Annotated in this window: 50 protein-coding genes and 2 pseudogenes; 36 read left to right on the forward strand and 16 right to left on the reverse strand. The window is 66.4% G+C overall.

Going from position 1 to position 57,135, the window contains the following annotated elements; translation table 11 throughout:
* On the reverse strand, positions 1-242 hold a 242-nt coding region (locus D3273_RS19225), incomplete at its 3' end, for a hypothetical protein (protein WP_165359570.1).
* A gap of 692 nt (positions 243-934) precedes the next feature.
* Between D3273_RS19225 and D3273_RS19230 the strand changes: the two genes are divergently transcribed.
* The 6 genes from D3273_RS19230 (at position 935) to D3273_RS19255 (ending at position 8,119) form a co-directional block, all read left to right on the forward strand.
* Positions 935-2,194, forward strand: coding sequence for an AAA family ATPase (locus D3273_RS19230; protein WP_129228520.1), 1,260 nt, complete (start codon positions 935-937; stop codon positions 2,192-2,194).
* A 130-nt stretch (positions 2,195-2,324) separates the two neighbouring features.
* Entirely contained in the window at positions 2,325-3,182 is an 858-nt protein-coding gene (locus tag D3273_RS19235; RefSeq protein ID WP_129228521.1) for a hypothetical protein, read from the forward strand.
* 1,069 nt (positions 3,183-4,251) lie between these two features.
* A complete protein-coding gene (locus D3273_RS19240; RefSeq protein ID WP_207210833.1) occupies positions 4,252-5,031 on the forward strand; it encodes an HNH endonuclease in 780 nt (259 codons plus the stop codon).
* Between the two features lie 36 nt (positions 5,032-5,067).
* A complete protein-coding gene (locus tag D3273_RS19245) occupies positions 5,068-5,760 on the forward strand; it encodes a hypothetical protein (RefSeq protein ID WP_129228522.1) in 693 nt (230 codons plus the stop codon).
* A 592-nt stretch (positions 5,761-6,352) separates the two neighbouring features.
* Positions 6,353-7,570, forward strand: a complete 1,218-nt coding sequence (locus D3273_RS19250; RefSeq protein ID WP_245501282.1) for an IS110 family RNA-guided transposase — start codon at positions 6,353-6,355, stop codon at positions 7,568-7,570.
* 156 nt (positions 7,571-7,726) lie between these two features.
* A complete protein-coding gene (locus tag D3273_RS19255; RefSeq protein WP_129228524.1) occupies positions 7,727-8,119 on the forward strand; it encodes a DUF2958 domain-containing protein in 393 nt (130 codons plus the stop codon).
* An 8-nt stretch (positions 8,120-8,127) separates the two neighbouring features.
* On the opposite strand, the gene D3273_RS19260 is transcribed toward D3273_RS19255, so the two are convergent.
* Positions 8,128-8,388, reverse strand: coding sequence for a helix-turn-helix domain-containing protein (locus D3273_RS19260; protein ID WP_129228525.1), 261 nt, complete (start codon positions 8,386-8,388; stop codon positions 8,128-8,130).
* Positions 8,389-8,491: 103 nt separating this feature from the next.
* On the opposite strand from D3273_RS19260, the gene D3273_RS19265 reads away from it, so the two are divergent.
* The 3 genes from D3273_RS19265 to D3273_RS19275 all read left to right on the forward strand — a co-directional run bounded on the left by D3273_RS19265 (position 8,492) and on the right by D3273_RS19275 (position 11,454).
* Complete coding sequence (locus D3273_RS19265; RefSeq protein ID WP_129228526.1) at positions 8,492-9,091, forward strand: hypothetical protein; 600 nt, start codon at positions 8,492-8,494, stop codon at positions 9,089-9,091.
* Positions 9,092-9,177: 86 nt separating this feature from the next.
* Positions 9,178-10,401: a hypothetical protein gene (locus D3273_RS19270; protein ID WP_129228527.1), complete on the forward strand. Its 1,224-nt coding sequence runs from the start codon at positions 9,178-9,180 to the stop codon at positions 10,399-10,401.
* A 105-nt stretch (positions 10,402-10,506) separates the two neighbouring features.
* Positions 10,507-11,454 carry an ADP-ribosylglycohydrolase family protein gene (locus D3273_RS19275; protein ID WP_129228528.1) on the forward strand — a complete coding sequence of 316 codons (948 nt, stop codon included), beginning with the start codon at positions 10,507-10,509 and terminating at the stop codon, positions 11,452-11,454.
* 694 nt (positions 11,455-12,148) lie between these two features.
* Here D3273_RS19275 and D3273_RS19280 read toward each other — a convergent pair.
* Positions 12,149-12,622, reverse strand: coding sequence for an NUDIX hydrolase (locus D3273_RS19280; protein ID WP_129228529.1), 474 nt, complete (start codon positions 12,620-12,622; stop codon positions 12,149-12,151).
* Between the two features lie 165 nt (positions 12,623-12,787).
* Here D3273_RS19280 and D3273_RS19285 point away from each other — a divergent pair, with 165 nt between their 5' ends.
* The 4 genes from D3273_RS19285 to D3273_RS19300 all read left to right on the forward strand — a co-directional run bounded on the left by D3273_RS19285 (position 12,788) and on the right by D3273_RS19300 (position 16,829).
* Positions 12,788-13,429 carry a DUF47 domain-containing protein gene (locus D3273_RS19285; RefSeq protein ID WP_129228530.1) on the forward strand — a complete coding sequence of 214 codons (642 nt, stop codon included), beginning with the start codon at positions 12,788-12,790 and terminating at the stop codon, positions 13,427-13,429.
* Positions 13,430-13,441: 12 nt separating this feature from the next.
* Positions 13,442-14,449 carry an inorganic phosphate transporter gene (locus D3273_RS19290; RefSeq protein WP_129228531.1) on the forward strand — a complete coding sequence of 336 codons (1,008 nt, stop codon included), beginning with the start codon at positions 13,442-13,444 and terminating at the stop codon, positions 14,447-14,449.
* A 221-nt stretch (positions 14,450-14,670) separates the two neighbouring features.
* Positions 14,671-15,975 carry a nickel-dependent lactate racemase family protein gene (locus tag D3273_RS19295; RefSeq protein WP_129228532.1) on the forward strand — a complete coding sequence of 435 codons (1,305 nt, stop codon included), beginning with the start codon at positions 14,671-14,673 and terminating at the stop codon, positions 15,973-15,975.
* Between the two features lie 380 nt (positions 15,976-16,355).
* The gene (locus D3273_RS19300) at positions 16,356-16,829 is read left to right on the forward strand and encodes a tyrosine-type recombinase/integrase (RefSeq protein ID WP_129228533.1); all 474 of its coding nucleotides are present in this window, start codon (positions 16,356-16,358) and stop codon (positions 16,827-16,829) included.
* Here the strand turns inward: D3273_RS19300 and D3273_RS19305 are convergent.
* The 4 genes and pseudogenes from D3273_RS19305 to D3273_RS19315 form a co-directional block, all read right to left on the reverse strand.
* Positions 16,798-17,605 (reverse strand): annotated as a pseudogene (locus tag D3273_RS19305) (IS5 family transposase). The gene D3273_RS19300 and the pseudogene D3273_RS19305 sit on opposite strands and share 32 nt — an antisense overlap.
* Before the next feature lie 286 nt (positions 17,606-17,891).
* The gene (locus tag D3273_RS19310; protein ID WP_129228534.1) at positions 17,892-19,178 is read right to left on the reverse strand and encodes a glycerate kinase type-2 family protein; all 1,287 of its coding nucleotides are present in this window, start codon (positions 19,176-19,178) and stop codon (positions 17,892-17,894) included.
* An 87-nt stretch (positions 19,179-19,265) separates the two neighbouring features.
* Positions 19,266-19,394: a hypothetical protein gene (locus D3273_RS29685; protein ID WP_281011346.1), complete on the reverse strand. Its 129-nt coding sequence runs from the start codon at positions 19,392-19,394 to the stop codon at positions 19,266-19,268.
* A 437-nt stretch (positions 19,395-19,831) separates the two neighbouring features.
* Positions 19,832-20,491: an aspartate/glutamate racemase family protein gene (locus D3273_RS19315; RefSeq protein WP_129228535.1), complete on the reverse strand. Its 660-nt coding sequence runs from the start codon at positions 20,489-20,491 to the stop codon at positions 19,832-19,834.
* 244 nt (positions 20,492-20,735) lie between these two features.
* On the opposite strand from D3273_RS19315, the gene D3273_RS19320 reads away from it, so the two are divergent.
* From D3273_RS19320 to D3273_RS19340, 5 genes are all read left to right on the forward strand, one after another.
* Positions 20,736-22,244: an ABC transporter substrate-binding protein gene (locus D3273_RS19320; protein WP_207210838.1), complete on the forward strand. Its 1,509-nt coding sequence runs from the start codon at positions 20,736-20,738 to the stop codon at positions 22,242-22,244.
* Between the two features lie 67 nt (positions 22,245-22,311).
* The gene (locus tag D3273_RS19325; RefSeq protein WP_129228537.1) at positions 22,312-23,253 is read left to right on the forward strand and encodes an ABC transporter permease; all 942 of its coding nucleotides are present in this window, start codon (positions 22,312-22,314) and stop codon (positions 23,251-23,253) included.
* 4 nt (positions 23,254-23,257) lie between these two features.
* Positions 23,258-24,142, forward strand: coding sequence for an ABC transporter permease (locus tag D3273_RS19330; protein ID WP_129228538.1), 885 nt, complete (start codon positions 23,258-23,260; stop codon positions 24,140-24,142).
* Entirely contained in the window at positions 24,139-25,179 is a 1,041-nt protein-coding gene (locus D3273_RS19335) for an ABC transporter ATP-binding protein (RefSeq protein WP_129228539.1), read from the forward strand. Before D3273_RS19330 ends, D3273_RS19335 begins: the two co-directional genes overlap by 4 nt.
* Positions 25,176-26,135: an ABC transporter ATP-binding protein gene (locus D3273_RS19340; protein WP_129228540.1), complete on the forward strand. Its 960-nt coding sequence runs from the start codon at positions 25,176-25,178 to the stop codon at positions 26,133-26,135. Before D3273_RS19335 ends, D3273_RS19340 begins: the two co-directional genes overlap by 4 nt.
* A 402-nt stretch (positions 26,136-26,537) precedes the next feature.
* Here the strand turns inward: D3273_RS19340 and hpxZ are convergent, their stop codons facing one another.
* Positions 26,538-26,930 (reverse strand): oxalurate catabolism protein HpxZ, encoded by a 393-nt coding sequence (gene hpxZ / locus D3273_RS19345; protein ID WP_129228541.1) that lies wholly within the window; start codon positions 26,928-26,930, stop codon positions 26,538-26,540.
* A gap of 65 nt (positions 26,931-26,995) precedes the next feature.
* Here hpxZ and atzF point away from each other — a divergent pair, with 65 nt between their 5' ends.
* From atzF to D3273_RS19405, 12 genes are all read left to right on the forward strand, one after another.
* On the forward strand, positions 26,996-28,810 hold the full coding sequence (atzF, locus tag D3273_RS19350; protein WP_129228542.1) for an allophanate hydrolase: 1,815 nt from the start codon (positions 26,996-26,998) through the stop codon (positions 28,808-28,810).
* Between the two features lie 74 nt (positions 28,811-28,884).
* Positions 28,885-29,988: a BMP family ABC transporter substrate-binding protein gene (locus D3273_RS19355; RefSeq protein WP_129228543.1), complete on the forward strand. Its 1,104-nt coding sequence runs from the start codon at positions 28,885-28,887 to the stop codon at positions 29,986-29,988.
* 154 nt (positions 29,989-30,142) lie between these two features.
* Entirely contained in the window at positions 30,143-31,273 is a 1,131-nt protein-coding gene (locus tag D3273_RS19360) for an ABC transporter permease (protein WP_129228544.1), read from the forward strand.
* Positions 31,270-32,187 (forward strand): ABC transporter permease, encoded by a 918-nt coding sequence (locus tag D3273_RS19365; RefSeq protein WP_207210834.1) that lies wholly within the window; start codon positions 31,270-31,272, stop codon positions 32,185-32,187. Before D3273_RS19360 ends, D3273_RS19365 begins: the two co-directional genes overlap by 4 nt.
* A gap of 19 nt (positions 32,188-32,206) precedes the next feature.
* Positions 32,207-33,226, forward strand: a complete 1,020-nt coding sequence (locus D3273_RS19370) for a formamidase (RefSeq protein ID WP_129228545.1) — start codon at positions 32,207-32,209, stop codon at positions 33,224-33,226.
* Positions 33,223-33,900 (forward strand): biuret amidohydrolase, encoded by a 678-nt coding sequence (gene biuH / locus D3273_RS19375; protein ID WP_129228546.1) that lies wholly within the window; start codon positions 33,223-33,225, stop codon positions 33,898-33,900. The genes D3273_RS19370 and biuH overlap by 4 nt, the downstream gene beginning before the upstream one ends.
* A complete protein-coding gene (gene atzD / locus D3273_RS19380) occupies positions 33,900-35,006 on the forward strand; it encodes a cyanuric acid amidohydrolase (protein WP_129228547.1) in 1,107 nt (368 codons plus the stop codon). The genes biuH and atzD overlap by 1 nt, the downstream gene beginning before the upstream one ends.
* Positions 35,003-36,544: an ABC transporter ATP-binding protein gene (locus tag D3273_RS19385; protein WP_129228548.1), complete on the forward strand. Its 1,542-nt coding sequence runs from the start codon at positions 35,003-35,005 to the stop codon at positions 36,542-36,544. The genes atzD and D3273_RS19385 overlap by 4 nt, the downstream gene beginning before the upstream one ends.
* 5 nt (positions 36,545-36,549) lie before the next feature.
* On the forward strand, positions 36,550-37,212 hold the full coding sequence (locus tag D3273_RS19390) for a cysteine hydrolase family protein (RefSeq protein ID WP_129228570.1): 663 nt from the start codon (positions 36,550-36,552) through the stop codon (positions 37,210-37,212).
* Positions 37,209-37,412, forward strand: coding sequence for an AtzG-like protein (locus D3273_RS19395; protein WP_129228549.1), 204 nt, complete (start codon positions 37,209-37,211; stop codon positions 37,410-37,412). The genes D3273_RS19390 and D3273_RS19395 overlap by 4 nt, the downstream gene beginning before the upstream one ends.
* Positions 37,405-38,799: an AtzE family amidohydrolase gene (locus D3273_RS19400; protein WP_129228550.1), complete on the forward strand. Its 1,395-nt coding sequence runs from the start codon at positions 37,405-37,407 to the stop codon at positions 38,797-38,799. The genes D3273_RS19395 and D3273_RS19400 overlap by 8 nt, the downstream gene beginning before the upstream one ends.
* Positions 38,800-38,812: 13 nt before the next feature.
* On the forward strand, positions 38,813-39,691 hold the full coding sequence (locus tag D3273_RS19405; protein WP_281011347.1) for an FAD-binding oxidoreductase: 879 nt from the start codon (positions 38,813-38,815) through the stop codon (positions 39,689-39,691).
* Between the two features lie 18 nt (positions 39,692-39,709).
* Here D3273_RS19405 and D3273_RS19410 read toward each other — a convergent pair whose 3' ends face one another.
* The 3 genes from D3273_RS19410 to D3273_RS19420 are packed head-to-tail and all read right to left on the reverse strand — an operon-like array spanning position 39,710 to position 41,728.
* A complete protein-coding gene (locus D3273_RS19410) occupies positions 39,710-40,021 on the reverse strand; it encodes a hypothetical protein (RefSeq protein ID WP_129228552.1) in 312 nt (103 codons plus the stop codon).
* 44 nt (positions 40,022-40,065) lie between these two features.
* Positions 40,066-40,848 carry a molybdopterin-dependent oxidoreductase gene (locus D3273_RS19415; RefSeq protein ID WP_129228553.1) on the reverse strand — a complete coding sequence of 261 codons (783 nt, stop codon included), beginning with the start codon at positions 40,846-40,848 and terminating at the stop codon, positions 40,066-40,068.
* Positions 40,841-41,728 carry a cytochrome b/b6 domain-containing protein gene (locus D3273_RS19420; protein WP_129228554.1) on the reverse strand — a complete coding sequence of 296 codons (888 nt, stop codon included), beginning with the start codon at positions 41,726-41,728 and terminating at the stop codon, positions 40,841-40,843. The genes D3273_RS19415 and D3273_RS19420 overlap by 8 nt, the downstream gene beginning before the upstream one ends.
* A gap of 347 nt (positions 41,729-42,075) precedes the next feature.
* Here D3273_RS19420 and D3273_RS19425 point away from each other — a divergent pair, with 347 nt between their 5' ends.
* Both D3273_RS19425 and D3273_RS29820 read left to right on the forward strand, forming a co-directional pair.
* The gene (locus D3273_RS19425) at positions 42,076-42,270 is read left to right on the forward strand and encodes a hypothetical protein (RefSeq protein ID WP_129228555.1); all 195 of its coding nucleotides are present in this window, start codon (positions 42,076-42,078) and stop codon (positions 42,268-42,270) included.
* Positions 42,271-42,909: 639 nt separating this feature from the next.
* Positions 42,910-43,116, forward strand: a pseudogene (locus tag D3273_RS29820) (response regulator); the annotation flags it as partial.
* A gap of 140 nt (positions 43,117-43,256) precedes the next feature.
* Here the strand turns inward: D3273_RS29820 and D3273_RS19435 are convergent.
* Genes D3273_RS19435 through D3273_RS19445 form a run of 3 tightly spaced genes read right to left on the reverse strand, consistent with a single transcriptional unit; the run spans position 43,257 to position 45,851 of the window.
* A complete protein-coding gene (locus D3273_RS19435; protein WP_129228556.1) occupies positions 43,257-44,630 on the reverse strand; it encodes an HWE histidine kinase domain-containing protein in 1,374 nt (457 codons plus the stop codon).
* Positions 44,627-45,664 (reverse strand): HWE histidine kinase domain-containing protein, encoded by a 1,038-nt coding sequence (locus tag D3273_RS19440; protein WP_129228557.1) that lies wholly within the window; start codon positions 45,662-45,664, stop codon positions 44,627-44,629. Before D3273_RS19440 ends, D3273_RS19435 begins: the two co-directional genes overlap by 4 nt.
* Positions 45,645-45,851, reverse strand: coding sequence for a type II toxin-antitoxin system ParD family antitoxin (locus D3273_RS19445; RefSeq protein WP_207210835.1), 207 nt, complete (start codon positions 45,849-45,851; stop codon positions 45,645-45,647). The genes D3273_RS19440 and D3273_RS19445 overlap by 20 nt, the downstream gene beginning before the upstream one ends.
* 460 nt (positions 45,852-46,311) lie before the next feature.
* Here D3273_RS19445 and D3273_RS19450 point away from each other — a divergent pair, with 460 nt between their 5' ends.
* Positions 46,312-47,211, forward strand: a complete 900-nt coding sequence (locus tag D3273_RS19450) for a LysR family transcriptional regulator (protein ID WP_129228558.1) — start codon at positions 46,312-46,314, stop codon at positions 47,209-47,211.
* 550 nt (positions 47,212-47,761) lie between these two features.
* On the opposite strand, the gene D3273_RS19455 is transcribed toward D3273_RS19450, so the two are convergent.
* The gene (locus D3273_RS19455; RefSeq protein ID WP_129228559.1) at positions 47,762-48,961 is read right to left on the reverse strand and encodes an IS256 family transposase; all 1,200 of its coding nucleotides are present in this window, start codon (positions 48,959-48,961) and stop codon (positions 47,762-47,764) included.
* A gap of 481 nt (positions 48,962-49,442) precedes the next feature.
* Here D3273_RS19455 and D3273_RS19460 point away from each other — a divergent pair, with 481 nt between their 5' ends.
* From D3273_RS19460 to D3273_RS19470, 3 genes are all read left to right on the forward strand, one after another.
* Positions 49,443-50,324 carry a PQQ-dependent sugar dehydrogenase gene (locus D3273_RS19460; protein ID WP_245501284.1) on the forward strand — a complete coding sequence of 294 codons (882 nt, stop codon included), beginning with the start codon at positions 49,443-49,445 and terminating at the stop codon, positions 50,322-50,324.
* 322 nt (positions 50,325-50,646) lie between these two features.
* Positions 50,647-51,570: a hypothetical protein gene (locus D3273_RS19465; protein ID WP_129228560.1), complete on the forward strand. Its 924-nt coding sequence runs from the start codon at positions 50,647-50,649 to the stop codon at positions 51,568-51,570.
* Between the two features lie 170 nt (positions 51,571-51,740).
* Positions 51,741-52,886 (forward strand): peptidyl-alpha-hydroxyglycine alpha-amidating lyase family protein, encoded by a 1,146-nt coding sequence (locus D3273_RS19470; protein ID WP_129228561.1) that lies wholly within the window; start codon positions 51,741-51,743, stop codon positions 52,884-52,886.
* A 102-nt stretch (positions 52,887-52,988) separates the two neighbouring features.
* Here D3273_RS19470 and D3273_RS19475 read toward each other — a convergent pair whose 3' ends face one another.
* Positions 52,989-55,751, reverse strand: coding sequence for a S10 family serine carboxypeptidase-like protein (locus D3273_RS19475; RefSeq protein ID WP_207210836.1), 2,763 nt, complete (start codon positions 55,749-55,751; stop codon positions 52,989-52,991).
* Positions 55,752-57,135: the final 1,384 nt, after the last annotated feature.

The following is a 57,135-nucleotide window of genomic DNA, read 5'->3' on the forward strand; positions in this document are numbered from 1 at the left end:
GGGCGCTGCAGCTTCAGCACCAGTTCGATCAGTTCGTCCTTGCTCAGTCGCTCGAGATCACCGCGGCTCATGCCACTGAAGGAATCAGCCTTCTTCACGCCGCGCAAGTCGTCGTTGCACCTCGGCCGACCATGCTCGGAGCCGGTCGCCTCAAACCACCCCGTGGGTAGATACTGACAAGACGTCATTATGTCGAAGTTTCTGATCACTGAGCCCTTTTCATTCCGCACTATCTTGTCCATTCTCATTCTCATGCCATCCCATACCGGAACTAGAATGCGCTCCACACAAACAACACTTCTATCGAAACTCCGCCATGTCGGCCTTCCCGAGGACTTAGCACGAGATCGCCTTCTCGATACCGCTCGAGCGGCCGAGCTCTGCGGTTATAGTATCGCTCACTTTCGACGCCTGTATCGTACAGGCAAGGTGCCAATCCCGATCAGAATCAACGGCCGCAAATGCGGGTGGCCCGCTAGGCAGCTTCTCGAATTTATTTCTTCACAGAGTAATACGCTTTTGAGGTAAGATTAACCCCTGCTTTCAAGTCAGGGCAATACAGCTTGCGTCTCGTCTCGCGCACACTGCCTGAAATCCTGTTCCAAAAGGGGTAGGCCACAGAGGGATGCGTTTGGGCCTGGAGCCTGCCCATCCCTGTACGTTCGATCCCAAAACCGAACTTTTGGACCAAGCACTAAGTTTCGCATCAAAGGCGAATAGACCAATCAGCAACAAGTTAATACGACGCATCCCGTCCGCCGAGATGCAACCGCCTACCTTTGCCGAAGCGGGCGCGTGCCGACCGAGGCCGTTACTAAAACTGTGTGACAACCTTTTCGTAGCGCCTCACCTTCATCTTCGCAAGTTAGAAGATCAGTCGGTTCTGCCGACACCGCCGGTCCGCGTCCGCTCGCCCCGATAATGCGAGTTATTCATGTACGATGATGACAAACTTCGAAAACCCCCCAGAAATCTACGAATGGATTACAGGTATATAGATCAGGAAGATCTCTCGAACCCTGGTAGTGAGTACACACGTCATGCCGATTTTCAGGAGGAAGTTGTGAAGTTTTCACTCTTGGACTTCCTTTCAGAACATGTTCCCGATCCGGGTTTTATCGCTGGTCTGTTTCCCCGCGGAGACGTCTCCCTCATCGTTGGCGACACCGCGGTCGGCAAGAGCATGCTCGCGATGCAGCTGGCGGTGAGCGTAGCCGCGAATCGATCTTTCCTAGGCCAGTCAACCGATACGAGGCCCGAGAAGGGAAACGTGCTCGCCTTGTTCAGGGAAGACATAAAATCGAAGGTGCACAAACGTCTTACTAAGATTATCTCGGATCTGTCGATCCCTCCTGAGATCGCTGCCCCGCACCTGCGCGTCCATTGGCTGAGTCCCGAGTACAGAGAACTTTGTACTATCTGGCGTAATTGCGAGCCGACCACCGGGTGGGCCCTTCTCAACGAGATCATCGATCAACTCAAGCCGGTAGATCTGCTCATCATCGACACGCTCAAGATTGCGTTCGACGATGAGATGACCGGCCCGCTCTCTGTCCGTAGGTTCGTAGCCGCTTTGCGTGATCTAGCGATCGCACGCAATATAGCCATCGTGTGTGTAAGCCACACCAACAAGGAAGGAAAGGCGGCTGGCACCACGGAATGGCCGAACCATGTTCGTGCGGTGTTTCGCATTGCGAAACACTACGATCACTACCTCTTCGAATGTCTTAAGACGAACTATGACAGGTCGACAGTGGCTCAGCCACTCGTTCGTACGGCGAACGGCGCGTTTGCACTCTTGCCAGAACCAGAGATGGCGACCCGGAGGGCAGCGATCGACAAATCTCAGAACTCACGCTGCCGCGAGTTGTTTTTGGCAGCAATTCGTACGTGTTCCGAAACGTCCGGCCGTCAGAAGGAGGGGTTCTCGCGCCACAAGAAGGCGAGGAACTACGCGCCCAAAGCCATCGCGGTCTCTCTGCGAGCACAAAAGATCAAGGTCACACAGGCCCAGCTTGAAACTGTCATGGAGGCGCTTCTCAGCGAGGGCTTGCTCATCGAGATGCGTAAGCCACGCAAACACGCGACTATGGTTCTGGCAGTCTCGGAGTCGACGGAGGGTGTCCAAGGTTCAGGTCATCTATTCGAGGCCGTAAAGGACCTTAGGCCGGACAGTGATACAGGAAGCCATTGATCCGCAACACGAAGCTCGTGCGGAGCCGCTGTCCGAGGTTTGAGCGGAGAAGAGTAGAACATCCAAGGAAGGGCAGATCCGTAACTCAGGCGGTGGCCCCTCCCCACCTATCATCGAGAGCCAATCAGTGATGTCCCGCCACCGCTTCTCCACCGCCGACGTCCTCGCCGCATTCCGCACCCACGGCGTGGAGCCGACGTTCACGAGCTACACCGACCCGAGCCAGCGCTTGAGTTTCCTTTGCGCGTGTCCCGAGCGGAGTCCGGGTGAGACCACGTTCCGCGCAGTCCATTACCAACGGATCGTTCCGCTGTGCCCGAAGTGCAAGACAGAGGACCGTCAGGACCGAATGCGAGCAAACCGCCGCGTGCTGGCCCTTTCGTCGACGCCGAAAGCCCGATCCGCAGTGGACAGGCACGCGGCGGTCGTCGAGAGGTACCGACAGCTCTTCGCCGAGCACGGGGTCACCCCGTTGGCCGACTACCTCGGACGCGCAACCCCCATCCCATTCGTGTGCCGAGGTTCGTGCAACGCCTTGCGCGGTTCCATTATGCCCGCGGCTCTTCGGGGCGGTCAGGTGCCTCGGTGCCGTAAGTGTCAGGACGCGATCCGCCTTCGCGGCGAGGATCACCCCCGTTGGAACGATGAGCGGACACCGAAGGAAAGGGCTGGTGACCGCACGGCTCACGACAAACGTTGGGATAAGGAGGTCGTCCGAGCCCACCAGGGCATGTGTGTCATTACGGGTGACCCCGGCACGGCGCCACATCATATATACGCGTGGATCAGCTACCCGGAGCTTCGGCACCTACTTCAGAACGGGACCTGTCTGACCGAGAAACTTCACGTCGAGTTCACCGCGCGGTTCCCGGACGGTCGGAACACCCACGCCGACTTTGTAGCCTTCTACGAGGAAAAGACCGGTTGCCCTTGCCCCATCCCCGACCCCATGTTGCTGCCCCAGTCCGAGTTGATCTTTGTCGAATGAGGAGCCGAGGCAAGGAGAAGCTCTTAGAGCCGAGAAAGTCTCCTTGCTGTATCTATCACATTTTTCAGTATTGCCGACCGAACTGAGCTCAGCGCTCAATCAGCTTATGTGAGGAACTCGTGCTGTTTCAAGACCGTCGTCGCTGCACCTGTTTCCATGAGGCAGGTCACGCAGTGCTCCGTTGGTGGCTGGGGCACGACGCCGACTACGCGATGGTTCTCCCACTAGCCGCGGCCTTGGCCGCCGCGAGAGCGCCTGACCGATATGGTCGGCCGCAGGTCGTGGAAGCAACAGTGTATGGGTACGCCATCGCTACTCCCGAAATCTACAAACGGCACTTGGCCAACGCCAGAGCGAATGACCTCAGGCTGCCGGAGAGGTGCGCCGCGCGTGTCGCGATGGCGTTGATGAATTGCTACGCCGGTCCCGTGGCGGAAGCCCGATATACCCGGAAATCGCTCGTCGCTTGCATCATCGCCGGAGGCAGCGGAGACATGGAGAGCATGGACCGTATCTTGGCTGCATGGTTCGATGACGAGTCAGATCGTTCCGCAGCGAGGGACGAAGCGATAAGTATGACCAGGGCTTTCGTGCGTTCCCCAAAGGCGTGGGCGGCGATCTGTGTTGTTGCGCGTGCATTGCAGCAGCGCGGCGAACTCGATGGAGTCGTGATCGCCTCCCTTTGCACCGCAATCTATGGAGACGCGCCTGAGCATGACGCTTGGGCGCTGCGGTGGCCACCCACCTCGGAAGAGATCCAATCAGGTTGCATTCCGCCCCACCGTCAAGCAGAGGCGGCCTGAGAGTTGGGATGGATCGTCTCAAAGCATGAAGACCAGTGGCCCGCTCCCGAACCGGTGCCCCCGGACGGGCTTCGCGCCTACCTGCCTTCAACCGATCACGCCACAACGCCGGCCGCCCAGGCCCTCATGGAGCTCGACGCCGTGCTGCCGGCCCACGCCGACGCATTCCAACGCCTCGACCGGGCGGAGACCCGCTCCATCGCGGTCAGAGGCTGCGTGGGCACCAATCAGCCAGGGGAGGCCGCCGGTGCGCCTCGGGCTGATCGGTGCCCACGGCGCAGCGGAGGGACCCCATCGATGTCGACGGCAGCCTCGTGCCTTGCGAGGCGACCTTGCTGTCGGGGAAGAAGGAGGCGTACACATTGATGCGCATGAGGTACGGCACCACCTACGCCCTTGCAGACTTCTGCGATCGTCTGGTCCCCAAGAGCGGTGAGATCGATCGAGAACTGCTCAAGGAAACTTTTGACGGCTTGCGCCGCCTTGCGCAGGTTCAAAGTGGAAATCCCTGGATGACGCTGCACGCGACGACGTCGGCTGGAGTCTGGATCAACTATCGCGGCTTTCCCTACTGCCTGATCAACCCGGCTAAGAGCTTTCTGCGCATCGGCGCCGCTTACAAGCACGCCGATGCAGCCCACAAGCTGAAGGTATTCATCGAGGCAGAGCTACACCAGGACAGCGTCGAAGAGATTGAGGGTGACGACCTGCAGCAATGGCGGATACACCCGGCCGCACTCTCCAAGTTTTGGACTTTCTTCGAGAAGCTCGAGTGTCCCAGCCCATCGGAGCTGGAAACTATGGCAGGAAGGCACCCCCGCTTCTTCTCCAGCGAAGACCGCGTCACGGCGCTCGAAGAGTTCGAAAAGGCCGGGCGCTTCTGCCCCGGTGTCGGGGGAAAGACCCTTCGCCATAAACTCGAACCTGGAGAGCCGATCGAGTTCGACCATATCATCCCGCATTCGCGGGGCGGAGCGAGCACGTACTGGAACCTGAGCATCCTTTGCGCTGCCTGCAATCGACTGAAGGCGGCGACGGCGGCCTGATTGACCACTTCAGAACTGAGCTTGGCGGGTGTAAGCATGGCGAGCATTGATGATCTCGCAACTCTCGAAGCGCAACTCATCGAGCTTGCGCGTCAGTTATCCTCCGACCCATCGCTGCGCCTCGCAGCACCGTTCGTGTCCGGGTCACTGGCGGCTCAAGACGACACGGACATTCTGCTCGTCGGCAAGGCGACGGCGGGCGAATGGTATTCGCATAATTATAGTTTTGATCCTTCCCCGGAAGCGAGAAGGTCTTGCACGGTCGATTTCTTACGGTGGGTGGCGTCCGGCGGGTACAAGTCCGCGTTCTGGTCGTTCGCGAAGGGCATCTCGGCCAAGACAGCCCGCGACGGTGCGTCACCGCTGTCCAATCTGGTCTGGTCAAACGTCGCAAAGCTCGGAGTGACGGTCGGCAACCCGGAAGGTAGGGTGTTGGCAGCTCAGACCGGCCGGTGTGCGGAGCTGTTGGCGGCGGAGATCGCGTACTACAAACCGAAGATCGTGGTCTTCGTCACCGGAAGTTACGGAGGGGCGATTATCGAAAAGGCAACCGGGACGCAGCCGACTGCTTGGGAGCATTCCGCAACCGGTTCAGCGTGGCTACGCGCGCAAGATGGCTATCCTCCCATGCTCCTGCTTCCCCATCCGCAAGGGAAGTCGCGCGAGAAGACCGAGACTTGGATTGCCACGGTGGCCCGACTGGCAGGCGGCGAGAACATCCAGGCATGATGGATCGAGTGAATGCATCGATCGAACCTGATAAATCTGATCTATGGGTGCGCCCTCGTCTACGGCGTCTATGCCTCCCTCAGACCCATCTTGCGCCGGAGAGCCGAGGTGCAGCGGCTCCTCGCTGGTCTTGATGGACAGGCCCCGATGTTGACCCCCGAAGACCTCGCCCCATTTTTGTCGAAATTTAAGCGATAATGAATCACACCAGAGTGCACGCGCTCTGCCTTATTCACATTACAGGTGTTTTAAGCTGGCATAGGTTGTGGCGCGCTGCCTCAGCTATCACCCCTGCGGTCGAACCTCGATGCCAGCTCACAACCGCTATGGCCGCCCTGCCCCGCCCCTGTACCCGTCATGGCGATCCGGTCGGTCGCGTATTAGGCTGCCCGGATCGAGCCGGCCTGCTGAGAGCTACCCATCGCCCCCTGAGCTTCGAGCCCCTGGGAGGGACCCGTGCCTCGGTAGGATTCCACGGTGGATGCCTGGTGGGGAGTCCGCGCCTTCGAGCGCCAGTACAGGGATCGGCAGGCACTGCGGCGGCTCGAAGCCGATGGAGAGTGTCGTGGACGATCGAGGTCGGGATTGGTTCGTGGGCGTCGACTGGGCATCGCAGACGCACCATGTGTTCGTGATCGATGCCCAGGGCCGCAAGCTCGGCGAGCGCGGTTTCACCCACGGTGGCGAGGGGCTGGCCGAGATGGCGGCCTGGATCGAGAAGCAGGCCGGGGCTGCCCCGGATGCCGTGTCGGTCGCCATCGAGGTGCCGCACGGCCCCGTGGTGGAAAGCCTGATGGAGCGCGGCTTCCGGGTCCACGCCATCAACCCCAAGCAGCTTGACCGCTTCCGAGACCGGTTTTCGCCGGCCGGTGCCAAGGACGACAGCCGTGACGCGCACGTGCTGGCCGACGCGCTGCGGACGGACCCGCGCTGCCTGCGTCGCCTGGAACCGCTGGATCCCACCATCGTCGAGTTGCGGGAGTGGTCCCGCATCAGCGATGATCTGCGCCACGAGCGCAATCGGCTCGGCAATCGTGTTCGAGAACTGTTGTGGCGCTACTATCCGCAAATGCTGGAGCTGGCCGACGACGTCGCGGCGCCCTGGTTCCTAGAATTCTGGAAGCTCGTGCCGACACCGGAGAAGGCCAAGAAAATTCGTGAGGGCACTGTCGCTCGACTGTTGAAGACGCATCGCATCCGGCGCTTCACTGCAGCTCAGGCCCTCGAGCGCCTGCGCGCAACACCGGTAACCGTCGCACCTGGCACGGTGAGCGCGGCCACAGCCCATCTCGAGGCAGTGGCCAAGCGGCTCCAGCTCGTTTACCGCCAAATCGCAGACGCCGACGCCCAGCTCGACCGGCTGACCGAAAAACTGGCCGAGGCTGCCAACGCGCCGGGGCGGGACAAAGAGCAGCGCGACGTGACGATCCTGAGATCCCTGCCGGGAGTCGGAAGGATCGTCGCCGCCACGCTGCTCGCAGAAGCGTCCGAAGCCCTGCAGCGACGAGACTACCAAGCCCTGCGCTGCTTGTCCGGCGTGGCGCCCGTCACCAAGCGATCCGGCAAGAGCTGCATCGTCCTGCTGCGACAGGCCGCCGACGTCCGATTGCGAAACGCCGTCTATCACTGGGCCCGCGTCGCCGCCCAGAACGACCCCATCTGCAAGGCCCGCTACAAGGCCCTGCGAGCACGCGGCCACGGCCACGCCCGGGCGCTCCGTTCCGTGGCCGACCGGCTCCTCGGCGTGGCCTGCGCCATGCTGAAAAGCCGCTCCGTCTTCGACCCCAAACTCACCGCAAAAACCACTTGATAAACGGTGGGGAGTCCCCCCCCCCCACTCTACCTCGACCGCTCCGCGTATAAATCTTGCCGTTCAGAATCAGGACGGCAAGGCTCTGAAGTCTTCTATCCCGTCCGGAAGCTGACTCCGACGGCGCCATCCCGGGCGCCGCGGGAGACCGACTTCATGGCTGACCTCGACCCATCGCCCCTGACACGCCGCCGCCCTTCCTTCGATCCTCTCCTCACGCCCGACCAGCGCGAGGCGCTCCTCGCCAACGGGCGGCGTACCGCGGCCGGCGCCGACATCGACCCCCGCCCCGTGGTCAAGCTTTTCACGCCCGATGCCAACGCGACGTGGCTTCTGACCGAGCTCGACCCCGGCGAGCCCGATCGAGCCTTCGGTCTTTGCGACCTCGGCCTCGGCTTCCCCGAACTCGGCTACGTCGCCATGTCGGAGGTCCGTGCCCTCCGCGGCCCGCTCGGGCTGCCAGTCGAGGCCGACCAAGGCTTCATAGCGGATAGACCCCTATCGAACTATGCCGCCGTAGCCCAGGGTGAGGGCCGCATCACGGCGTGACGGGGCGATCAACCCCTTTTCCGGCCGGCCTTCATCGGTGCGGGCGGCGGCTCGCCCGCCTCCGGCTCGCGCAGGAGCTCGCCGACCGGCACGGACAGGGCAGCGGCGATCCGGTCGAGGATGTCGAGCGTGGGGTTCTCGGTCTGTTGTTCGAGGCCGCCGAGGTAGCCCCGATTCACGGCCGCGTCGGCGGCCAGCCGCTCTTGGGAAAGCCCTTGGGCCACCCGAACGCGCCGCATGTTCCAGGCCAGGAGCTCTTTCCCCTTCATGACGCATTGGGGAACAGGCCGGGCACTTTCTAACCACCCGCTATAGCAGTACGTTTGAGTGAGCCTCACGACGCTAGCGGGGCGAATCAGGGCGGGAGCGGCGATGTCCCAGAACGAGTCCCACACCTCTCCAAAGAGTGGAGGAACGGGCGCGACCTCCGATCCGTCAGGCACCACACCCGGCCGGTCCATAAAGGGGTATGGGGTCGCCATGTCGTCCTTCCTCGACCGCTACCCTGTCATTCGCCGCCGCAAGTGGTTCATCGCTTGGTCCGTCGCGCCGCTCCTCGCGGCGGGAGTGTTGGTCGCCACGCACCGCGTGGAGGCATCGGGGGATCCGGACGTGAGTTGCTCGTCGTACACCGCGGTCCAACTCGTGGGCGACATCGTCAAGGAGCGGGTCTTCGCCAGCGGGGCTAAGGTGATGCTCGATTCCGACCGGTTCGGCGGCAAGCTCGTCGACATCGCCGTGGTTTCGGACAAGCCATTGACGTGCTCGGCCTCTTTCGTCCCGACCCTCGCCTTCAGCAAGGCTGTCCTGGACGATGCTGCCAAGGCGGGAACCTCCAAAGCGGCGCTCGACGAGTTCCACAGCAACGCCATCGACAAGTACAGCGCCATGCTAAAGTATAAGGTCCGCGACAACGGCTCCGGTAAGATCTACATCACGGTTATCGAGGGCTTGGACGCCTTCGATGATTGACCCTACAAAACTGCCTTTTCTCCCCGGCATCTATCCAGAACGGCCACAGAAGACCTCCCGACCGGCTCGGGATGGTTGGAGGATCCATGAACTTATCGAACCTGTTGCGTTTCGGGGCTCTCGTCTTCCTACTCACCTCGGAGTCGAGCGCGAAGGCAGACAGCGAAGCCCTCTCGGCTATCGCGACTCTCCCGTGTGATGAGCTCGGGTACAACAACCTGAGCCGCAACTCGCAAGGCGACGCCCCTTTCGGCATCCCGCTCCGCCAATGGGACCAGGAAGCGGTGTCATCGATCTACGACCGCATCCGCGCCTGTTCGGGGGAGATCGACCCGGTCCAGGCTCGCCTCGCTCAACAACAAGGCTCGCGCTTCCTCGACGGAATCGTGCGGCGCGCGGCCAGCGCCCGCGCAGGCGCCCAGCGGGATGTCGCCCTGATGGAGACGATCCAGAAGAACTTGGCGGACATCGAAACTTCGACGCTTCCGCCGGATCAGATTCTATCCAAGCTCGATGGAGTGCAGGCCGGAGTCCAGGCGGTGTCCCGAGCGTTGCCGCCGGACATTCGTGACGCCTTTCAGAGGCGGATCGACGCGAAGAGGGCCGCACTCAATGCCGTCTTGCAGGCCCAAGCCGAGAGAGAACAGAAGGCCGCCGAGGACCGCTTCGCGAGGCTGAGAGCGGCAGCCGACACGGCGGCCACGGTCCCTCCTGGATCACCCTCCATTTCGGCTTCGAGCGGCGATCCCCCGAGCGATGCCCGGCAGGGTCGATCGGACGGGGATCGTCAGCAGAATGCCCCGCTTGTTCCGCCCCAACAGCCGGTCGTGGTCGCGTCGACACCCCCGAGCTTCGTTCACGTCACGGGTCCCATGACCCCTACGGTCGTCGCACCGAACCATCCCGAAGACGCGAAACCTGCTGCGCGGTCTGTCGTCAGGCTCGCCCCCTCCGGCACGTCGCTGAACCCACCGAAGAACAGGACCGCTTCTGTCCTTCCTCCAGCCGACGAGGGGCCGATCGCCGATCACCCGATCCTTTCTATCTTGATCGCGATCTACATACTCGTTGCGGGTGTGATCGTTCTACCGCTGGTGAGGAGGCCTGTCATGGCGTGGTACCGGTCACAGAGGTGGTACGTCCGCGGGAAGGATCCGATCGACATCCTGTTCAAACAGATCGGGATGCGGGCGAACGTCGAGTTCTTCGCCTTCATGGTGGCGTGCCTCGTCGGCGCCCTCGGCGGGTGGATCTACGTTTTCATGCGTGCGCAGGGGGGCAAGCCGGCCGTGGTTAGCACGGCCGACTGAAGTTCCGCCCTCCCCGCGGAAGCTCTCCCACGGGCCGCATCAGGCCCTCGTCCAGGCCCGGCGCACGACGCCGGGCTCACCGGCCGACAATGAGGTGGGAAGCGCATGAAGTACACAGATCCTCGACAGGGCGGCATCATTGAGCGCGCCCGCGGTGCGATGCTCGGCCTTGCCGTCGGCGATGCTCTCGGCTCCACGTTGGAGTTCGGGCCGCGCATCGCCCGTATCGCCGACTATCACCGGGAGATGACCGGGGGCGGACCGTTCGGCCTCGACCCCGGCCAGTGGACAGACGACACAGCTATGGCCTTTGCCCTGGCAAAAAGTCTCGTCCTGCGCAACGGATTCGATCCTCACGACGTCATGACCCGCTTCGTCGCTTGGTACCGCAGGGGCGAGTACTCCTGCACGGGATCGTGCTTCGATATCGGGGGCACGACGCGCCAAGCTCTGGAGCGTTTCGAGCGGACCGGGGATCCGTTCGCCGGACTTCCGGACGAGGACACGGCCGGGAACGGCTCCTTGATGCGCTTGGCACCCGTCGCCCTGTTCGGCTTGGACGACGAGGTCGAGGCGATCCGCATAGCGCGCGAGCAGAGCCGACTCACGCATGCGGCCCCGGTGTGTGTTGACGCGTGCGGCTACTTCGTTCAATTGCTCCGCCTTACGATCCTTGGAGAAGAAGATCCACTCAAGCTCGCTCTGCCCCGGTGGTCCGGGCATCCGGAGATCATGAGGGCCAAGACGGCCCTTTGGGGCGGCCTTGAGCGGCGCCAGATCAGGTCGGGCGGGTACGTCGTCGATACCCTCCAAGCCGCGCTGTTCTCGTGCGCCAACGCCCCCTCGTTCGAGTACGCCGTCACCTTGGCTGTGAACTTGGGAGGGGATGCCGATACGGTAGGAGCCATCGCGGGCGCCCTCGCCGGAGCCAAGTTCGGTGAGAGAGGCATCCCGAAGCAGTGGCTCGAACCTCTCGCATGGCGGCACAAGCTCGGCGCCATGGCTTTGAGCCTCGTCCGAACCAGCAGCGAAGTACACCTCGATAGGTTGTGAACGCCGGCGTTCACCGTCGTGGACGACGTTCTACTCATTCTCCCAAGCTTCGATCCGAGGTCCTCACGTCATGGTCAACCTCGGGTCAGAGCTCGGCCCGTCCAAGAACTTGTTTCCACGCTGAAATTCATCCTCGACGCATCGAGCCGAGGTTCGGGCGGAGAAAGAAGATTCATAGAGAAATATTGAGATCCGTAACCTCTGACCGCTCCTGAGCGCGTGGGTGCCAAGCCGCTGCGTAGCTCGCGGCCGAGGTTGTACCCGCAATGTCTCGGCGGCTTGAGCCTCGACGAGGGCGAGATCAGGATGTCTGCCTCGTAGCGCATCTCGATGGACCGCTGTCGACCCAAACTCGACCTACGGCGTCGCTTCAGTCCTCCTCCGAAGCAGACGTTGCCAAGCTCACCCGGATACAAGCTCACCCGGATACTGCGGGCCGCACCGAGGACGTTGGCACGCTCGCGCCTGAGGCCGTCTACCTTTCCACCATCGCTTTTCCCTCCTTCGCTGGAGCAGGCGGACACGATCCTCACCGAGACCGAAGGGCCAGGCGGCGGCCTCCTCGCTGAGGGTTCCGCCTTCGGTGTCCAATATCGTCTGAACCTCTTCGCGACGGCGACACGGGTACCGGCGCTTCCGAGTGGCAGGTGACCTCCTCCGCCGCGCCAGTCATCGCAGCCATCCATGGTCGGCTTCAGCTCATGGTCGCGGGTTTCAGGGCTAGGCGCTTGTGCTTGGTTGCCAATCGTTTCGGCAGGGTCCGGATGATGTCGATCAGACCCGGGTCGTCCACCAAGTCTGCAGCATCGTCGACCGGCAGCCATGCACCTCGCCGCTGCCCTCTCTCTCGCCAGTCGGGAAGTTGGTACCGGAACTCCAGCATGAACACCTTCACCCGACAATAGTCAAAGTGATCAGACCGGCGCTTCCAATAGTTGCAGCCCCCAACTGGTTGCTTGTGGACTCGACCTATGATGCCGGCCTCTTGCTGTGCCTCGATGGCAGCCGCATGATGGTCCTTGCGCCCCTTCATGGGCCACCCCTTTGGGATGATGAAGCGCTGGGTCTCGCGAGAGGTGATGAGCAGGACGCGAACCTGCCCTTTCGGGTCGACCATCACCGGGAGAGCAGCGACCTGTTTGCGAGGTTTTCTCGGGACGTTCGGCATCGCACTGCCTCGACGGACGCTGGTACGGAACGCTCACCCTACCGCTTCGAGGATGGGAGAACACCGCTGTGTCCGTGTCTCGTTTCGCCGAAGCGGAGTGCTCCGTGATGGTCGTCTCGCAAGCGAGATGACATAGTCGATAGCTAGGCCAGGGCGGGAGAGCACATGCTGGGTTGGTTTCGGGCGCTGATGCCGAAGGAGGATCGCTTCTTCGAGCTGTTCGACCGCCACGCCGCGACGCTCGTCGAGGGGGCTCGTGCCCTTAAGGGACTTCTCGAAGGTGGGGATGGCGTTTCACGGTGCGCGAAGGCGATAGCCCAGCACGAAGAGGCAGCCGACGAGATCACCCGCGAGGCCTTGAACGCGGTTCGGCGAACTTTCATCACGCCCTTCGACCGCAGCGATATCCAGGACCTCGTCACCACGCTCGATGACACCATCGATCAGATGCATAAGACCGCGAAGGCGGCGCAGCTCTTCGAGGTGACGCAGTTCGAGGCCCCTATGCGCGAGATGGGCGGGATCATTCTTGAAGCCGCCACCATCACCAACGAGGCCGTGCCGCTGCTGCGGGCGATCGGCCAGAACGCCGCGCGGCTCAACGCACTGACCGAGCAGGTCATCCAGCTCGAAGGGCGAGCCGACGACGTGCACAACAGGGGCATCAAGGCACTCTACCTCGCATCGAGCTCCGACCCGATGGCCTTCATCGTCGGATCGGACATCTACGATCACCTGGAGAAGGTGATGGACCGCTTCGAAGACGTGGCGAACCGGATCAGCAGCATCCTGGTCGAGCACCTGTGACCGGGGCGCACCTTGGAACTCCTGAGCGCGACGCCCTTCGTCGTGGCGCTGGTCGCCACAGCCCTCGTCTTCGACTTCCTCAACGGCCTGCACGACTCGGCAAACTCCATCGCCACCATCGTGTCAACGCGGGTCCTCGCCCCCCGCTACGCCGTAATCTGGGCGGCATTTTTCAATTTCGTCGCCTTTCTGGTGTTCGGGCTGCACGTCGCCGGCACGGTCGGCTCGGGCATCGTTGGCGTCGAGGTGATCGACGACCGCGTGGTCTTCGCGGCGCTCGGCGGTGCCATCGTGTGGAATCTCGTCACCTGGCGTCTCGGCATACCCTCGAGCAGCTCGCACGCGCTGATCGGCGGGCTGCTCGGCGCCGGGATCGCCAAAGCGGGCCTTGCCGCGGTGGTATGGGGCGGCGTCCTGGCTACCACGGCCGCGATCGTGCTGTCGCCGGCGCTCGGGTTTTTCCTCGCGCTGCTGCTCGTGCTTTCGGTGGCCTGGACCTTCGTGCGTTCGACGCCGAACAGGGTCGACCGCCTGTTCCGCGGGCTTCAGTTCCTGTCCGCTTCGGCTTACTCGCTCGGCCACGGGGGCAACGACGCTCAGAAGACCATGGGCGTCATCGCCGTGCTGCTCTATTCCCACGGTCTCCTTCACGGGGGCTTTCATGTCCCGCTGTGGGTCGTGCTGAGCTGTCAGAGCGCCATGGCGCTCGGCACGTTGCTCGGCGGTTGGCGCATCGTGCACACGATGGGCTCCAAGATCACCCGCCTCACGCCCATGCAGGGCTTCTGCGCCGAGACAGGGGGAGCGATCACGCTGTTCCTCGCCACGTGGCTCGGCATCCCGGTATCGACCACTCACACGATCACGGGCGCGATCGTCGGAGTTGGGGCTGCGCGACGGGTCTCGGCGGTGCGCTGGAACGTGGCGCAGAGCATCGTGATCGCCTGGGTCGTGACGATGCCGGCTGCCGGCCTCGTTGCGGCGGGCCTGTACGCGCTGTCGGCCCTGTTTGCCGGCTGACCGGAGGTGACCGTGACGGTCTGGGTCCCGCAAGCCGCGACCCGGTCTGCATTGCGCCCCCTCCGGTGTTAGCTTGCGATAGGGCTGCGGCTCACATGATCGCCTTGCCGGAAAGCGGCGGATCACTGTCTCGTCGTTCCCGCGGATCAGTCGTCGGAGTGACCCATCGAAGCCGTGGGAGGTTGAGAAGACTGATGGAGAGCCGATTGGAGGAACGAATGATGCCGACCCTTGATCACAAGCCGCAGCCGTTGATGATCGCCTATGGCCGCGGACACCTTCCGCTGCTGATGCCGCCAGAGGCCGAGGTGACTACCATCCGTAAAAGGGCCCTGCCGAAACTGCCCGACAAGGCGGCCGCGATCTATCGCGCCCTCGAAGCGGAGCCGATCGGCTCGCCACCGCTCAGCGTCCTCGCCGAAGGACGGTCCAGCGCCTGCATCCTGATCTGCGACATCACCCGCCCAGTCCCCAACCGGCTGTTCCTGAGGCCGATGATCGAAACCATGGTGGCGGCCGGCATCCCGCTCGACCGCGTCACGGTCTTGGTGGCGACGGGCCTCCACCGGCCCAACCTCGGCGAGGAACTCGCGGAACTGGTGGGCGACCCCTGGGTGCTCGCCGAAGTGCGGATCGAGAACCACTATGCGCGCGACGAAGCGGGCTTGGTCGATCTCGGGCGCACTGCCACACGCGGCACCCCCATCAAGCTGAACCGCCATTTCGTCGAGGCAGATCTGCGGATCGCCACTGGCCTCGTCGAGCCACACTTCATGGCGGGATGGTCCGGCGGGCGAAAGGTCATCGCCCCGGGCGTCGCAGGGCACGAAACGATTCGCACCTTCCATTCCGCACGCTTCATGGAAGACCCGCTCGCGGTTCAGTGTAACCTCATCGGCAATCCGCTCCACGAAGAACAATTGGAGATTGTCCGCACGGTCGGGGAGTGCTACGCCCTGAACACCGTCCTCGACGAGGATCGCGATCTCGTCTGCGTAACCTTCGGCGAGATCATCGCCAGCCATGCAGCCGCGGTCGACTTCGTCGCCAGTTCGACCCGCGTGCCGGTCGGCCGTCGTTTCAAGACGGTCGTCACGTCGTCCGCCGGCTACCCGCTCGATAAGACGTATTATCAGACGATCAAGGGTATGGTGACGCCGCTGGACATCCTCGAACCGGGCGGGACGCTGATCATGGCGTCCGAGTGTTCGGAAGGCTTCGGCTCCGACGAGTTCCGTGCCGCTCAGCAACGCCTCGTCGACCTCGGGCCCGAGCGCTTTCTGGCGACACTGATGGCCAAGACGCTCGCTGAGGTGGACGAGTGGCAGACGGAGATGCAGTTGAAATCCCTGAGGCTCGGGCGCGTGGAACTCTACACGACCGGGCTCGACGAGGACGACCGGGCAATCACCGGCGTGAACATCGTAACCAACATCGATCGGGCGATCGAGGAAGCTATGTCGAGGGTCGGTGACCCTGCCATCGCGGTGATCCCCGAGGGCCCCTACGTCATCCCGTATGCATAGGCGTCTTGGCGGCAGGGCATCCTGCAGGGAGCTCGCCTGGAACTGAACCCTGAAACGACAATGATCGGGTCTCCTGCCGTTCAGCATTGGCCTGATCCCTTTGGGAGTTCAGGGGAGCATGTGGCTTCGAGAGTGATCGGCCGTCGACATTTGCGGGACTGCCACTTCGGCTCTTTGTCGCCGGAGTGCAGCCGTCCCGCTGTCCAGTCATCCTCACCGTTTGAGGAGGTTACAGCCGGAGTCGACCCAATGACGAACCCGCTCTCGCGGGAGGGCTTCCTGAGAGGTAGGGCACAACTGGAGATGAGCGCGAGCGCTTGAGCGAGTTCCGCCAGCCTCCGAGCATGAGGGTCCACCCCTCATTTCGCGAGGATCACGCGATGTCTCAGCAACAAGCCTCCACCCCGGTCAGCCCGCTCCGTCGCCGCATGCTCGACGACATGGCCATGCGCGGCCTGCACGAGGACACGCAATGCAACTACATCAAGTCGGTGCGGAACTTCGCGGCCTTTCTGGGCCGCTCGCCCGAGACCGCGACATCCGAGGACGTCCGCCGCTTCCAGATTCACCAGGCGGACAGCGGGGTGCAGGCGCCCACCATCAAAAACACGGTGTCGGGGCTGCGCTTCCTGTTCAACGTCACGCTCGACCGGCCGGACCTGTCGCGGCGCCTCGTCCTGGCGCGCTACGCCCAGAAACTGCCGAGCGTGCTGAACGTCGAGGAGGTAGGGCGGCTGCTCGAAGCGGCGCGGGGCCCGAAGTACAGGGCCGCGCTCGGGGTGGTCTACGGGGCCGGCCTGCGCGTGTCCGAGGTGGTGGGGCTCAGAGCCTGTTTGACAACTGTTGATCTATAATTCTTCTCAGCAACAACTCTCCCATAGCCATGTCGATCATGGCTTCGGAGGTGTCGATCCTGGCTTCGTAGTCGCGCACGAGGCGGCGATGACGGGTCATCCCCATCCAAGTGTTCGTTCCACGACCCAGCGGCGTGGCAGAACAACAGAGGCAGCCTCGGTCCGTTTCACGATGTCGAGCGTGAAGTCGAAGAACGCTGCTTTGTCCATCAATTAGAGTCGGTCATAGGCACCATCGGCGAAGAGTTGCTTGACCCAGGGCCATTTGCTGTGAAGAGCTTCGAGGACAGTTTGGGCGCCGGCACTGTCGGAGACGTTGGCTGGCGTGAGATGGACAAACAACAAGCGGCCATCAGTTTCAACAGCGATGTGACGCTTGCGCCCGACCGTCTTCTTGGCTCCATCGAAGCCGCGCTCGCCTTCTGGAGCGGGCGCCTTGACGGTCTGGCTGTCGATGACGGCGGCGGCCGGCTCGGTGGCGCGCGATCGATCATCAGGGCGATGTCGTGGATGGTGCGAAACATCAAGCGCCGCGCCAAGCGCCGAAACCACCAATACACGGTCTGCCAGGGTGCAAAATGCGCAGGCAGCATCGACCAGGCGCACCCTGAGCGTACAAGATAGCGGACCGCGTTCAGGACTTCCTTCATGTCCACCCGGCGAGGACTGCCGACACCGGCAGGTTTTGGCAAAAAGGGCTCGACCGCCGCCCATTTTTCATCCGTCAGATCGCTGCGATAGCGTTTCGTCATCTTGGCGATGCGGGCGTTGTTCATCTGTCCACATGCACAGGGTGAATCATACGAAATCCGCGAGATTGGATCGGTATGATCCGTCCTCTGTAGGAACGCGATCCAATTCCGCAGAAAGTGTTTCACACGCTGGACACCCTGTCAAAGTTGTCAAATGGGCTCTGAAAGGCAAGGTCAGGAATCTCCATTGTCACCTCGTCGAGGCCTCTTCGCCCCACTCTTCCACGGCGTGCGGCTGCGCCGAGGGCCTGCCCCGGTGCGGGGTGTAGCGGGCGGGTGGGCGGGCGACCAGTTCCGTGATCCGGCCGCCCTATTCCGGTACCGCCTCCAAAGGTCCGAGGACGAGGATGGCGCGGAAGTCGTTGACGTTGGTCAGCGTCGGGCCGGTGATGACCTGGTCGCCCAGGGCCTCGAAGAATCCGTGGCCGTCGTTGTCGGCGAGCCGCGCCTTGGCCGAGACCCCAAGGGCGAGCGCGCGGGCCAGGGTGTCGGGCGTGGCGACGGCGCCGGCGACCTCCTCGGCCCCGTCGACGCCGTCGGTGTCGCCGGCCAGGGCGAAGACGCCCGGCAGGCCGTCCAGTTCGACCGCGAGCGACAGCAGAAACTCGACGTTGCGCCCGCCGCGGCCGCGGCCCCGCACCGTGACGGTCGTTTCGCCGCCTGACAGCAGCACGACAGGCGGCGGAGCGGGCTGGCCGCGCAGGGCGGCCTGGCGGGCGATGCCCGCCATAACGCGGCCGACCTCGCGCGCCTCGCCTTCCAGGGCGTCGCCCAGGATCAGCGGCGTCACGCCGGCTCGGCGGGCCACCTCGGCGGCGGCCTCCAGCGACATCTGCGGCGTGGCGATCATGGCGGTGGTGGCGCGGTCGAGCCGGGGGTCGCCGGGCTTGGGCGTCTCGTCGGCGGCCCGGCGCAGATGGTCGAGGGCGGCCCGCGGTTCCGCGATGCCGTATTTCTCGAAGACCGCCAGGGCCTCGGCATGGGTCGAGCGGTCGGGGACCGTCGGGCCCGAGGCGATGACGGCCGGGTCGTCGCCGGGCACGTCAGAGATCACCAGGGTGACGACGCGGGCGGGATGCGCCGCCGCGGCGAGGCGCCCGCCCTTGATGGCGGACAGGTGCTTGCGCACGACGTTCATCTCGCCGATGCAGGCGCCCGAGCGCAGCAGGGCGGCGTTGACGGCCTGCTTGTCGGCGAGCGTGAGGCCCGGCGCCGGAAGGCTCAGCAGGGACGAGCCGCCCCCCGAGACGAGCGCCAGGACGAGGTCGTCGGGTCCCAACCCCCGCACCATCTCCAGCATGCGGGCCGCCGCGCGGTGGCCGCTCTCGTCGGGCACGGGATGCGCGGCCTCGACGATCTCGACACGGTCGCAGGGCACGGCGTGGCCGTAGCGCGTGACCACGAGGCCGGACAGCGGAGCGGGCCACAGGTCCTCGACGGCCTTGGCCATGGCGGCCGAAGCCTTGCCGGCCCCGATCACGAGGGTGCGGCCTGTCGGCGGCGGCGGAAGATGCGTCGGAATGCGGAGCGCTGGCTGGGCGGCGCCGACCGCCGCGTCGAACATGGCCCGGAGCAGTTGGCGTGGCTCGACCGGCATGAGGTGTCTCCTGGCGCCACCACGCGGGCACCTCGCGACCGAGGTGGGAGGGCGGCTGGCTCTAAGTTTACCCCAAACCCCGAACGATCAACGTTCGTCGTTGGCTCGGCGCAATGTTTCAAACACGGTCTCGTCGACCCGCCTTGCGTTCGCCTTGCCGCCGGGGTCCGGCATGCATAAACCCAAACCGGTCTTCACGCGCAGGCTATTCGCCATCTACGGCAGCCCATCTCGGAGGTGAGCGTCTGCGACGTCGATTGCGGGTATTTGCAGGCTTAGACGCGCGAATTGAGGGACAAGATAGTAAGGCACGCTTTGTTTTCTCCGAATAAAGGGGTGAAATGCTTCGACATTCATGATGCCGCGCCCATCGCTCGAAGACGATCTTGGCCTCACGCGAGCGTGAACCGCCCGCGGCCCGGGCAATGAGATTGCCATGAAACTCATTGTCTGCTTCCTCATAACCTGAATCGAAAGCAGTCGGGCCGGTGTGCACCCACTTCCGCTGTCCGGCCGGAGTCGACCCAAGTTGGTCATAGCGGTCACGTTTCGACCCTCTCCAAACCGGACCTTCGTTGGCGCTGGCTGCACTTGGTCATCATTCGATTTCGATCTCGTCGCAAATCGTCCCAAGCACGTCTGCAGCATCCCGCTCACCGAGGGAATGCTGCCAGCCCTCGAACGACGGCGCGGACGGCGGCCGGCACCGGCTCGACGATCGCCGCGGCGAAGCGGTGGCGCAGCCGGGCGGCCGACGCACTCAAGGGGCCTCCCCCGATGACGACGCGCTCCGCCCCGTCGTGCACCATGCAGTCTTCGACGGCCCGGGCGAGGGCGGCATACTGGCCCGCCGGGTCCGCCGCATGCGCGGTCGGGCTGCCCGCACACACGCGCAGGCCGGTGAAGCCAGCGTCCAGGCCGAGGGCGTGGACGCTGGCCTGCATGCGCGCGACGAGGCCCGGCGTCGTGGTAGCGATGCCGAACCGCCGCGATCCGGCGGCGGCCTCCCGGAGGCCGGCCTCGCCGATGCCGATCACCGGGATGCTCAGCAGGGCGCGCAGGCGGACGACGCCGGGATCGCCGAAAGCTGACACGATGACGGCATCGTAGCCGGCCGATTCATCCCGCCCGACGCGGAAGACCTCCTCAGCCGCGACGGCGAGCGCGGCCTCGTCCAGGATCATCCCAGCGCCACGGGCCGCCGTCGCTCCCCGGATCGTGCTCCCTGGCAGCGATGCCGCGCGGGCGGCAACCAGCATCGTTTCCGTGGTGCGGATCGACGTATTGGGATTGATCAGCAGGATGTCCACCATGTGTGCCGCTCCCCTCCTCGCTCGCTCTCCCGTACTCGACCAACCCTCGGAATGCATGGCTTGGGATGCGGCATCGTTCTTGCTCGGCCGACTGCGGCGCGATTGACGCGTCGAGGGCGGGAGCTGAGATTTGTTCGACAAGAAGCTGAAGGGGCTCGCCATCGCCTCTGCTCTCGGTGCCGTCCTGGCGCTGGGCGGGGGCGGTCTGTCCGTCGCTCGCGCTCAGGGCGTGCTCCGCATCGGCATGACGGCTTCCGACATTCCGCTGACCACGGGACAGAGCGACAACGGCGGCGAGGGGCAGCGCTTCATCGGCTTCACGCTCTACGACGCGCTGATCGAGTGGGACCTGTCTCACGCCGACAGACCGTCGGTTCTGGTACCGGGCCTCGCCACGTCCTGGTCCGTCGACGCGGCCGACAAGACCAAGTGGACCTTCCACCTGCGCGAGGGTGTGAAGTTCCACGACGGCAGCGCCTTCGACGCCTCGGCCGTGGTGTGGAACCTCGACAAGCTGCTCAAGACAGACGCACCGCAGTTCGACCCGCGGCAGGCCGCCCAGGGCCGCTCGCGCATCCCGGCCGTGGCCTCCTACCGTGCCGTGGACCCGATGACCCTGGAGATCACCACCAAAGCGCCGGACGCCACGCTGCCCTATCAGATCGCCTGGATCACCCTGTCGTCGCCGGCCAATTGGGTTGCGCAGGGCAAAAGCTGGGATGCGGTGGCCCAACACCCGTCGGGCACCGGCCCGTGGAAGATGGAGCACGGCTTCGTGCCGCGCCAGCGGGCCGAACTGACGCCTAACAAGAATTACTGGGACCCGAAGCGCGTGCCCCACCTCGACGAGATGGTGCTGGTCCCCTTGCCGGAGCCCAATGCCCGCGTGGCGGCGCTGCGCTCGGGCGAGGTCGACTGGATCGAGGCCCCGGCGCCCGACGCTGTGCCGTCGCTGAAGGCTGCGGGCTTCTCCATCGTCACGAACAGCTATCCCCACAACTGGACCTGGCATTTCTCCCGCCTGCCGGACTCGCCCTGGAACGACGTGCGCGTCCGCAAAGCCGCCAATTTGGCGGTCGACCGCGGCGCCCTGAAGGACCTGCTCGGCGGGCTGATGATTCCGGCCGAGGGCTTCTTCCCACCGAACTCGCAGTGGTTCGGGCATCCCACCTTCAAGATCACCTTTGACCTCGACGCCGCCAAGGCGCTGATGAAGCAGGCCGGCTACGGCCCGGACAAGCGCATCAAGACGAAGGTGATCATCTCGCCCTCGGGCTCGGGCCAGATGCTGCCGTTGTCGATGAACGAGTTCCTTCAGCAGAGCCTGGCCGAGATCGGCATCGACGTGGAGTTCGAGATCGCCGACTGGAACACGGTGACCAACCTGTGGCGCGCCGGCGCCAAGGATCCCGGGGCCAAGGGCGCGACGGCCATCAACTATTCCTACTTCATCCAGGACCCTTTCACCGGCTTCATCCGCCACCTGCAATGCAACCTGACGCCGCCGGCGGGGACGAACTGGGGCTACTACTGCGACAAGGACATGGACGCGCTGTTCGACCAGGTGCGCAACACCTTCGATCAGGCCGAACAGGACAAGGTGCTGCAAAAAGTCCATGAAAAATACGTCGACGACGCCCTATTCCTGATGGTGGCGCACGACGTCAACGCTCGCGCCATAGACAAGAAGGTCAAGAACTTCGTCCAGGCGCAGAACTGGTTCCAGGACTTCTCGCCCATCGTGATGGAGTGATGCCGCCGCCCTTCTCCTCCGTAGGGGAGAAGGGCTTAAACCACGATATGCCGAGATCTCGTCGCCCATGATGGCCTACGCCGCCAAACGCATTCTCCAGGTCGTCCCCGTGGCTGTCGGCGTCAGCGTGGTCTGCTTCATGCTGATCCATCTCGCGCCGGGCGACCCTCTCGCCGCCATCCTGCCGTCCGACGCCTCGGCCGACCTGCAGGCGCAGATGCGCGCCCTTTATGGGCTCGACCGCCCTTTGCCGGTGCAATATGGGCTTTGGCTGATCCGTGCGCTTCACGGCGACCTCGGCCAATCGATCGCCACCGGGCGGCCCGTCACGGGCGAGATCGCCGGCGCGGCCGTCAACACCTTCATTCTCGCCGGGGTGGCGACCGTCCTCGGCTTCACGGTGGGCGCCACGCTCGGCTTCTTGGCCGGCCTCGCCCGCGGCACGTGGGTAGACCGCATCACCTCGGGAATCGCCATGCTGGGTGTGAGCGTGCCGCATTACTGGCTCGGCCTCGTCCTCGTCATCGTTTTCTCGGTCGAGCTGAACTGGCTTCCCGCTACCGGTGCAGGTCCGGGCGGGCGCTCGCTCGACTGGTCCTACCTCCGCTTTCTCGTCTTGCCGGCCGTGACGCTGTCCGTCATCCCCATGGGCATCATCGCCCGCACGGTGCGCTCGCTCGTCGCCGACGTGACGGCACAGGATTTCGTGTCGGCGCTCGGCGCCAAGGGCATGTTGCGCCGCCAGGTGCTCCGCCACGTCGTGCGCAACGTGGCGCCCACCGCGCTGTCCGTCATGGGCCTGCAGCTCGGCTACCTGCTCGGGGGCTCGATCTTGATCGAGACCGTGTTCTCGTGGCCGGGCACGGGCTTCCTGCTCAACACTGCCATCTTCACCCGCGACCTGCCGCTGCTGCAGGGCACCATCCTGGTGCTGGCGATGATCTTCGTCCTTATCAACCTCGGCGTGGACCTGCTCCAGGGCGCCATCGATCCCCGCATCCAGAGGTGAAACGATGAGCGTCCTCGCCGCCTCCCCCCCGGCGCTCCGGGCCGAGCGCTCGCCCGGCTACTGGCGCGGTGTCGGATCCCGGATCGCGCGGGATCCCGTCGTCGTGGCGGCCCTCGCCGTCATCGTCGCGCTGGTGCTGATGGCGCTCCTCGCGCCCGAGCTCGCCCCCATGGCCCCCGACAAGGGCTCGATGATCCGCCGCCTGAAGCCCATCGGGACGCCCGGATATCCGCTCGGCTCCGACGAACTCGGGCGCGACATGCTGTCGCGACTTATCTACGGCGCGCGGCTGTCGCTCCTGATGGGCGTCGTGCCCGTGCCTGTGGCCTTCCTGTTCGGCGCCACGCTCGGCATCGTGGCGGGCTACGCCGGCGGCCTCGTCAATGCCCTCATCATGCGCACGGTGGACGTCTTCTACGCCTTCCCGTCCGTGCTGCTCGCCGTGGCGCTGTCTGGAACGCTGGGCTCGGGCCTCGGCAACGCGATGTTCTCGCTGACCGTCGTGTTCATCCCGCAGATCGCCCGCGTGGCCGAGAGCGTCACGACCGGCGTGCGCAAGCTCGACTACATCGACGCGGCCCGCGCGTCCGGCGCCAGGCCCCTCACCATCGTGCTGGAGCACGTGCTCGGCAACGTGCTGGGCCCGATCTTCGTCTTCGCCACGAGCCTCGTGTCCGTGTCGATGATCCTGGCTTCGGGCCTGTCGTTCCTGGGGCTGGGCGTGCGTCCGCCCGACGCCGAATGGGGCCTGATGCTGAACACCTTGCGCACGGCCATCTACGTCAACCCGGCCGTGGCGGCGCTGCCGGGCGTGCTGATCCTGATCACATCGGTCAGCTTCAACCTGTTCTCGGACGGGCTGCGCGGCGCCATGGACGTGCGCTCGTGAGGGCGGCCGTTCTCCCTCCGCTGGAAGACCGCGGCGGCCCGGCCCAGCCGCTCCTCACCGTCGGCGGCCTCGTCAAGCATTTCCCGGTGAAGGGCGGCGTCTTCGGACCTCGGCGAGCCGTGCAGGCCGTCGACGGCGTCGATTTCTCCGTGCTCAAGGGCGAAACGCTCGGCGTCGTCGGCGAGTCGGGCTGCGGCAAGTCCACCACGGCGCGGCTGCTCGTCCGCTTGATGGCGCCGGACGCCGGCACTGTGATCTTCGACGGCGAGAGCGTCGGCGACGCCCTGTCGCTGCGCGACTACCGCCGGCAGGTGCAGATGGTGTTCCAGGACAGCTACGCGTCGCTGAACCCGCGCCTGACGATCGAGGACTCGATCGCCTTCGGCCCGCGCGTCCACGGCGTCGCCGCGCGGGCCGCGACGGGGCGCGCCCACGACCTTCTCGCCCGCGTCGGGCTGGAACCCCGGCGCTTCGCCGGGCGCTACCCGCACGAGTTGTCCGGCGGCCAGCGCCAGCGCGTCAACATCGCCCGCGCGCTGGCGCTGGAGCCGCGGCTCGTCATCCTGGACGAGGCCGTTTCCGCCCTCGACAAGTCCGTGGAAGCGCAGGTGCTGAACCTGCTGCTCGACCTCAAGCGCGACTTCGGCCTCACCTACATCTTCATCTCGCACGACCTCAACGTCGTGCGGTTCATGGCCGACCGCGTGATGGTGATGTATCTCGGCCGCGTGGCCGAGATCGGCGCGCGGGACGCCGTCTTCGACGCCCCGGCCCACCCCTACACGGCGGCGTTGCTGGCCTCGATGCCTAAGGCCGACCCGGCGGAGCGGCGCGATGCGCCGCCACTGTCGGGCGACCCGCCGAACCCCATCGACCCGCCGCCGGGCTGCCGTTTCAACCCGCGCTGCGCCTTCGTCGAGGACGTGTGCCGCCGCACCGACCCGCCTCTCGCCGCCCTGGTACCGCAGCATTCCGCCGCCTGCCTGATGGCATCGTCGGGCTCCGGCCACAGCCGCGCGCCTGAGATCGCCGCATGACCCCGATGATTGATATCCGCGACCTGTCGGTCGTCTTCGGGCGCGGCCCGAAGCCGGTTCCGGCGGTGGACGGCGTCACGCTGGCGTTGGCGCCCGGCGAAGTGGTGGCGTTGTTGGGCGAGTCGGGCTCCGGCAAGAGCGTCACGCTGCGCTCGCTGCTGCGCCTGCACCCCGCCTCGGCCCGCGTCGGAGGCACGATCCGGGTCGACGGCACCGACGTGATGGCGCTGTCGCCCCGCGCGCTGGCCGACTTCCGCGGACGCACCGTGTCGATGATCTTCCAGGAGCCCCGACTCGCGCTCGACCCCGTCTACACGATCGGCGATCAGATCGCCGAGGCGGTGAGGCGCCACCGCGGCGGCACGCGGGCCCAGGCTCGCGCCCGCGCGCTCGACCTGTTCGACCGCGTTCGGATCCCGTCGGCGAAGCGCCGCCTCGACAATTATCCGCACGAGATGTCGGGCGGCATGCTCCAGCGCGCCATGATCGCCATGGCGCTGAGCTGCGACCCCAAGGTGCTGCTCGCCGACGAGCCCACCACGGCGCTCGACGCCACCGTGCAGATCCAGATCCTGCTGCTGGTGCGCGAGTTGCAGCGCGAATACGGCCTGTCAGTGATCTTCGTCACCCACGACATCGGCGTGGCGGCCGAGGTCGCCGACCGGGTGGCGGTGATGTACGCGGGACGCATCGTCGAGGAGGGCGCCATCGCGGACGTGATCCGCTCGCCGCAGCACCCCTACGCGCGCGGGCTGCTCGACGCGCGGGTGGAGCTGGCGGGCGGGCGCGACCGCTTGATCACCATCCCCGGCGCCCCGCCAGACCTCGCCGACTTGCCGCCCGGCTGCTCCTTCGCTCCGCGCTGCGCCCGGGTGTCCGGCGAGTGCCGCACGACGGTGCCGCCGCTGGCCGCCCCGCTCGGCCGCGGCCAGGTGGCCTGTTTCCACCCGGGGTGATGCATTCACCACAAGCCATAGAGAAATGGAGTGACGCGACAGGCTTCTATCATGGCCGGGTTCAAGGCGCAGGTGAACGACTTCTTCAGCTTGATGCCTCTATTTAGCGGCTATTCTGCCCTCAACCCTCACACGATGTCTCACAGCCGGCCTGTATCGACCCAGCCACGTCGTGGCGATGTCTCTTTACTGCTTACGAAACCGGACGTTCGCAGCTGACGCTTTCCTCTATCCTCGTCTCGCTCTACTGCGGCGGAAGTCCGGATCCGGATAGACGCTTTTTCTTCGGCGTTGATGAAGGACACCTCTTCTGAGGGAGGGCGTAGAACGCCGATGCGCCGAACTCGAATATTGAGAAGCGGCACCCGGGTTGATGTTGACGGGACAGCTCTCGCAGGGGTGTCATGCCAATCCGACCGTCGAGATCAGGCTGACGTGGGCCGCGACGATGCGCCAGCCTTCGGGGAGCCGCGCCCAGCTCTGCATCTGACGCCCGACGGTGCCGGGCGACCCGGCCCGCGTGAACAGTGTCGACGCAGTGGCGAAATCGGTTCCGAACGTCGTCACGACGGTGCGCTCCAACGCCCTCGCCAAGCCGGCAGCCGGGCGTGCCGCCCGGAAGGCCGCGATGGCGGCGTGGCCGTAGAGGTTCTCGGCCCCGCCGTAGCGGATAGCTCGCTCGTCGCACCAGAACAGGGCGTCGAGCGCCGCGACGTCGTTATTGACCAGGGCAACCTCGTAGGTCGCGAAGGCAGCCTCGACCTCGGCGAGGGTGGCGGGATCGTCGATCACCATTGAGTGCTCCAAGAGGCGCCTGAGGAGGGCGGACTGGCTCGCATGTTGCAGGCCGACCGGCCCGAATGCTCAGCAGGAGTCGTGCCGTGACCCCATCCCTGGACCGCAGCGCGCTCCACGCCGCCTATCGCGACGGCCTGGATCCCGCCCGCGTCGTGGAGGAGTGCCTGGCCGGGGCGGCGGCGCCCGAAGCGCGCGGCATCTTCATCGCGCTCGCGCCGGAGGCGGCGCGCGAGGCCGTGGCGGCGCTCGGCCCCTTCGACCCGGACGCGAAGCCTCTGTGGGGTCTGCCCTTCGCGGTCAAGGACAACATCGACCTCGCCGGCGTGCCCACCACGGCGGCCTGCCCAAGCTTCACCTTCACGCCCGAGCGCTCCGCCACCGCCGTTTCGCGCCTCGTGGCGGCGGGGGCTGTCCCGATCGGCAAGACCAACCTCGACCAGTTCGCCACCGGCCTCGTCGGCGTGCGCTCGCCATACTCCCCGCCGCTGAACAGCTTCGACCCCGCCGTGGTGCCGGGCGGCTCGTCGTCGGGCTCGGCCGTGGCGGTGGCGCGGGGCCTCGCCACCTTCGCGCTCGGCACCGACACGGCGGGCTCGGGCCGGGTGCCGGCGGGGCTCAACAACCTCGTCGGATTGAAGCCGACGCTCGGCGCCGTGCCGGTGCGCGGGGTCGTCCCGGCCTGCCAGACGCTCGACTGCGTGTCGGTCTTCGCCCTCACGGTCGAGGACGCCTGGGCGGCAGCCTCGACGATGGCCGGGTACGATCCCACGGATCCCTGGTCGAAGCGCGTGGACTTCCGCGCGCCCGGTCCCGTGCCGCCGCGCCTGCGCGTCGGCGCCCCCGACGACTCCAGCCGTCGCTTCTTCGGCGACGATGCCGCTGAGCGCGCCTTCGACCGGGCGCTGGAGCGCTACGCCGGCCTCGGCCTCGATCTCGTCGAGGTCGATTTCAGGCCGCTCTTCGCCGTCGCGGCCCTGCTCTACGAGGGCGCCTGGGTGGCGGAGCGCTACGCAGCCATCCGCCCCTTCATCGCGGCCCACCGCGACGCCCTCCATCCCACCACGGCGCGGATCATCCTCGGTGCCGAAGCGCTGTCGGCCGCCGACGCCTTTTCAGGGATCTACCGTCTCGCGGAGCTGCGGCGCGAGGCCGAGCCGATATGGAGCGGGCTCGACTTGCTGGTCGTGCCGACTGTGCCGCGCGCTTACCGCGTGGCGGAGCTCGAAGCGGACCCGATCGGTCCCAACGCGGCGCTCGGCACCTACACCAACTTCGTCAACCTGCTCGACCTCTGCGCCCTCGCCGTCCCGAGTCCGTTCCGCGACGACGGTCTTCCGTCCGGCACCACGCTGATCGGTCCCGCGGGCCGCGACGGCCTGCTCGCCTCGGTGGGCGCCGCGATGCACCGCGCGGCCGGCGTGCCGATGGGTGCCACCAGGCACCCGCTCCCGCCGGCAGCGGCGTTGGCCGGCGCGGGCGCCGCGCCGGCGGGGCATGTCGAACTCGTGGTCATCGGGGCCCACCTGTCGGGCATGCCGCTCAATCGCGACCTAGTGGCGCTCGGCGGCACCTTCCGCCGCGCCGTCGACACGCGGCCGGAGTACCGCCTCCACGCCCTGCCGGGCGGGCCACCGGCCCGGCCCGGCCTCCTGCGTGTCGCCGATGGCGGGCGCCCGGTCGCGGCGGAGGTGTGGAGCCTGCCGCCGGACGGCTTCGGCCGGTTCGTCGACACGGTGCCGCCGCCGCTCTGCATCGGCCGCGTGCGGCTCGCCGACGGCACCGCGCCCGCGGGCTTCCTGTGCGAGCCGGCCGGCCTCGAAGGCGCGCGCGACATCACGCATCTGGGCGGCTGGCGGGCCTTCGTGGCCGGCGGGTGAACGCCGGAGGGCGCCCCCCACTTCTGGCATGATGAGTGCTACGGCAGCCAAAGATGACGTTTCCGGAGCCCTCGATGACGATCGCCCTCGACCGCCGACGCTTTCTGCAGAGTTCGGGCGCCGTCGCCGTCGCGGCCGGCCTGTTCCCGCGCGCGGCTTTCGCGGCCGACCCGCTCACCATCGGCGTAATCTACGTCGGTGCTCGCGACGATTTCGGCTGGAACCAGGCCCATGCCGTGGGAGTGAAGGCGCTGAAGGCGCTGCCCGACGTCAAGGTGGTCGAGGAGGAGAACGTCGCCGAAACTGACGCCGTGTCGAAGACCATGGAGTCCATGATCAATCTCGACGGCGCCAAGCTGATCCTGCCGACCTCCTTCGGCTACTGGTCGCCCTTCGTGCTCGACGAGGCCAAGGCCAACCCCGACGTTCAGTTCCGCCACGCGGCCCCTCTGTGGAAACCGTCGGACCCGACAAACGCCGGCTCCTACTGGCCCTTCCTGGACCAAGCCCATTACATCGACGGCGTCGCGGCCGGGCTCGCCTCGAAAAGCGGCAAGCTCGGCTTCGTGGCGGCCAAGCCCGTCGGTATCGTGCTTCGCAACATCAACTCCTTCCTGACCGGCGCCCGCACCACCAACCCCAACGCCACCGTCCGGGTGATCTTCACCGGTGACTGGTCGCTGCCGGTGCGCGAGGCGGAGGCCACCAACGCCCTGGTGGACGCCGGCTGCGACCTCATCACCTGCCACGTCGACGGGCCGAAGGTCGTGATCCAGACCGCGGAGTCGCGCGGCGTGAAGTGCTGCGGCCACAACGCCGACCAGTCGTCGCTGGCCCCGAAGGGCTTCGTCACCGGCGCTGAATATAAATGGGGCACGATCTACACCGGATATGCCGGTTTGATCGGCAAGGGCCAGCCGTTGCCAAACTTCACGTTCGGCGGCTACGACAAGGACATGGTCCAGAACACGCCTTACGGCGCTGGCGCCACGGAGCCGGCCCGCAAAGCTGCCGACGCCGCGATCGTCAAGCTGAAGGCGGGTGCTCCGATCTTCGCCACTGCCATCAAGGATAACAACGGCCGCATCGTCGTGGCGAGCGTGCCGCCCGACAACTACGCCGACGTGCTCAACAAGATGGATTACCTCGTGGACGGCGTGATCGGCTCGACGAGTTGACGACGGATCGCTCATCCCCGCGCGGGCGGGGATACAGCGCCAAGGATTGCGGCCGCGGGCCGACCGCTTCCGCGTTTCACAGGGAGGGCTGTACCCGGCCCTCGGCCTGGATTCCCGCCTTTGCGAGGATGAGAGGCAAGGGAGAGCAGATCCCATGACGGACGCGGTCGGCACGGCGGCGCATCTCACGGCGGCCCCCGCGCGGCGGGGATCGGCGGCCGCGCTGCGGCTGCGCGCCGCCTCGGAATACGTCGTCATCCCCATCCTCGCGGTCGTGGCCGCCTCGCTGATCTTCGCGCTCTTTCTCCTGGCGCTGGGCAAGTCCCCCGCTGCCTTCCTCGACCTCCTGTGGATCGGCGGCTTCGGCTCGGCTTTCTCCTGGAGCAACACCCTGAGCCGGGCGGCGCCGCTAATCCTGACCGCGCTGACGGTCGCCATCCCGGCCCAGCTCGGCCTGACGATCATCGGGGGCGAGGGCGCGCTGGTGCTCGGCGGCTTCGCCGCCGCCGCCCTCGCGGTGCCCTTCGTCGGATCCGGTGCCCCCGCCGCGGTCGTGCTGCCCCTGATGGCGCTGGCGGCCGTGGCGGCCGGCGGCCTTTGGATCGGCCTCGCTGGCCTCCTCCGCCTGAAGCGCGGCGTCAACGAGACGATCTCGTCGCTGCTTCTGTCCTACATCGCCATCGCGGTCACGCTGTTCTTCATCGAGGGGCCGCTGCGCGACCCGGCCTCAACGGCCAAGGCTTCGACGCTGCCGATCGGCGCCGCCTACGCGGTGGGCAAGATGCCCTTCCTCAAGGTGCACTGGGGTTTCGCCGCCGGCGTGGTCGCGGCCGCCCTGCTCGGCGTGCTGATGTCGCGCACGACCTTCGGTTTCGCGGCCCGCATCACCGGCGGTAACATCCGCGCCGCCCAGGCGCAGGGGCTGCCGGTGGGCAAACTGACTCTCGCCTGCTGCAGCCTAGCCGGCGCCGCAGCCGGCCTCGCCGGCTTCTTCGAGGTCGCCGCCGTGCAGGGCCGGGCCAACGCATCGCTGGCGGCAGGATACGGCTTCACCGGCATCCTCGTGTCCTTCCTGGCGCGCCACAACCCGTTCGCCATCCTCCCCGTGGCGGTGCTGTTCGGCGGGCTCGCCGCGGCGGGCGGCCTCGTGCAGCGGCGCATGGGCCTGCCGGACGCCACCGTGCTGGTGTTGCAGGGCTTCATCTTCGTGGTGCTGCTCGCCTCCGAGACGCTCTACGGGCGCTTCCCGGTGTTCCGCATCTCGGGCCGTCAGGGGCGGGCATGAGCGCGCACCTCGCCATCGTCCTCACCGCCATGCTGGGCGGGGCCATCCGGGTGTCGACACCCTTCATCTTCGTGGCACTCGGAGAGACGCTCACGGAGAAGTCGGGCCGTATCAATCTCGGCCTCGAGGGCACGCTCGTGCTTGGCGCCATGCTGGGCTACGCCACGGCCTACGAGACGGGCTCGCCCTGGGCGGGCGTGCTGGCCGGCGGCCTCGCCGGCGTGGCGCTCGGCGCCCTGCACGGCCTCCTGTGCTCGCTGCCGCGCGTCAACGACATCGCGGTCGGCATCGCCCTGATGACGCTCGGAACCGGCCTCGCCTTCTTCTTCGGCAAGCCCTTCATCCAGCCTGAGGCTCCGCATCTCCCCTCCGTGCCACTCGCCGACTGGACGGGCGACCACGCCCTCGCCGAAGCGCTGCGCGTCAACCCGCTGTTCTTCGTCGGCATCGCGACGGCGCTCGCCATGGCCTGGGCGTTCCGCAACACGCGCGTCGGCCTCGTGGTCCGCACCACAGGCGACAGCGCCGCGGCGGCGCTCGCCATGGGCATCCCGGTGGACCGCGTCCGCGTGCTCGCCACCGCGGCGGGAGGCTTCCTCGCCGGCGTCGGCGGTTCATTCCTGTCGCTCTCCTATCCGGGCTCCTGGAACGAGGGCCTGTCGTCGGGTCAGGGCCTGATGGCGGTGGCGCTCGTCATCTTCGCGCGCTGGAGCCCCATCCGCTGCGTCGGCGCGGCGCTGCTGTTCGGCGCCGCGGGCGCGCTCGGGCCCGCGCTGCAGTCGGTCGGCGTCACGCAGGGCTACTACCTGTTCAACGCCGCCCCCTACGTCCTGACGCTGCTCATCATGGTGGGCTCGTCAAGCTCCGTCGACGCGCACCGGGCCGCGCCCGGCGAGCTGTCGATCACGCGATGAAACCCTGATTGGATCTGAGATGAACGGACTCGGCGGCCTCAACCGCAGCCCCAACGGCGTCGTGATCGGCCTCGTGCAACTCCAGCTGCCCACCGTGGCGACGCCGGCCGACCTCGCCGCGCAGACGGACCGCATCGTCGGCACCGTCGCCAAGGCGCGGGCCAACATGCCCACGATGGACCTCGTGGTCTTCCCCGAGTACGCCCTGCACGGCCTGTCGATGAACACCGACCCGGCTATCATGTGCCGGATGGACGGCCCCGAGGTCGCGGCCTTCAGCGCGGCCTGCGCCGAGCACCGCATCTGGGGCTGCTTCTCCATCATGGAGTTCAACCCTCATGGGAATCCCTACAACGTCGGTCTCGTCATCGACGACGCCGGCGCGGTGAAGCTCTACTATCGCAAGATGCACCCTTGGGTGCCGGTCGAGCCCTGGGAGCCGGGGGACGGTGGCATCCCGGTGATCGACGGGCCGAACGGCTGCCGGCTCGGCCTCATCATCTGCCACGACGGCATGTTTCCCGAGATGGCGCGCGAATGCGCCTACAAGGGCGCCGAGGTGATGCTGCGCACGGCCGGCTATACGGCGCCGATGCGCGAAGCTTGGCGCTTCACCAACCAGTCGAACAGCTTCTGCAACCTCATGGTCACGGCCAACGTGTGCATGTCGGGCTCGGACGGCACCTTCGACTCGATGGGCGAGGGCATGGTCTGCAACTTCGACGGCTCGATCATCGCACACGGCACGAGCGGCCGACCGGACGAGATCATCACCGCCGAGGTGCGGCCCGATCTCGTGCGCGAGGCCCGCGCGGTCTGGGGGGCGGAGAACAACATCTACCAGCTCGGCCACCGCGGCTTCTCGGCGGTCAAAGGGGGCGCCGGCGACTGCCCCTATACATACATGACCGACCTCGCCGCCGGCCGCTACAGCCTGCCTTGGGAGGGCAGCGTGCGGGTGACGGACGGCACGTCCTGCGGCTTGCCGGCCCCGACGCGCCGCTACGGCGAAGCCGCGATTAAGGCGGCCGCCGAATGAGCGCGGTCGCCGCTGAACCCTATCCCTGGCCCTATGACGGGAACCTGCGCCCCGACAACACGGCGCTGGTGATCATCGACATGCAGGTCGATTTCTGCGGGGTCGGCGGCTACGTCGATCGCATGGGCTACGAGCTGTCGCTGGTCCGCGCGCCGGTCGAGCCGATCCGCCGCGTGCTAGCGGCGATGCGGGCGGGCGGCTACGCGGTGATCCACACGCGCGAAGGGCATCGGCCGGACCTCAGCGACCTGCCCGACAACAAGCGCTGGCGCTCGCGCCGCATCGGCGCCGGCATCGGTGACGACGGCCCCTGCGGGCGCGTGCTGGTGCGGGGCGAGCCGGGCTGGGAGATCATTCCGGAGCTCGCGCCGCGGCTCGGCGAGGTCGTCGTCGACAAGCCCGGCAAGGGCTCGTTCTGCGCGACCGACCTCGAGCTCATCCTGCGCACGCGAGGGCTGCGCAACCTCGTGCTCACCGGCATCACCACCGACGTTTGCGTGTCGACCACCATGCGCGAGGCCAACGACCGCGGCTTCGAATGCGTCGTGCTCGGCGACTGCTGCGGCGCGACGGACCGCTCGAACCACGACGCGGCGCTGCGCATGGTGACGATGCAGGGCGGTGTGTTCGGCGCCGTGTCGACGGCGGACGCGCTCCTGGCGGGGCTTCCCTGATGCAGCGCCGCCGCGCCTTCGTACATCGCATCTCGACCGGGGCGCCCGACGATGTGGCAGGCCTCGAACAGGCTTTCGCTGAGGGCCGCATCGACGCGGGCTCGGTAGTGGCGATCCTCGGCAAGACGGAAGGCAACGGCCTCGTCAACGATTGGACGCGGGCTCTGGCGGCGCGTGCATTGCGGGACGCCATCGCGCGGCACGCCGGCCCGAAAGTCGCCGACGAGGCCTGTCTCGTCATGTCGGGGGGCACCGAGGGCGGCCTCGCGCCGCACGTCACCGTGTTCGAGGTGCGGCCCGACGACGGGCCGGAACGGGCCGGTGCCCTCGCGATCGGCCGCGCCCGGACGGCGGACCTCCCGCCGGAGCACCTGGGTCGGTCGTCTCAGGTCGGGGCCGTCGCCGTCGCTGTGCGGGCAGCCATGCGTGACGCCGGGATCCTGGAGCCGGACGACGTCCACTTCGTCCAGGTCAAATGCCCCCTATTGACCGGCGAGCGGATCGCGGAAGCGCGGGGGCGCGGCGCGGATTGCGTCACCTCCGACGCGCTTAAATCCATGGGGCTGTCGCGCGCCGCGGCATCGCTTGGCGTCGCTTTCGCGCTCGGCGAGGTCGAGGCCGTCCCCGACACGGCGGTCGGGCACGACCTCGCCGCCTTCTCCACCCGCGCGTCCGCCTCGGCAGGCGTTGAACTGGCCGGGCACGAGGTGGTCGTGATGGGCCGCGGCCGGGGCTGGTCGGGTCCCCTGCGGATCGATCACGCCACCATGGCCGACGCGCTCGACGTCGAACCCGTGCGCGCCGCCCTGGCACGGCTCGGCTTGGCCGCGGTGGGCCAACTCGCGCCGGGCCAACGATCCCGCCTGAAGGCGATGCTGGCCAAGGCCGAGGCGCCGTCCTGCGGCCGTCTGCGAGGCTTCCGCCACACGATGCTGGTCGACTCCGACCTTTCCGCCACGCGCCATGCCCGCGCTTTCGCGGCCGGCGCCCTGGGCAGCATCGTCGGTCACGCGGAAATCTACGTTTCGGGCGGTGCCGAGCACCAGGGGCCCGACGGCGGTGGACCCGTGGCCATCATCGCCGAAGAGGAGGGAGAACACGTATGAGCGCTCCTGCCATCGCCGCGGCGCCCCATGCCGGTGCCGTTTCCGTTTCCACCGTCGGCATGACCAAGCGCTTCGGCGGATTTACGGCGCTCGACGACGTGTCGATCGACGTGCCGGCCGGCGCCTTCCACGTGCTGCTCGGCGAGAACGGCGCCGGAAAATCCACCCTCGTCAAATGCATCATGGGTTTTTACCAGCCCGATGCCGGCTCGCTCCTCGTCGGCGGCGAGCCCGCGGCCGTGCGCAACCCGCGCGACGCACGGGCGCTCGGCATCGGCATGGTCTACCAGCACTTCACGCTGGTGCCGTCGCTGACCGGCGCCGAGAACCTCGTCATCTCTCGCGCCGACGTGCCGGCGGTGATCCACTGGCGGCGCGAGCGCGAGCGCCTCGCGGCCTTCATGGAGCGCATGCCGTTCCGCGTGCCGCTCGACCGCCCGGTGGCGAGCCTCGCAGCCGGCGAGAAGCAGAAGTTGGAGATCCTCAAGCTCCTCTACCTCGACGGCCGCTTCCTGATCCTCGACGAGCCCACCTCCGTCCTCACACCCGGGGAGGCCGACGAGATCCTCGGCCTGCTGCGCGGCATGACGGAGCGAGGCGAGCTGTCCGTGCTGATGATCAGCCACAAGTTCCGCGAGGTCACGACCTTCGCCGAAACCGTGTCGGTGCTGCGGCGCGGCGCGCTGGCGGGCGGCGGCCGCGTCGCCGACATGACCACCGACGGCATGGCGCGGTTAATGATCGGCGACACGGTCGTGCGCGAGCGCGGCTCCCGCGCCGAAACGGCGGGCAAGGCCACCGTGCTCGACCTCGCCGGCCTCGTGGCGGACGACGACGCGGGCCGCACGGCGGTGGACGGCGTGAACCTCAAGGTCAGGGCCGGCGAGATCGTCGGCATCGCGGGCGTGTCGGGCAACGGGCAGGCGGCGCTGGTCGAAGTGCTGAACGGCCAACGCCCCCTGCGCGACGGACGCATCTTCATCCGCGACGAGCCTTTCGAGCCGGTGCGGCGCGACTTCGACCGGTTCCGCGTCTTCGGCCTACCCGAGGAGCCGCTGAAGAACGCCGCCGTGCCGCGCATGAGCGTCGCCGAAAACATCGCCTTCCGAGCCTTCGACAAGCCGCCGGCGGCCAAGTTCGGCTGGTGGCTGTCGCGGGGCCCGATCCGGTCGCGGGCGGCCGACCTCGTCGCGCGCTACGGGGTCAAGACCGCCTCGCTCGACGCGCCCATCGCCACCCTGTCGGGCGGCAACGTGCAGCGTGCCGTGCTGGCGCGCGAACTGTCCGGCGATGTCGACGTGCTGGTTGTCGCCAATCCTTGCTTCGGGCTCGACTTCGCCTCGGTGGCCGAGATCCGCGGCCAGATCATGGATCAGCGGAATCGCGGCGCTGCGGTGCTGCTTGTGTCCGAGGACCTCGACGAGATCTTGGAACTCGCCGACCGCGTCGCCGTGATGTCGGAAGGGCGAATCGCCTACCAGGCGCCCGTCGGCGAAACGGATCGGATGACGATCGGTCGGCACATGGCGGGGCATTGACGACCATGATCGAGATCCCGGCCGATCCCTACCCCTATCCGCTCGACCCCGACCACGTCGCGTTGGTCGTTATCGACATGCAGCGCGACTTCATCGAGCCCGGCGGCTTCGGCGCGGCGCTCGGCAACGACGTCTTGCGCCTCCGGTCGGCCATCCCCGCCGTCGCGGCGCTGATCAGGCTGTTCCGCTCACGCGGCTGGCCGGTGATCCACACCCGGGAATGCCACGCCCCCGACCTCAGCGATCTCCCCGCCTCGAAGCGCGAACGCGGGCGCGGCGCGGCGCGCATCGGCGACCCCGGGCCGATGGGCCGCATCCTGGTGCGGGGCGAGCCGGGCGCCGAGATCGTGGCCGATTGCGCGGCGCAGCCCGGCGAACTGGTGGTCGACAAGCCCGGCAAGGGCATGTTCCACGCGACCGGCGTCGAGGCGACGCTGCGCGACCGGGGCATCACGCATCTCGTCTTCGCCGGCGTCACCACCGAGGTCTGCGTCCAGACCTCCATGCGTGAGGCCAACGACCGCGGCTTCGAATGTCTGGTGATCTCCGACGCGACCGAGAGCTATTTGCCCGAGTTCAAAGCCGCCACGCTCCGCATGATTGCGGCGCAGGACGGCATCGTCGGTTGGGTGGCGCCCCTTTCAGCCTTGCGAGAGGCGTTGGCATGACGGCGCGCGATTTCGACCCCGGGGCCGTGATCGACGCGATGGCGCCGCTGCTCGGCCTCGCGGTCGCGCCAGAGCTTCGCGCCGGCGTGGCGGCGAACCTGCGCGCCCTCGCCGCCATGGCGGCACTGGTGCTCGACCCGCCGGTCGGCGACGGTGCCGAGCCGGCACCCGTGTTCGCACCGGTGCCCCCGAATGGTTGAGCTCTACGCCTCATCGGCCACAGCTATCGCCCGGGGGGTCGCCGCGGGGTTGCTGTCGGCCGAGGCCGTCGCGCTGGCAGCACTCGGGCGCATCGCGGCCCACGACGGGCGAGTCGGGGCCTTCACCCACGTCGCGACGGGCCGCGCCCTGGCGAAGGCGCGGGCGCTCGACGCCGAGCGCGCCGCGGGGCGCCCGCTCGGCCCCCTGGCGGGCGTGCCCTTCGCGGTGAAGAACTTGTTCGACCTCGCCGGCTTGCCGACCCTCGCCGGCTCCAGGATCGGGCGCGACGCCGCGCCCGCGGCGCGCGACGCCACCTTGGTCGAGCGCTTGGAAGGGGCTGGCGCCGTCTGCCTCGGCGCGCTCAACATGGGCGAATACGCCTACGACTTCACGGGCGAGAACGCCCACGACGGTCCTTCGCGCAACCCGCACGACCTCGATCACATGTCGGGCGGGTCGTCCGGCGGCTCGGCGGCCGCGGTGGCGGCGGGCTTCGCGCCGCTGTCGCTGGGCTCGGACACCAACGGCTCCATCCGAGTGCCATCGTCGCTCTGCGGGATCTTCGGGTTGAAGCCGACCTACGGGCGGCTCGGCCGAGCCGGGACCTTCCCGTTCGTGGCGAGCCTCGACCACCTCGGCCCCTTCGCGCGCTCGGCCGAGGACTTGGCACTGTGCTACGACGCCCTGCAGGGGCCCGATCCCGACGACGCGGCCTGCGCGGGGCGCGCCATCGAACCGACACTCCGCCTCCTGGAGCGGGGAGCCGCCGGCCTGCGCGTCGCGGTGGCGGGCGGCTATTTCGCGGCCGACGACGTGCCGGATGCCCACGCCGCCGTGGCGCGCTGCGCCGCGATCCTCGGTGCAACCCGTCGCGTGGACCTGCCCGGCGCCGCTCGCGCCCGCGCTGCGGCCTTCCTCATCACCGCCACCGAGGGCGCCGCCCTCCACCTCGACCGCCTGCGGGCGCGTCCGGGCGACTTCGACCCCGCGGTGCGCGACCGCTTGCTGGCCGGCGCCATGGTGCCGGCCGCTTGGGTGGCCCAGGCCCAAAAGGCACGCCGCCGCTTCGCCGAAGAGGCTGCGCGTGCCTTCGACGGCATCGACGTCATCCTGGCACCCGCGACGCCCTCGCGCGCGCCGCGCCTTGGCCAATCGACTATGACGATCGGGACGGCGACGCTTCCGGTGCGGGCCAACCTCGGCCTCTACACCCAACCGATCTCCTGCATCGGCCTTCCCGTCGCGACCGTGCCGATCTGGCTCGATGAGGGACTGCCGATCGGCGTCCAGGTCATCGCACCGCCCTGGAGGGAGGATCTCGCCCTGCGGGTCGCGGCGGTGCTGGAAGCCGCGGGCGCGGCGCAGGCGCCGGTGGCCCGGCTCTGACGAAGGCAACCAGATCGCGCCCTTCGACGGGCCAACGCCGCCTTGGCCGCCCGATCGCCGGCACGCGCTTTTCGCGCGGCGCGGCGTGCCGGTCACGCCGCGCGGCGCCGCCACGGGCAACTACGGGCAGGCCGTGCCGCTGCACGGCGGCGTGCTGCTGGACATGACGGCGCTGAAGGACATCGCGTGGGTGCGGGACGGGGCCGTGCGCTGCGGCCCGGGCCTCGTCATGTCGGAGCTCGACGCGGCGCTGGCCCCGCACGGGCTCGAGCAGCGCATGCACCCCTCGACTAAGCGCCGCGCCGCGGTGGGCGGCTTCGTCGCGGGCGGCTCGGGCGGGATCGGCTCGATCCCCTACGGGGGCCTGCGGAAGCTCGGCAACATCCTGGCGGTGCGGGTCATCACCGTCGAGCCCGAGCCGCGCGCGATCGAGCTGCGCGGCGATGCGGCCCAGAAGGTCGACTGCGCCTACACCACGCCCGGGATGATCACGGCACTGGGAATGCCGCTCGCCCCCGCCTGGCCCTGGGTCGACCTGATCGTCGCCTTCGACAGCTTCGCGGGCGCCATGGCGGCCGGCCATTCGAAGCGTCCTACAGAGCATATTCCTGGATGGTCGGAAAATCCAAGTTTTCGTACGGCAATGAGGAGCGCCGCATCCCTCTACACTGACGTAAAGAGTCGTCTTCGTTCAATGTCCGCTTGGCAGACCCCTTGTTCGGAAGCAGCCGTTCCGCTGTCCACCCACTTCCGCTGTCCGGCCGGATCCGACCCAACCGTGCCGTCCAGAGCGTCATTCCGTTTCCTCCGAAGCGGACGGAGCAATCTAGATAAGATCCGTAGCGAGATTGCTTCGCTCCTAATGACTAGCCCCCCAAGCCGTGCCGTTTAACGATATGCAACGCAATGTTTAAGCAAGCTGCTCGATGGCCGGATGAGAGAGGTTGAGCGTGACGGACTTGGTTAGTCTCGAATGCGTTCCCTCGTGGAAAAGGGAGGCGCTCTGAAGCTCCGGCTTGTTCAGGTGCCTGTTGTCGAACCCAGGGACAGAGAAGTTGTGGTGCGCGTCAACGCGGCGCCCTTCAATTCCTCCGACATTCTCCTGCTGCTCGGGCCCGTAGTCCTTGACACACTGCGGGTCGACGGCACTACGACGCGACCCGAAGTTGAAACCCTGATCCCGCAGGATCGCCTGGGCCTCGTCGCCGGGCGGCTCGGCCAAGCGCTGCCCGTAGGCGACAACGCTTCTCGATGTCGACCGTATGGTCAGATCCCGGCATACCATTGGTAGCCGGTGTCCTCCCAATATCCGCCCTTGCCCTGGCCGATGTCCTTGAAGTCCGACATGAGTTGGATGCGCTTGATGTATTTCGTCATCTTGTAGCCGAGCTGGCGTTCGACGCGGAGTCGCAGCGGGGCTCCGTATTTCACTTCCAACGGCTTGCCTGCCTTGTCGTAGGCGAGGATGGTCTGGGGATGCCTCGCGGCGAGCAGGTCGATGCTCCCGTAGAAAGGCGTAGGGCCTGATGGATCACCGTCGTCCATCGTGTCGAAGCAGTGGAACACGACGTACTGCGCGGTCGGCTTCACCCCGACCCGATCGAGTACGGCCTGCAACGGCGCCCCGGTCCATTGTCCGATGCAGGACCATCCTTCCACGCAGTCGTGCCGGGTGATCTGCGTGCGGGCCGGCATGGCGCGAAGTTCCGCCATCGTCAGTTCGATCGGACGCTCGACCAAGCCATCGACGACCAGTTTGTAGGCCTTGAAGCCGTTCGCCGCCATCGACCTATAGTGCTTGTCGTCGGGGTCGGTGGAGCCGTTGGCATAGAAGTCCGTCGAGACGTCGCTCAGCTCGTACTCCTGCGCCAGTTGCTCCGGGCCCAGCATCGCTTCCTGCACCTTCCGGTTCAGCCCGCCGACCCCGCCTAGCACCTCCTTCACCAGAGGGTTGTCGGTGACGTTCTCGCAGCCGGCGAGGGCCAGGGCACCGAGGACGGTCGCGCCTCGCGCGAGGAGGGCACGACGCGTCGTGGAGCGATCAACCATGGATGTCGCGCTCCTGCCCGATGTCGTACCAGCCGGTGACCATCGAGCGCATGTTGTTGAAGAGGCCGGACAGCAGCACCAGGGCCACGTGGACGACCACGAACAGAACCACCCCGAACGCAGCGAGGAAGTGGATCGAGCGAGCCGTCTGGCGGCCGCCGAAGACGTGCAGCAGGAAGGGGAAGGCGGCATCGAGGCCCGGGGACATCGCCCAACCCGCCAAGACGAGGAGCGGGAGCAGGACGAAGGCGACCGCGAAGTAGGTCATCTTCTGGATGGCGTTGTACTGCCGCGCCTGCTCGCCCTTCGGGAAACGTAGGCGTGCGTGATCGAGGATCTCGCCGCCGATGTGCCGCCATTGGGTGCGGCTCGGCAGGAAGTCCCGGCGGAAGTGGCGGGTCGCGAAGCCCCACAGGAGGTAGACGAGCCCGTTGGCGACGAACAGCCAAGCGAACACGAAGTGGATCGCCCGCCCGGTGCCGAGGTCCTGCTCGCCCGGAAGCGTCGCCCAGGACGGGAAGGCCCTCTCGGTCGGCTTGCCTTCGAACTCCGACAAGCCGAGGACGCCGGTCGTGTCGAAGCGATGGTCGCCGATCCGCACGTAACCCCGCGCCTTGCCGTCCACCTTGTCGGAATCGATGACGGCGGGCGGGTGGTCGAAGTCCGTCTTGATGCCGAAGTCGAGTTGCGGGCGGGCGTTGAAGATCTGCAGGCCGCTCATCAGCAGCATGGTGAGGCACAGGACCGTGATCCAGTGCGTCACGCGAACCACGACGCTGTGGCGCTTCACCAACGTGACGAGGCGCTGCTCCTTCCCTTTCGGAACGGCGTCGTCGTTCGACACGACTGGATCGTCCAGTTCCTTTTCGGCCAATGACATCGAGGCTCCCATCGCATTCATCTGCCCAGTGGTCGCCGCATCTAGCTTCCCAGAAGTTGCGTGACGGACGTATCGAACCATCGATACCCACCGATCCATCTGTCCATGGTCCCGCGTAGACGTCCGGACTGGGAGACGACGCACGACGTGGCGGGATCGACACCGTAAAAATACGGATAGTGGAAACGCGAATTTGGACGTCGCTCCGGCGCATCCCACCGTCGTTCGCTGCGTAACTGGATATGCGGTGCCTTCTATGAGGCGCTCAGCGACGCCCGGGTGCTGGACATCGCAGGTCCTTTGATCGCGGGATGATCTCGCATCGAAGGCATAACAGGAGAGAACTCATGACGAAGACCAAGAACCTGATCGTCGCGTGTGCGGTCGTCGCCCTATCGCTCGGTGCCGTCGTCGCGCCCGCGTCCGCTCAGATGATGATGAAGAAGACGATGATGCATCACCACATGATGCATGGTAAGATGATGCATGGTAAGATGATGCACAAGAAGACGATGATGCACAAGACTATGAACCCCATGTAACATTCTAGCTGAGACGCTCTCTTGCGAGAGGGCGTCTCTTCGATAAGCCTAAAGATGACCTTTGTTTCAAGACGTCACTATTGTCCTGGTTCTGAAATTCGTACATGACGTGTGTAGGGCGGCTCGCACGGCACTCGCCGACTGGGTCAACGAATTTCGCGACCCGCTCTTGCTGATCGCCTCGTGAATCTTGGTCTCCCACTTCCTGCCGGGCCGTAGCCCGAGGCGACGGTGTCTCGCACCTTGTACGCGATCCACCAGTCCTGCGTGACGCGCGCGATGGCCACGTGAGCAAGCGGTTCGGGCCGCAAACGGCATCGATGATGGTCGGGATCGCACCGATGCTAACGATAGCGTCGATCATGTCGGCCGATCCCATGGTCGGCTCGCCTTCGGCGCTCTTTGCATGCTGGGACAGCGCTCTTGCTCACACAGCCCGTCGCGGGCTCAGCTATCCTCAGCCACGGGACCGAGGCGAACGTCAAGTTGCGGTTCGGAGCGTACGCGCCCGATGATCGCCGGCTCAGATGCTGCGCAACCATCCTGAACGCCGTGGCTTCTTCACGGATGATCGATTCGAACTCTCCCATGGCCCTGGTGGTCGATGATGACGCCCTGATCTGCATGGACGCGGTCAGCATGCTGGAGGATGCGGGCTTCGAGGTTCTCGACGCACCCAACGTCGAACTGGCCTTGAGTCTCCTGAGGGACCATCACCCCCGGTTGACGCTCCTCTTCACCGACGTTCAGATGCCGGGAGACCACGACGGGTTTCACCTCGCCCGCGAGGTGGCGCGGTGCTGGCCGCACATCTCGATCGTCGTAGCCTCCGGCCAGGCTAACCCTGCGCCCGGTGACATGCCCCAGGGCGCGAGCTTCATCAGTAAGCCGTTCAGCGCCGGGGTCGTGCACGACGCTCCGGGAGATCGTGCCCGAGCATCGACGGCCCAAACCGCTGCGTGGGTGAGCGGTCACTCGCGAGGATGTCAGGCGCGCAGCCGATCCTTGCTCGTCCGCAGCATCACGACGACGCCCTCCGAAAGCCATTGGAACGCGATCGTGCCGCCAAGCTGGCCCGTTACGGCGTTCACCACCAGCCGGCTACCGAAGCCGGCATTCCCGTTCGGCGGATTGACCTCGGGGCCGCCGCGCTCCGTCCATGTGACGACCACGTCATCCTCATCGACGGTGCAGGAGACATCGAGGATCCCCGTCGCCGCCGATAGGGCTCCGTACTTGATCGCGTTCGTCGCCAGTTCGTGGACGACGAGCGCCATGGTCGTGGAGGAGACCTCTCCGACGAGCAACTCCGGCACCGTGATCCGGATGCGGCCACTGGTGCGTTCCTCGCCTGCATAGGGCGCGAGAAGGATGGCGAGCAGGTCACCGAAGTGCGCAGCCCTCTCCGGATCGCCGGGAACCGGCCGGACGAGGTCGTGCGCGCGGTTGAGGGCGCCAAGCCTCAGCCTCAGGTCCCGGGACATCTCCTTCGTCGTCGTCGTCGAGCGTTCCGAGATCATGGTCAGGGCGGACGCGATCGAGAACAGGTTCTTGACCCGGTGACCCATCTCGCCCGCGATCATCTCGCGCGCTTCCTCGGCCATCTTGCGTTCGGTCACGTCAAGGAAGACCCCGAACATCTGGCGTCCGACGATCCCCTGGTCGTCGCCGCGCCCCCGGGCGGAGACCCACCGCAGTTCCTTTCCGCGTAGGATCCGGAACTCGACCTCATAGGCCCCCAGGATCTGCCGCGTCGAGGCGAACGCGGCCCTCACGCGATCGAGATCCTCCGGATGGATGTGCGCGGACATGTCCTCGAACGTGACCGGCCCGACCGGGAGGCCCCAGAGCGCGTGTGCACGCTCGTCCATCGAGATCGCGTCGCTGTCGACGTTCCAGGACCATAAAGCGACGCCAGCCGCGTCGGTGGCGATCCTCAAGCGGTTCGCGTCCCACACCGGTGGTGGCGTCGTGCTTTCCGGAACCTCGCGCTCTCCTTCGATCAGCAGCGACCCGAGGGCGTCGCACAACGTCGCGCGCTTGTAGGGCTTCTGCAGCAAGGGACATCCGAGGTAGGACTCCAAGAGGCCGGTCCGACCGTAGCCGGTCGAGAAGACGAACGGGATACGCCGGGTCGTCAATGCGTCGGCGACGGGATAGCTCTTCTCCCCGTTGAGGTTGATGTCGAGGATCGCTGCGTCGAAGTGCTCGATGTCGACGATGGCCAGGGCCTGGTCCAAGCGTGAGGCGGGGCCGACGACGGCGCAACCGAGTTGCCCCAACATGTCTTCCAGCATCCACGACACCATGACTTCGTCCTCGACGACGAGGATGCGTCGGCCGGCAAGCTCGCTGGTCATGTTCTCTCCGCCCGATCTCTCGGGGCAGGCATCATGATATCGCAGACGAGCCCGGTCGGTTCGTAGGCGAGGCGCACGTCTCCGTTCAGTTCCTGGGCCAAGCCACCCTCGATGAGGCGGCGGCCGAAGCCCTGGAACGTCGGTGGGGTCACCACGGGACCGCCGCTCTCGCGCCAATCGACACGAAGCCGATCTCCAGCTTCGAGCCGCCATGCCACGTCGACCCTTCCTCCCGTCGCTGCCGAAAGCGCCCCGTGCGCGATGGCGTTGGTGGCCAGCTCATGGAAGACCATGGTGAGGGTCAGTGCTGTCTTCGGCGGTAGTCCTACCTCGTCGCCTTCGATGTGAACGCGTGCATCCACCCCCAAGGCCTCGAACGTCTGGTCGAGGATCTCCCGCAGTTCGACCCTGTCCCAGTTTTCCGAACCAAGGAGGCCATGGGTCTTCGACAACGCTAGAATGCGTCCCTCGAAGGCGTCGATAACGCGCTCGTCGGCCATGCCGCGCAACGTCTGTCCAGCGACCGCCAGGACGGTCGCAAGGGTGTTTTGGGTGCGGTGGTTCAGTTCGTCGAGCAGGGAGCGCAGCCGCTCCTGTTCCTCCTTGTGGCTCGTGATGTCCACGAAGGAGGCGAAGTGCTGCACGATGGCGCCCGCGTCGTCACGCACCTGCGTGATGAAGATGGTGACCCAGATCGTCCTGCCGTCCTTGCGGTGGAAGCGGACCGGCGTTTCGAGGTCGCGGGCGCCCTCGAACGCCGTCTGGATCTCCGTCAACGCTTCCGGGTCGGTAGCCCGTTGGATCAGGAAGTCGAACTTCTGGCCGAGCACCTCGTGCTCGTCATACCCCGTCAGTGTGAGGAAGGCCTGGTTGACGAAGACGATCGGATTGTCCTTCACCTTGGCGTTGGAGAACACCATCGGCATCCGCGTCGTCTCGGCGGCGACGACGAAAGGGCCAAGGTCCTCACGGAACCCTTCCACGTCGGATTCGGCGTGTTCCTGTTCGACCGCGTTATCGTGCTGGTCCGACATGGGCGTCGATCTCCCCGTTTCGCGAAGAAGGGTTGACCGGGTCGAGGGGTTCTTCCTTGTCGAGGAGCCGCAGCGCGGCGCGGACCACCTCGCTCGCTGTGCGGTAACGTCCCGCGGCGACCCGCGCGGCGACCGAACGCTCCAACTCGGGCGTCACCGACACGTTCATGGTCTTGCGTATCGGCATCGACTGATGGTCCTGGTCAAGTCTCGATAAAGACCTGTGTCAACGGTTGTCACAAGTTCCAATACCCTTGTTCGCGGGGTTTGTGCGAATAGTCGAAATGCATAATTGCATTCGCAGCAGACGACCCGAGCTGCTTCATGGGAGTGGGCAAGGAGCCTCAAGCACCTCGACCACGCTCGCCGGGAAGGACGGCCCTTGCTCTGCGCGAATGAAGGAGGAACCTCGGGTGACTGACGAGAGGAGTCAGGCGGTCGGCCGAGGGACGGGCGCCCCGCGTCGTACACGACCTCAAAGCCGATCAGTTTTGATGAATGTGGACCATCTCCGCAAACCGCTGTCGCGTCGACGTCGGACTTCCAGTGCCAAATCCACCGGCGGATCGGAATACGGCGTGCGATGCGACAGCGGGGATGCTAGGCGCGAGGCATAGACCGAATGCGAAAACGATCGACGGACCACGATGCTCGACTGGGATGACCTGCGCTTTTTCCTGTCGGTCGCCCGGCACGGAAACCTAATGACGGCTGCCAAGGAACTGCGCGTCGCACAGTCCACGGTCGGACGCCGCTTGGCATCCTTGGAGGCGAGCCTTGGCGTCCGTCTCCTTGATCGAACGCCTGGTGGCTATGTCGCAACGCTGGCGGGGAAACAGGTCCTCCTGGAAGCCGAGCGGTTCGAGACCGGGTCACTGGCCCTCGAACGCGAGGTCGGCGGCCGTGACGCCCGGCTGTCCGGCACCGTCCGCGTCACCTGCGCGGAGGGGGTCGCCAGCCACATACTCTCGCCGTGTCTCGCCGCGATGCACGGAAAGCACCCGGATATCATGGTGGAGTTGATCCCTGACCTCCGGGAGCTGAGCCTTTCGATGCGGGAGGCGGAAATATCCGTTCGGCTCAAACAGTCGAACCAGCACGACCTTGTCGTGCGCAGGATCGGCGTCCTGGGCTTTGGCCTGTACGCGAGCCCTGGATACCTGGAGATGCACGGCGACCTGGATGTCGACGCGGGATGCCCGGGCCACCACATCGTCGCCCAGCTCGACGATCTCCAGGACTCCGATCAGACCGGCTGGCTCGCGACCCTTGCGACGCGGGCTCGCATCTCGTTGCAGACAAGCAGCCATGAGGCGGCCGTCGTCGCGGCGGTGCACGGGGGCGGTTTGGCGTGCCTGGCCCGGTTCCGGGCCGACCGCGAGGACGGTCTGGTCCGCCTTGTCACTCCGTCTCCGGTTCCAGACACTGGGATCTGGTTGGTCGCCCACAAGGACAACATGAGCAACGCTCGGATCAGGGCTGTCCTGACGCATATCACCGGGGGCATCCGTGCGTTGTCGCCACAACTCAATCCTCGAGAATTGTAGAGGCTTGGACTTATGGTCCGCTTGCTTTGTTCACGGTCGGCGTGACTTAACCTAGGCACCAGATCGGCAGGTTCGAGGTGGTCGCCACAGCGGAAGCGTCTGCTTTGGCCCAACTATGCCCGAAAGCAGCCAGTCGGCTGTCCACCCATCCACGCCGTTCGGATCCGAGCGATCGCGCGAGCATCCCTGTTCCTTTGTGAGAAGCCGCGGCAGGGCACCGGGAAGTTTCACCCCCGTGCCTTATGACCGAGGTCTTGCCCGAACTCATTAGGGTCGCGACCGACCTCGGGCTGGACCTCGGATCGATCAAGGCATTGTATTTGAACAGGAATTTCCTCTTGCCTCTCCTGACCGAGGTCCATGGGGAGAAGTGATATTCATCAAGAGAAAGTGAGATCCGTAACTCCCTTCCGCCAGCGGTTCGTGCCCCCGTCCAGTCCCCATCCTCGGAGCCGAGTCGATGACCTCCGGCTCGCCTCCGGGATCATGTCCCTGAGCGTGGTGTAGCTTCCTGAGGAGCCACCTCGGTCGCCGGCTTGGGCCGGGACAGTCAGGCCACCAGGGTCGGCAGGCTGACGGTGTCACTATCGCCGATCGGGGCGATGCTTTCCAGCGTCATATAGCGGGATCTCTGGACGGTCCATTCGTCGTTCTGCTCGAGCAGAATAGCTCCCACGAGCCGCTTGATCGAGGCCTCGTTGGGAAAGATGCCGACGACATCGGTCCGTCGTTTGATCTCGCCGTTGACGCGTTCGAGCGGGTTGGTCGAGTGTAGTTTGGTTCGATGCGCGGCCGGGAACGTCATGTAGGCCAGCACATCCTGCTCTGCACTGTCCATGAGAGCGGACAGCTTGGGCATCTTGGCACGGAACTGATCGGCGACGCGGCGCCACTGCTGTCGGGCGGCCTCAGCGTCAGCCTGCGCGAAGGCCGTGGCGATCAGGGCGGAGACGACTTGGCGGCCGCTCTTGCCGGCATGGGCCAGCGCGTTCCTCATGAAGTGTACGCGGCAGCGCTGGGCCGTGGCGCCGAGCACCTTCGTGGCAGCGGCCTTCAGCCCCTCGTGCGCATCCGAGATCACCAGCTTCACACCGCGCAGCCCGCGCCGCGCCAGCTTGCGCAGGAACGCCGTCCAGAAGGTCTCGGCCTCGGAGTGGCCGATGTCCATGCCCAGCACCTCGCGACGCCCGTCGGTGTTCACCCCCACCGCCACCGTCACGGCGACCGACACGATCCGCCCGGCCTCGCGCACCTTCACGTAGGTCGCATCCAGCCACAGATAGGGCCAGTCGCCCTCGATGGGCCGGTCCAGAAAGGCGTTCACGCGCTCGTCGATCTCGCCGCACAGCCGGCTCACCTGGCTTTTCGAGATGCCGGTACCGCCCATCGCCTGCACGAGGTCGTCCACCGAGCGCGTCGACACGCCTTGAATGTAGGCCTCCTGGATCACCGCCGTGAGCGCTTTCTCGGCCATCCGCCGCGGCTCAAGGAAGCCGGGAAAGTACGAGCCTTTCCGCAGCTTCGGGATGCGCAGCTCGACCGTGCCGGCCCGCGTCTGCCAGTCCCGATCGCGGTAGCCGTTGCGCTGCGCCAGGCGCTCACCGCTCTTCTCCCCGAACGCCGCTCCCGTGAGGGCGCCCACCTCCATCTCCATCAGGCGCTCGGCCGCAAAGCCGATCATCTCGCGCAGAACATCCGCGTCGGCGCTCTTCTCAACAAGCCCGCGCAGGCTCATCATCTCGTCGGTCATCGGTGCGTCTCTCGGTTCAGGTTGGTCTTCGCAACCCGACCCTAGCCGGCGACCGCCGATGGCTACCTCCCGCGAAGACGCCCGTCCGCTACAGCGCTGTGGATGGCGCGCGGACGGGCGTCTCCGCTACCCGGGCACCTACACCACGTCCTGGGACACGACCCGCCTCCGCAAGCACGCCGCCCTACCTTTCCGCCATGCGAAACCTGCTCATTGCCCTGACGATCCTGACAATACCGGCCCACGCGACCGAGAACCTTCCCGGCCAACCGGGTCCGCCGCGTTCGGTGACTGGCACACCGACGCGCCGGGCGTCATCCGGCTCATCCGACCAGGCGATCTCCCTCCGCCTTATGCGACACCGTCGGCCAGCAACGGCCCCCAGGACGCAGCCTTGCTGAAGGATCCCCACATCAACGTTCCCGATGGCCTCTCGGCGTCGCTCTGAGCCAAGGGTCTTACCGGCCCGAGGACGATCCGGGTGGCGCCGAACGGCGTCGTCTTCGTGGCAGAGACGGACGAAGGCGACCTCACGGGGCCGAAGCCCGAGCACGTCGTCGACCTCGACATCAGCGACGGCGGTCATTCGACCCGCGACATCGCCTTCAGCCCCGACGGCAAGCGGATGTTCGTCTCGGTCGGCTCACAGAGCAACGATGCCGAGGATCTCCCCGCCGAGCCAAAGGCCGCCGTCGCCAAGCTTCCACTCGGGGCCACCTGGGGCGACGAGACGCGGCGGGCCGACGTCCTCACCTTCGACCCCGAGGGGCAGGACGGCCGGGTCTTCGCCACGGGCATCAGGAACTGCGTTGGGCTCGCGGTGGCGCCGCGGGACGGCGGGCTCTTTTGCTCCACGAACGAGCGGGACGGCCTCGGGGACGACCTGCCCTCCGATTATGTCACGCGGCTCCAGGACGACGGCTTCTACGGCTGGCCGTGGTTCTTCATCGGAGCCCATGAGAACCCGCGCCATCGCGGCGAGCGGCCCGACCTCGCCGCCAAGACGATCGTGCCGGACGTCCTCTTCCAGGCCCACTCCGCCCCGCTTACGATGAACTTCTACGACCCGCCGGTCGGTGCCCCGGCCGCCCTCGGCCCGGCCTACTCCGGTCAGGCCTTCGTGGCGATGCACGGATCCTGGAACCGCGCCAAGCGGACGGGCTACAAGGTCGTCAGAGTGGTGATGGTGGACGGCGTGCCCACAGGCGAGTACGAGGACTTCGCCACCGGCTTCGTCGGGGCAGACGGGCGCGTGTGGGGCCGACCGGTGGGCGTCGCCGTCATGCGCGACGGCACTCTCCTCATCGGCGAGGACGAGAACGGTACGATCTGGCGGGTGACGCCCAAGAAGGGCGCGCCGTGACCGTGAGTCTTTTCGTGGCAGGATTTTATCGAACGTCACGGGCGACTACTGCGATCAGGCATGATCCGCTTGGGTGAGGCAATCTCATCCCTTCCCCGTCCAAACTCCCATTTTCAGACTGGCATCGGGGCATGAATCACACGGGTCGGTCTTCTTGGCGTTCCGGGAGCCCGTACAGCGCCGTCGTTGACATCCCAGGTCAAACCCTGACGGATCGGCGAAGAAAACAGGAGATCCGGTCGAGAACGAGGGTCAGAACGATCTCGGGCCACCGCCGCCGAGACTATATCGTCTCGTCAACCCCAGCGTGGTGACTTGAGGCGTGGAGATCAAAGTGGAATTACATCATTCTAGGTTGGGTGGGATCACTCGTGACAAGCTGCACACGGAACTCGCCGAGATTTTATTAGTCGAGGCTGACCAGATTACGATCACGGCCGGCCTGCCTGTAGCGGAAGCCTTCATCGGGTTCAGGCTTGAGGACAATCCAGATCATCTCGGCGAGTTCATGCAGGAACCCGCTTCGCGGGTCCACCTACATCGCTTCGAGATCTTCAGGGATTTCGAAAAGGCGTACGAGTTCGTCAAGCACCTCAGCCCTTCGGATGACATGCGGGATGTCGTCTTCAGGTTGAAGTCCTTTTGCTTTCATGCTCCTCGGTCGGGCAAGCATTCAGCGATTTGCGACACCCCGCTCCCGTTCATGACCCCCGAAGGCGTCTGCCGACTTATTGCCGATGCAGCCTACGCTCGCTTCAAGTTGGAGTTGATGGAGGGTGAGGTTTTCTCTATCCGCGAGATCGCGCTTCTCGCCGATGTGCCTGACGATGTGGTGCGGGCGTGCACGCAGCGTGTCGACGCTGATCGGCTTCAAGCCACGAAGTACGCCAAGTCCACCGAGATCGGAGCGGACGATGCGAGGTTGTGGCTGACCGGCCAGGCGGGGTTCACGCCGTCGTATAGCGTCCGAAACGTGCTGGACTCGGTGATGACGGCTGAAGAGCTTGGGACGTTCATCCGCAACCGCCGGCTTCGGTCCGAGGGCGGGATCGTGAAGTTGGTCGTCGGGTTTACCGCTGACGAGTTGGACAGGTGGGAGGGCGGAGACATCATCTGGGATCCGCGCCGCGCCGACGACCTCGTGGACCGCGCCGCTGACCTCGCGCGCCACTTGGATCTCGACGTCCCGCGCTTCGTCGGGAAAGTGATAGAGGCCTCGACAGAGCGTTGTCCGGCCACCCGTTGAGCGACGCGCGCGCACGGTGAACCAAAGGTCGGGCGGGCTTCGAGGCTGAGACGGTCACGATCACATCGCGCAAGACCAGGACGTTCGACCGATCGATGGAAGCCGCTTATCCTCACATCATGGGGCCGGGACGCGACGAGCCGGGCCCCATGATGTGAGGGAGGGGAACGATGAGCCTTCGTTTCGGGGGATGCCCGTGCTGCGGCGACACGCCGAGCGGGATTTGGCATCGGCGACACTTCCTCAAGGCGGCCGGCGCCGCCATGGCGGGCGTCGCGCTCGCGCCGGGCAGCGCCTTCGCCGACGCGGTGCCGACCATCGCCTACGAGTCCGTGCCCGATCTCATCCAGTTGCCGCCTGACATGTTCCTCGGCGAGTGCTCCGGCGTCGCCGTGAACTCGAAGGGGCACCTCTTCATCCTGTCCCGCGGCAACACGACGGGTCCGGCCTACGGCGCGGGTGCCGCTCAGCTCCTCGAGTTCGACCCCGACGGGCGCTTCGTGCGTGAGATCGGCCACCACCTCTACGCTTGGTCCTTCGCCCACATGGTCAAGGTCGATCCGGCCGACAACGTCTGGGTCACCGACAAGGGCTCGGACATGGTCATCAAGTTCACGCCCGAGGGCCGCGTCGCCATGGTGCTCGGACGCAAGCAGGAGGCCGCGGACGAGCTCACAGGGCCCTTGAAGCATCCGAATCCGCCTCTCCCTGCCATCGATGGCTACTTCCGGCAGGTCACCGACGTGGCCTGGGACGCCGCCGGCAACAGCTACATTAGCGATGGCTACATCAACTCGCGCGTCGCGAAGGTGGACCGGGACGGCAACTGGGTGAAGTCCTGGGGCGACCGCGGCACCGGTCCGGGCCAGTTCCACACGCCCCACAGCATCGCGGTCGACGCGCAGGGCCTCGTCTACGTCGCGGACCGCAGCAACAGGCGCATCCAGGTCTTCGACGGGGAAGGCAATTTCCAGCGCCAGTTCACCATCGACGTCCCCGTCCCGCCCGGCGCGCGGCCTGTGATCGGCGACATGCCGGACGAGGGCACCATCGCGGCCGGCACCTTCGCGCCCGGCTCGCCCTGGGCGATCTGCATCTCGCCTGGGCCCGACCAGGTGCTCTACAGCTCCGACGCCTACCCGGGCCGCATCTATAAGATGACGCTCGACGGCAAGGTGCTCGGCGTGCTCGGGCAGGCGGGGCGCCAGCCGAAGCAGTTCGGCTGGATCCACCAGATGGCTTGCCCGGCCAAGGACGTCCTCTACGTCGGGGAGTTGCTCAATTGGCGCGTCCAGAAGCTGATGCTCCACGCCTGACGGGCTCGCGACTTCCAGAAAAGGGCGGAGATCGTCATCTCCGCTTAATCGCTCATCTGGCGTTCGGTGATGGTCCTTCGAGCCGTTTGGGCGGTGGCCGTTTCACCCCACCTCCATGCTGAATGCAGCCCCGTCACAGTATTCTACCACGACCCGTCCGGAAAAGCCGCGCGGCATCGCGGGTGCTTCGTCCGCCCTCGCGGCCAGCGCTTCCGCCATCGCGGGAGCCTCGAACAGCGCCGCAATCTTGTCGCCGATTGGCACGCCCAGCCCCGTGCAGGCATCCGGCCCCACGCGGGCGCGGAAATAGCCGTTGTCCCCAGCCGTGATGTCGGTGAACGCCAAGTGGTTCGACCACAGCCGCGACGTCACGAAACCGAGCTTGCGCCCGAAGGCGGCGAAGAGGCCAGCGTAGAGCGGCGCCACCGCGCTCGTGCCGCCGACGACCGTGCGGTCCCCCCGCACCACCACCTCGTAGCCCGTCTCGGGATCGGCCACCGCTGCCACGTCGGGCGCCAGGCGGCCCGGCCCCATCGGAGCGCCGGCCTGCCAGTCCTGCATGGGGAACAGCCGCGAGAAGCCGCCGCCCGTGCCGTCCCCCGCCGGGTCGCCCGGCCGGTCGTTCCACACCGTCTCGGTGCCGCGCGTCTTGCGCGTACCGCCGCAGCCCACCACGCTTGGGCAGCCTGCCGGCAGGTCGACGTCGGCGGGACTGCCGCCGCCGTCGGACGAGTCCTTGTCGCCCGCCGCCGCGAAGACAACCATGCCGGCCTCGGTGGCAGCCATCGCGGCATCCTCGATGTTGGCTACGAAGTCTGTACCGGTCTGTGTCTCAAGCCGCTCCCACACGGTTTCGGCAGCTCCCCAGGAGATCGAGCACACGTCGCAGCCGTCGGCGGCGGCACGGCGGATCGAGGCCGCAATGGCCCCCGGAGCGTTGCCGGCCCAGTAGACCCGCAGTGTCGCGGCTTGGCCCGTGGCGACATAGTAGGCCGCCGCCGCCACTTGGATGTCGAGCGCCACCTCGCCGTCGGCCTCGCCGCCCGGCGCGTTGTCGCTGCCGTCGACCGATACATCGGTGATGGAGGGCAGCGGCTGGCCGAGCCCGCCGAAGAAAACCTCCATGTCGGACAGGAGCCAACCACCGCCGAGTTCCACGATGGCGATAGTCCCGCCGCCCGCGAGGCCCTTGGGCCAGCGGTAGGCGGCGCAAAGCTCCGGTACGCTCCACGGCCGGGCAGACGCGTCGCGTGCCTCCAGGGGCCCCCGTACCGGCGGATAGGCGATGAAGGAACGGAAGGGCGTGATCGCCGCGAGCAGCCGCGCATTGGTGGTCGCGCGCGCCACCGCCGAGCCGTAGAAGCCGATGAGGTCGGCCTTCATCGCCGTCCGCGAGCCGGGGTCGAGATACACCATGTGCCCCGACGGGTAGGTGTGGATCTGAAGGTTCGCCCGCGCCCGCGTGTCGAGGAGCGGCATGGCGGCCAGAGTTAGCTCGGTCTGGTAAAACGGCGTGACGGAATCATAATAGCCGCTCGCCTGGAATACCCTGAGGTCCGGGTTCAGCGCCATGGCGGCTGCGAGGTCACCGGCCGTGTAGAGCACCGTGTTCCCGTCGGCGTCTTTGCCCTTCTGAGCGCCCGTCGGGTCGATGTGCGAGAAGTCCCAGAACTGGAATGTCTGGTCGTTGAGATCGGTGAAAGGCGAGGTCGAGGTGAACTTGAGTTCGTCGTTGAGGTACTGGTTCCACATGGCGGTGTAGACGCCGCCGACGTTGGTCAGCGTGGGGTCGTTACTGCCGGCGTTGGGGCTGATCGTTGCGGCGATCCCCGTGTCGACCGCCGTGGCGCGCCCGTCGTAGCCGCCGATCGCCAGGCCCCGGTCGCGCAGCAGCGCGGTGAGGAACAGCAGCCCGATCGAATTGCCCGCCGACACGTCGAGCCCCCAGGAGATGAGGACGTTGCGGTCAATCCCGAGATCGCGGGCGAGCGCGTCGAGCACCGCCTCGTCGACCTTGGGGAAGGCGCGCCGCGCGGGATCGTAGGGGCCGGATGCGAAGGCCCGTACTTCTGCCATGTAGGCGGGCAGGTCAGGGGGTGGCGGCACGATGGCGGTGCGCCCGTGGAACCACGCGTCGGCGGCCAGCGTCGGCAGCAAGCCGACAGGGTTGCCCGTTTGGCTGTAGTCGAGGATCGAGGACTGCAGCACGATGCCGTTGAGGTCGACGCCGTCTTCGTGCAGCTTCCAACCGATCACGCAGGACCGTGCAGTGCCATACGACTCGCCGAAAAGGAACTTCGGCGAGTTCCAGCGGTCGTAGGCGCTGAGGTAGCGCTTGATGAAACCGACGATCGACTCGGCGTCCGGGTCGACGCCCCAGAAGTCGCGGTTCACCTTGGGAGCCACGGCGGCCGAATAGCCGGTGCCGACGGGGTTGATGAAGACGAGGTCGGTCTGGTCGAGCAACGTGTCGGGGTTGTCCTCGATCGTGTAAGGGGCTGGCGGAGTGAAGTCGGGCAGGTTCGTGCGGATGCGCCTTGGCGCGAAGGAGCCGAGCAGCAGGAACACCGCCGAGGAGCCGGGCCCCCCGTTGTAGAAAAACGTCACAGGCCGTTCCGCGGTCGGGCGCTCGTCCGCCGTGTAGCTCACGTAGAAGAATGACGCGTTCGGCTTCGCGCTCAACGGGTCGACGGTCGTGAGGTGGCCGGCCCGCGCCGTGTAGGGTATCGCGGCGCCGTTCACCGTCACCGAATGGTGCGTGACGGCGGCGCGTTCCTGCGGGTCAGCGATCGAGGCGTCCGGACCCGCCCCGTAGGGCGTGGTGTCGAGCAGGGACTGGTCGGGCTGAGCAGGATCGTCGGCCATGGCGAAAACTTCCATCGAGCCGGGGGCGAGGCGAGGTCAGCAAGTCCCCCGGCACTGACTGTCGCGCCGAGCCCCTCACCTGTCACGCTTCATCTTTTCGCGCTGCGATGGAACTCACCCGCTCTGCTTGTTCCGTAGTCCTATCCACATCCTTCAGTCCGTCGAAAATGAAGCAGCCTGGGTCCTGGGGCGTCATTTGTCATCGACGGGGGTGCCAAACTCAGGCCCGAACTCACCGGACGCGCGCCGACCTCGGGCAGGACCTCGGCGCAGGCAAGTTGCGGAAAGGACAAAGAAAAACCGGTCCCTCCCGCTGTCCGAGGTTTTTGCGGAGAGGATACATTCATCACAAAAGCTTGAGAGCCGTAACTCCCGTCCTGTCGGCGGTAGCGGCCCGGAGAGCGTTGGAAGTGACGTGCCACGCCCGGTCCGCAGGAGATCGTCATGCACAAGGACCCGGGGCGATGGCAGGCGATCAGGCGGAAGGTGCGGGAGGGCGAGTGCTCGATCCGCGGGGCCGCGCGCGAGTTCGGGATCAGCCGCAACACCGTCCGAAAGATCTTGGCCCACCCGGCGCCTTTGCCTTATCGTCGGCGGGCAGGGTCGTCGCCGAAATTGGGACCTCATATGGGGGCGATCCGGACGATGCTGGAAGCCGAGACGGGACGTTCGTCGCCCTCCACCGCCGCTGCGATCTTCGAGCGGCTTCGGCTCGAAGACGGTTATAGCGGCAGCTACAGCACCGTCTGGCGATGCGTGCGGTCTCTCCGAGCGGAGGAGTTGCAGATCGAGATCGAGGTCCGCAATCACCGCACGGCATCGTTGACCGGAGGAAATCGCCCGTACCCCCATGCTTACAAGCTCCGGTCGGAGCATCGCGTCATCCGTCAGGACGAGGTTTCGTCGGCCGGCTTGGCCCCGCGGAAGATCAGCGTCACACTGCGTCTCGACGCGAAGGCAGAGCGCCGAAGAGCTGCCTTCACGTGGATGCAAGCCGCGTCGGTGGGCGACATCGATCTCCAAACCGCCGGGCCAGCCATCTCATCTCTTCGCGACCTGGATACCCTGATCAATGGCATGAAGCGCGGAGCGCCGCGAGACTGGGCATCGACGATGGCGGTGATCGCCCGAGCGAGAGGGATCAGCGCTCGGGAGGTCGGCGCCTTCGTGGATGTCTGTCCTCGGACGGTCCGCAAACGTTGCACAGTGCACGCCGCAGGTGGGGCGTCCGCGTTGTACTCGCGCCGTCCTCGGGCGAACCGCAGGGTGGCCGACGAGACGTTGAAGGACGCGATCTTCGCCCTCCTCCATGAGCCCCCTTCGCTCCATGGCATCAACCGGACTTCGTGGATCATGCCCGAGCTTTCGCGCGTGCTCGCCTTCA

The sequence above is a fragment of the Lichenibacterium minor genome, assembly GCF_004137685.1.
GTDB lineage: Bacteria > Pseudomonadota > Alphaproteobacteria > Rhizobiales > Beijerinckiaceae > Lichenihabitans > Lichenihabitans minor.

What these genes read in the sequence shown, in the direction of transcription:
- D3273_RS19280 (WP_129228529.1), bottom strand. Translation starts at nt 12,622, where the DNA reads ATGCCGAACGTCCCGAGAAAACCTCGCAAACAGGTCGCTGCTCTCCCG.
- D3273_RS19315 (WP_129228535.1), bottom strand. Translation starts at nt 20,491, where the DNA reads ATGGTGGACATCCTGCTGATCAATCCCAATACGTCGATCCGCACCACG.
- D3273_RS19450 (WP_129228558.1), top strand. Translation starts at nt 46,312, where the DNA reads ATGCTCGACTGGGATGACCTGCGCTTTTTCCTGTCGGTCGCCCGGCAC.
- D3273_RS19230 (WP_129228520.1), top strand. Translation starts at nt 935, where the DNA reads ATGTACGATGATGACAAACTTCGAAAACCCCCCAGAAATCTACGAATG.
- atzD (WP_129228547.1), top strand. Translation starts at nt 33,900, where the DNA reads ATGCAGCGCCGCCGCGCCTTCGTACATCGCATCTCGACCGGGGCGCCC.
- D3273_RS19355 (WP_129228543.1), top strand. Translation starts at nt 28,885, where the DNA reads ATGACGATCGCCCTCGACCGCCGACGCTTTCTGCAGAGTTCGGGCGCC.
- D3273_RS19260 (WP_129228525.1), bottom strand. Translation starts at nt 8,388, where the DNA reads ATGAAGGGGAAAGAGCTCCTGGCCTGGAACATGCGGCGCGTTCGGGTG.
- D3273_RS19400 (WP_129228550.1), top strand. Translation starts at nt 37,405, where the DNA reads ATGGTTGAGCTCTACGCCTCATCGGCCACAGCTATCGCCCGGGGGGTC.
- D3273_RS19300 (WP_129228533.1), top strand. Translation starts at nt 16,356, where the DNA reads ATGTCTCAGCAACAAGCCTCCACCCCGGTCAGCCCGCTCCGTCGCCGC.
- atzF (WP_129228542.1), top strand. Translation starts at nt 26,996, where the DNA reads ATGCTCAGCAGGAGTCGTGCCGTGACCCCATCCCTGGACCGCAGCGCG.
- D3273_RS19385 (WP_129228548.1), top strand. Translation starts at nt 35,003, where the DNA reads ATGAGCGCTCCTGCCATCGCCGCGGCGCCCCATGCCGGTGCCGTTTCC.
- D3273_RS19425 (WP_129228555.1), top strand. Translation starts at nt 42,076, where the DNA reads ATGACGAAGACCAAGAACCTGATCGTCGCGTGTGCGGTCGTCGCCCTA.
- D3273_RS19415 (WP_129228553.1), bottom strand. Translation starts at nt 40,848, where the DNA reads ATGGTTGATCGCTCCACGACGCGTCGTGCCCTCCTCGCGCGAGGCGCG.
- D3273_RS29685 (WP_281011346.1), bottom strand. Translation starts at nt 19,394, where the DNA reads ATGGCGAATAGCCTGCGCGTGAAGACCGGTTTGGGTTTATGCATGCCG.
- D3273_RS19320 (WP_207210838.1), top strand. Translation starts at nt 20,736, where the DNA reads ATGACGGCTTCCGACATTCCGCTGACCACGGGACAGAGCGACAACGGC.
- biuH (WP_129228546.1), top strand. Translation starts at nt 33,223, where the DNA reads ATGAGCGCGGTCGCCGCTGAACCCTATCCCTGGCCCTATGACGGGAAC.
- D3273_RS19310 (WP_129228534.1), bottom strand. Translation starts at nt 19,178, where the DNA reads ATGCCGGTCGAGCCACGCCAACTGCTCCGGGCCATGTTCGACGCGGCG.
- D3273_RS19475 (WP_207210836.1), bottom strand. Translation starts at nt 55,751, where the DNA reads ATGGCCGACGATCCTGCTCAGCCCGACCAGTCCCTGCTCGACACCACG.
- D3273_RS19295 (WP_129228532.1), top strand. Translation starts at nt 14,671, where the DNA reads ATGCCGACCCTTGATCACAAGCCGCAGCCGTTGATGATCGCCTATGGC.
- D3273_RS19440 (WP_129228557.1), bottom strand. Translation starts at nt 45,664, where the DNA reads ATGTCGGACCAGCACGATAACGCGGTCGAACAGGAACACGCCGAATCC.
- D3273_RS19255 (WP_129228524.1), top strand. Translation starts at nt 7,727, where the DNA reads ATGGCTGACCTCGACCCATCGCCCCTGACACGCCGCCGCCCTTCCTTC.
- D3273_RS19470 (WP_129228561.1), top strand. Translation starts at nt 51,741, where the DNA reads ATGAGCCTTCGTTTCGGGGGATGCCCGTGCTGCGGCGACACGCCGAGC.
- D3273_RS19285 (WP_129228530.1), top strand. Translation starts at nt 12,788, where the DNA reads ATGCTGGGTTGGTTTCGGGCGCTGATGCCGAAGGAGGATCGCTTCTTC.
- D3273_RS19395 (WP_129228549.1), top strand. Translation starts at nt 37,209, where the DNA reads ATGACGGCGCGCGATTTCGACCCCGGGGCCGTGATCGACGCGATGGCG.
- D3273_RS19265 (WP_129228526.1), top strand. Translation starts at nt 8,492, where the DNA reads ATGTCCCAGAACGAGTCCCACACCTCTCCAAAGAGTGGAGGAACGGGC.
- D3273_RS19365 (WP_207210834.1), top strand. Translation starts at nt 31,270, where the DNA reads ATGAGCGCGCACCTCGCCATCGTCCTCACCGCCATGCTGGGCGGGGCC.
- D3273_RS19235 (WP_129228521.1), top strand. Translation starts at nt 2,325, where the DNA reads ATGTCCCGCCACCGCTTCTCCACCGCCGACGTCCTCGCCGCATTCCGC.
- D3273_RS19445 (WP_207210835.1), bottom strand. Translation starts at nt 45,851, where the DNA reads ATGCCGATACGCAAGACCATGAACGTGTCGGTGACGCCCGAGTTGGAG.
- D3273_RS19270 (WP_129228527.1), top strand. Translation starts at nt 9,178, where the DNA reads ATGAACTTATCGAACCTGTTGCGTTTCGGGGCTCTCGTCTTCCTACTC.
- D3273_RS19455 (WP_129228559.1), bottom strand. Translation starts at nt 48,961, where the DNA reads ATGACCGACGAGATGATGAGCCTGCGCGGGCTTGTTGAGAAGAGCGCC.
- hpxZ (WP_129228541.1), bottom strand. Translation starts at nt 26,930, where the DNA reads ATGGTGATCGACGATCCCGCCACCCTCGCCGAGGTCGAGGCTGCCTTC.
- D3273_RS19420 (WP_129228554.1), bottom strand. Translation starts at nt 41,728, where the DNA reads ATGTCATTGGCCGAAAAGGAACTGGACGATCCAGTCGTGTCGAACGAC.
- D3273_RS19435 (WP_129228556.1), bottom strand. Translation starts at nt 44,630, where the DNA reads ATGACCAGCGAGCTTGCCGGCCGACGCATCCTCGTCGTCGAGGACGAA.
- D3273_RS19325 (WP_129228537.1), top strand. Translation starts at nt 22,312, where the DNA reads ATGATGGCCTACGCCGCCAAACGCATTCTCCAGGTCGTCCCCGTGGCT.
- D3273_RS19390 (WP_129228570.1), top strand. Translation starts at nt 36,550, where the DNA reads ATGATCGAGATCCCGGCCGATCCCTACCCCTATCCGCTCGACCCCGAC.
- D3273_RS19330 (WP_129228538.1), top strand. Translation starts at nt 23,258, where the DNA reads ATGAGCGTCCTCGCCGCCTCCCCCCCGGCGCTCCGGGCCGAGCGCTCG.
- D3273_RS19275 (WP_129228528.1), top strand. Translation starts at nt 10,507, where the DNA reads ATGAAGTACACAGATCCTCGACAGGGCGGCATCATTGAGCGCGCCCGC.
- D3273_RS19245 (WP_129228522.1), top strand. Translation starts at nt 5,068, where the DNA reads ATGGCGAGCATTGATGATCTCGCAACTCTCGAAGCGCAACTCATCGAG.
- D3273_RS19340 (WP_129228540.1), top strand. Translation starts at nt 25,176, where the DNA reads ATGACCCCGATGATTGATATCCGCGACCTGTCGGTCGTCTTCGGGCGC.
- D3273_RS19370 (WP_129228545.1), top strand. Translation starts at nt 32,207, where the DNA reads ATGAACGGACTCGGCGGCCTCAACCGCAGCCCCAACGGCGTCGTGATC.
- D3273_RS19360 (WP_129228544.1), top strand. Translation starts at nt 30,143, where the DNA reads ATGACGGACGCGGTCGGCACGGCGGCGCATCTCACGGCGGCCCCCGCG.